The organism is Streptomyces sp. B1I3 (assembly GCF_030816615.1).
Classification (GTDB): domain Bacteria; phylum Actinomycetota; class Actinomycetes; order Streptomycetales; family Streptomycetaceae; genus Streptomyces.
Genome location: NZ_JAUSYD010000001.1, coordinates 5,690,590 through 5,747,243 on the forward strand (window position 1 = coordinate 5,690,590; position 56,654 = coordinate 5,747,243).

Consider the following 56,654-nt stretch of genomic DNA (forward strand, 5'->3'; position numbering starts at 1 on the left):
GCTCACCGACACCCTCTCCTGGCGGTGGGTCCTGCTCATCAACGTGCCGATCGGTGCTCTCGTGCTGACCGGCGCCGCCCTGTGGCTGGCCGAGGGGCGGGCGGGCGACCGGCGCCGCGTCGACCTGCCCGGCGCGGTCCTCGTCACGGCGGGCCTGGCCACGGTGGCGTACGGCATCGTGCAGACCGAGGCCGCGGGCTGGGGCGCCGCCGCCACCCTCGTCCCCCTCCTCGGGGGCCTCGCGCTGCTCGGCGTCTTCGTCCTGGTCGAGGCGAGGACGGCGGCCCCGCTGATGCCGTTGCGCGTCCTCGGGGTGCGGGCCGTCTCGGCGGCGAACGTGTCGATGCTCCTGATGGGGTCGGCGACCTTCTGCATGTGGTACTTCATGACCATGTACGCCCAGAACGTGCTGGGATACACGCCGTTGGAGGCCGGCCTCGCCCTCATGCCGACCTCCGCTGCCGTCATCATCGGCTCGAAGGCCGCGCCCCGCCTCATGGTGCGGACCGGCGCGAAGACACTGGCCGTCACCGGCTTCCTCGTCACCGCCGCCGGCTTCGGCTGGCAGTCCACCATGGGCGTGCACGGCTCCTACCTCACCGCGGTCTGCCTCCCCGGCGTCCTGATGATGGCAGGCGCCGGACTGGCCTCCACCCCGCTGGCCACGCTCGCCACCTCCGGCGCGGCGCCCGGTGACGCCGGTCTCGTCTCCGGGCTGGTCAACACCTCCCGCACGATGGGCGGTGCGCTGGGTCTGGCGGTGCTCTCGACGGTCGCCGCGGCACGCACCGATGGTTCCACGGCAGCGGCGGACATCACGGCCGGCTACGCGACGGCCTTCCGTACGGCCACGGGGGTGCTGCTGGCGGGAGTGGTCCTGGTGCTGCTCTGGCTGCCCGGCGAGGGCCGTGAACAGTCCGGCTGACGGCCCGTCCGTACGGTCAGGCCGCGGTGGCGTGCCGCCGGCACCCGGGTCAGAGCCAGCCCTGGTGGCGTGCCGCCCGTACCGCCTCCCCGCGGTTGCGGGTGCCCGTCTTGCCGATGGCCGAGGTGAGGTGGTCGCGTACCGTCCGCTCCGGCAGACGTAACCTCGCCGCGATGTCCGCGGCCGTCGCCCCGTCCGCCGCCGCGTTCAGCGCGTCGCGCTCCCGGGCGGTCAGCGGGCCGGGGCCCGCACCGAGCGCCGAGGCGGCCAGCGCCGGATCGATCACCGTCTCCCCGGTGAGCGCCCGCCGGATCGCCTGCGCGAGATCCCCGACCGGGCCGTCCTTCACCAGGAACCCCACCGCACCCGCCTCCATCGCGCGTCGCAGGGAGCCGGGCCTGGCGGACGTCGTGAGGATCAGAACCCGGCAGTCCGGAACCTCCTCGCGAAGATCGGCCGCCGCGTCCAAACCGCTGCGGCCCGGAAGTTCGAGGTCCAGCAGCGCCACGTCGGGGCGGGAGACGAGCGCCGCGTCCACGACCTGGTCGCCGGCCGCGACCTCGGCCACCACCTCGATGTCCGGCTCCATGCCGAGCACCAGGGCGAGCGCGCTGCGCGTCATGCCGCGGTCCTCGGCGAGCAGCACCCGCACGGATCTGGCCGGCCGGTGCTCCCGTGGCATCTCGTTCACGGGCTCAGCGTAGGCCGCGCGGGGCCGTCCGGCGGTGTGGGCCCGTCAGGCACGTCCACCGGCGTGTCCACCCGGGTTCCGCCGGGGTGTCCACCCGGGTTCCGCCGTTACGACGAAGCCGCCGTGCGGGCACGGGCACGGGCCCGGGGCCGTCAACGTGCGATGACAAGGGCATGCACCGAACGCCGAACGCCGAACCCCGAAGCCCGAAGCCCGAGCCCGAGCCCGAACACCGAAGCTCGCCCGAACGCCGAACGCCGAACGCCGAACGCCGAACGCCGAACGCCGAACGCCGAACGCCGAACGCCGAACGCCGAACGCCGAGGGCCGCCACGGCCGTTCGGCCGTGGCGGCCCCTTGTCCCCGTGCGCGGCGTGGTTCAGGCCGCCGCTTCGCCACCCCCTTCGGAGGGCCGGCGGTGGCGTCCGTGCGGCCGCACGGACACGCTGTCCACCGACGCGCCCCCTCGATGCTTTCCGGAGCCGCCGGCTTCGGCCCGTCCCGCGTCCGCCACCGGCGGGCGCGTCTGGGTCGTGTCGGTTCGGGCTTCAGACATGTGGGAAGTCACCCCGTTGAAATCGCTTACGTGTGTTCACGGGGCCCGCCACCGCCACCCGACGCGGTCACCGTCGGTGCCCGCGTGGAACGGCCGCGTAGCCCGGCCAGGAGTGTAGACCGACCGGTGATCAAGGTCCGGGCCTACCCGGGCGGCGTGCGTCCCGTGAGGGGTGCCTGGCCGAGCGGAACCGGCTTGCACGCAAGGGGAGAGCCCTCCGCCACCGACGGCTCCGCACCGCCACCGGCGGGCCGGTGCTCCTCTTCCGCCGGTGCCTGCACGAGGGCCACCGCACACGGCGTGCCCTCCTGCGCGTACGGCAGGTGCAGAACTCCCTCCCGGGTCCAGAACCCCGTCCCGGCCAGCCATCCCTCCGGCGCGGCACACAGATGCAGCCGGCGCCCAAGCGGGCGCCAGAGCCCGACCCAGCTGCCCGTCCGGCCGTCGATCCGCAGGGCCACCGCACAGCTCTCCGGCATGAGCATCTGGCCCGGCTGTACGGCGAACGGTGTCATGGTCACGCCCGAGGGGTGCAGGCACTCCGGGAAGCGCACCGGCAGGCAGCTGCCGAGCACCCCCCAGCCGAGACGGTCGTGACCCGGTGCGTCCGAGCGGATCAGGAGCAGTCCGCTGTCCGCGTCGGCGAGCAGCAGCCGGTCGTTGCTGTCCGGCGCGATCTGCAGCAGCGGGGTCACCTCGCCGCCCCGCTCCAGGTCCACGGCGACGGCCTTCACCGGGCCGCCGCCCGGCAACTGGCGGTCCAGGGCGAGAAGCCGGCCCTCACGATCCAGCCACGCGCCGCCCGAACAGCGGCCCGGCACGTCGGCGACGTGTTCGGGCCCGAAAGCGCCGCCGGCCACGAGCCATACGGCGGTGGAGCGCTCACCGGGGAGCAGGGCGTAGGCACTCATGCCGTCCGGGGACGGTGGGAGCAGGGTCAGGTCCGTGCATGCGAGGGCGCCCAGGGGGAGTTCGCCGGTACCCGGTCCGGTGGGGTAGAGGAGGGAGAACGCGTGCCGGTCGGCCACCCGCCGACGGATCAGGACCCGCCCGTCGGCGAGGGGCAGCACATCGGAGTCGGCCTCCTCCGGCTGATCGAGGGGGAGGGGCACGGCGTACGGCTCGGGGCCGTCGAGGGTCCACCGCTCGGTGAACCAGGCCGGGTCGGTCCCCCCGGCGGCGGTGCTCCCGGCAGCCGTCGTGAGCCGGGCCGCGTACGAACGGTCGGCGGCGATGGTGAGGGCCGGCGGCCGGAGACGCCGGGGTGCCTGGGGCCGGGGCCGGCGCCCGGCGCCGGCCCGGGGTGCGCGTGTCACCGGGGCGCCGTCCGCTGCGGGGAAACCACCCGGGCTGTCGAGGAGGGCATGCGTCAGGGGCCCACCGCGGGCGGCGGAGACGAGGGCCTCGTCCGGGGTCGCGGAGGCGGCGGGCTCGGGGACACCGGCCCGGCCTGCGACGGCGGTCGCGTCGGCCCCGCCGCGTACGGGCTCCGGCCGCGCCGTCCCGATGTACGCGGCCGCCCCGGCGGGCATGGTGGCCGCGCGGGACCAGCCGGCTCCGGGCGACCTGCCGGGCACGTCCGCGGCTCGGGCTGCCGCGATCCCGTCCGGCACGTCCGACGGGCCACCGGCGGGGGGTCTCCCGGACTCGGCGGGTGGGTCGGGTTCCGCCGGTTCGGGCGCGATGTCCCCGGTCGTGGCAGTCCCCGTGGATCCGGTGGTCTTGGTCTCGACAGTACAGCCAGTCATGGTGCGGTCACCTCCGGCGACCGACGCTAGTTTTCGCACGTCCTGCCGGACAACACGAGACATCGCACTTCACACATACGGGTGGCGGCACCCCTGTTTCCCTGAGGGGGAGGGGGTGGCTGTGCTGCTGGTGACACGTGTGAAAGGCGCCCTTCCCCGACAATTTTCTCGGGACAGCCCCGGACCGCAGCAAATGATGGCCCTGCGACGCCGGGATGCCACCGCAGCCGGCCTGGCCGTGGCTGCCGCCCTAGGGCGTGTTTCGAAAGTAGCGTCGTCTGCCCGAAGGGCAGGCGGGACTTTCGAAACACGCCCTAGCCCTCTCGGTGTACGGCGGCGACCGGCGGGGGCTCTGCGGGAGCGGCGGCCGGTGGCGACAGGAAGGCCGCCGGGGCGCGGCGCACAGGGAGGAGAGCGCCCAGGTCGTGACGGTCCGTGACGGGCCGGGGCCCGCCCGTGCGCGGTCCGGGCAGCAGGGGCGGTGGGGCACCCAGGACAGGTAGCCTTTGCCCCGTGCCCCGTCTGTCTGAAGTCATCGCCGAGCTCGACGCCCTGTGGCCCCCCGAGCGGGCCGAAGGTTGGGACGCGGTCGGCACGGTCTGCGGTGATCCCGACGCGGAGGTCGACAGGGTCCTCTTCGCCGTCGACCCCGTCAGGCAGATCGCCGACGAGGCCCGCACCCTCGGCGCCCAGCTGATCGTCACCCACCACCCGCTCTATCTGCGGGGTACGACGACGGTCGCGGCCTCCACCTTCAAGGGCCGGGTCGTGCACGACCTCATCACGCACGGCATCGCCCTGCACGTCGCGCACACCAACGCCGACACCGCCGACCCCGGGGTCTCCGACGCCCTCGCCGCCGCCCTGGACCTGCGGGTCACCGGCCCGCTCGTGCCGGACCCCACAGACACCGCGGGCCGCCGCGGTCTGGGCCGGATCTGCGAACTCGACCACCCCGAGACCCTCCGCGACCTCGCCGCCCGCGCCGCCGCCCGGCTGCCCGCCACCGCGCAGGGCGTCCGGCTCGCAGGCGACCCGGACGCCCTCGTGCGGCGCGTAGCGGTCAGTGGCGGCTCCGGCGACAGCCTCTTCGACGCCGTGCGCGCCGCGGGCGTCGACGCCTTCCTCACCGCGGACCTGCGCCACCACCCGGCCTCCGAGGCCGTCCAGCACTCGCCGCTCGGCCTGGTCGACGCCGCGCACTGGGCGACGGAGTGGCCCTGGTGCGAGCAGGCCGCCGCGGAGCTCGACGCGATTTCCGACCGCCACGGATGGGGCCTGCGGGTCCACGTCTCGAAGCAGGTCACCGACCCCTGGACCACCCACCACTCTTCTGGAGCCCCCAACTGAACGCCGCGCCCGCCGACCAGATCCGACTCCTCGAAGTCCAGGCCCTCGACGTACGTCTGTCGCAGCTCTCCCACAAGCGCACGTCCCTGCCCGAGCACGCCGAGATCGACTCGCTCAACAACGACCTCGCGCAGCTGCGCGACCTGCTGGTCGCCTCGCAGACCGAGGAGAGCGACACCACCCGCGAGCAGACGAAGGCCGAGCAGGACGTCGACCAGGTGCGCCAGCGCGCCGTCCGCGACCAGCAGCGGCTCGACTCCGGAGCGGTCTCCTCGCCGAAGGACCTGGAGAGCCTCCAGCGCGAGATCACCTCGCTCGCCAAGCGTCAGGGCGACCTCGAGGACGTGGTCCTGGAGATCATGGAGCGCCGCGAGTCCGCTCAGGAGCGCGTCGCCGAACTGACCGAGCGTGTCAGCGCCGTGCAGGCCAAGGTCGACGACGCGACCGCGCGCCGGGACACCGCGACCGCCGAGCTCGACGCCGAGGCCGCCACCGTCGCCAAGGACCGCGAGGTCGTCGCCGGTGCCGTCCCCGCCGACCTGCTGAAGCTGTACGACAAGCTGCGCGCCCAGCAGGGCGGCGTCGGTGCCGCCCGGCTCTACCAGCGTCGCTGCGAGGGCTGCCGCCTGGAGCTGAACATCACGGAGGTCAACGACGTGAAGGCGGCGTCTGCCGACACCGTGCTGCGCTGCGAGAACTGTCACCGCATCCTGGTCCGCACCTCGGAGTCGGGCCTGTAATGACGGCTCCCCGCCAGCTGATCGTCGAGGCGGACGGAGGCTCCCGGGGCAACCCGGGGCCCGCGGGGTACGGCGCGGTCGTGCTCGACGCGCTCGACGCCGGCACGCTCGCCGAGGTCGCCGAGTACATCGGCGTCGCGACGAACAACGTGGCCGAGTACCGGGGCCTCATCGCCGGCCTGGAAGCGGTGAAGGAGCTCTTCCCGGACACGCCCGTGCAGGTCCGGGTGCGGATGGACTCCAAGCTGGTGGTCGAGCAGATGTCGGGCCGCTGGAAGATCAAGCACCCCGGCATGAAGCCGCTCGCGGCACAGGCCGCGCGGATCCTGCCCGCCTCCGCCGTCACGTACGAGTGGATCCCGCGCGAGCGGAACAAGCACGCCGACCGGCTGGCCAACGAGGCGATGGACGCGGGGGGCCGCGGCGAGCGGTGGGCCCCGGAGTCCTCGACGGCCGACCTGGAGACGCCGCGCACACCGGCACTTCCCGAACCGCCCTCCGGGCCGCCCGGGGACGCTGTCGCGGGCGCCGCGAAGGTCCGGGCCGCGATGGCCGCGGCGCGGCCGGCGGCGGCCGGCCCGGCGCCGGTCACTCCGCAGGTCGGCTGGGCGAGCGCACCCGACCTGGGTGCACCCGCCACCTTCCTCCTGCTCCGGCACGGAGAGACGGCCCTCACCCCCGAGAAGCGGTTCTCCGGCAGCGGCGGCAGCGATCCCGAGCTGTCGCCGACCGGCCGTCACCAGGCGGTCTGCGCGGCGGAGGCCTTCGCCGCCCGGGGCACGGTCCAGGAGATCGTCAGCTCACCTCTGCGCCGCTGCCGCGAGACGGCCGCGGTCGTGGCGGAGTCGCTCGGCCTGGAGGTCCGGGTCGAGGACGGTCTGCGCGAGACGGACTTCGGTGCGTGGGAGGGGCTCACCTTCGCCGAGGTCCGGGAACGTCACGGCCTCGATCTGACCGCCTGGCTCGGTTCCGCCGAGGCGGCCCCCACGGGCGGTGGCGAGAGTTTCGCCGAGGTGGCCGAGCGGGTGTCGGCCACCCGCGACCGGCTGATATCGCGCTACGCGGGGCGCACGGTGCTGCTGGTCACGCACGTCACCCCGATCAAGACCCTGGTCAGGCTGGCTCTGGGCGCCCCGCCGGAGTCCTTGTTCCGCATGGAGCTGCTGCCCGCCTCCCTCTCGACGGTGGCGTACTACGCGGACGGGAACGCCTCGCTCAGGCTCCTCAACGACACCTCGCACCTGCGACAGGCGGACGGCTAGGGCGTGTTTCGAAAGTAGCGTCGTCTGCCCGAAGGGCAGGCGGGACTTTCGAAACACGCCCTAGGCCGCTGCCGGCCGACGGGCGCCCGTCAGCCGCGCAGGGCCGAGGCCCCGGCCGCCAGCCGCTCCACCCTGGCCCAGTCCTTCGCCGCCACCGCGTCGCCGGGCACCATCCAGCTGCCGCCCACGCAGCCGACGTTCGGCAGGGCGAGGTACGAGGGCGCGGACGCGAGCGAGATGCCGCCCGTGGGGCAGAAACGGGCCTGGGGGAGCGGTGCGGACAGGGCTTTGAGGTAGGCCGTGCCGCCTGCTGCCTCGGCCGGGAAGAACTTCATCTCCGTGACGCCGCGCTCCAGCAGCGCGACGACCTCCGACGTCGTCGAGACCCCCGGCAGGAACGGCACGCCGGACGCCTTCATCGCGTCCAGCAGGGTGTCCGTCCACCCCGGACTGACCAGGAAGCGCGCCCCGGCCTCGACCGTCTCGCTCACGTGCCGTACGGATATCACCGTCCCGGCGCCCACGACGGCGTCCGGTACCTCGGCGGCGATCGCCCGGATCGCGTCCAGGGCGGCGGGGGTCCGCAGCGTCACCTCGATGGCCGGCAGTCCGCCCGCGACGAGCGCGCGGGCCAGCGGGACGGCGTCGGCGGCGTCCTCGAGGACCACGACGGGGACGACAGGGGCGAGGTCCAGCACGGAAGCGGACACGGCGGCGGGCGCGGAGGAGGTCATGGGGTCATCCTGCCGCCCGAGCGGCAGTACACGCAACGCGCGTTGCGCATGGTGCAACGCCCGTCAGTGGATCTCGGTGACCACCACGTCGAGCGCCCATGCCCGCCCGGCCCGTTCCGGAGCCCGCGCCTCCACCACGTATCCGAGACCGCGCAGTACGTCCACCAGCTCCGCCGGGCCTTGCGGCCGTGCTCCCGCCGTCAGCAGGTCGCGGACCATCCGGCCCTTGGTCGCCTTGTTGAAGTGGCTGACCACCGACCGCTTCTCGACCCCGTCCACCACCTGGGACTGCAGCACCCGCACGCTCGCCGTGCGCTCCGCCACCTCGCCCGCCGGCTTCCAGGCCCCGGCGTACGCCGACGACCGCAGGTCCAGGACGAGCCCGTCCCCGGCCGCCTCCGGCATGACCGAGGCCATCAGGGTCCGCCAGTACGGGCCGAGCGCGCCCAGCCCCGGCAGCTTGACGCCCATCGAGCAGCGGTAGGACGGAATCCGGTCGCCCACCCGGACGGCCCCCCACAGCCCGGAGAAGACCAGCAGCGACTTCCCGGCCCGCCGCTTGGCCGCCGCGTCCAAGGTGTCCAGGCCGAGGGCGTCGTACAGCACCCCCGTGTAGATCTCTCCGGCCGGCCGGGTCGCGGCCGTGCGCAACTCCGCGTTCTTCGCGACCTCGCCACGCAGCCCCTCGCTCAGGCCGAGCACCTCACGGGCCTTCTCCTCGTCGGCGAGGCACAGCTCGACCAACTCGTCCAGGACGGCGGCACGCGCCTCGGCGAGGCCCGGCAGGGACAGGGATTCGAGCTTCAGGGGTGCTCCGCGCCCCGGTGCGGCCTTTCCTTCGGAGGGCGGCAACAGCACGAGCACGGGGGTTCTCCTTCACACGCGGTACAGGGCCTCTCGCACAGGAGGCCCCTCGGCAAGGGTACGGGGGCGGGCCGGCCCGGACGCCGTGCGCCCGGCAGCCGTCCGAGGTGCCCACGCCGCCGGGTAGCATGGTCGGCACGGCAGACGAGCCGGGCGGACGGCCGCGTGGGGATCTCCGGATCCTCCCGAGGAACGTCCGGGCTCCACAGGGCAGGGTGGTGGCTAACGGCCACCCGAGGTGACTCGCGGGACAGTGCCACAGAAAACAGACCGCCCGGGACCTCGGTCCCGGGTAAGGGTGAAACGGTGGTGTAAGAGACCACCAGCGCCTGAGGTGACTCAGGCGGCTAGGTAAACCCCACCCGGAGCAAGGTCAAGAGGGACCGTCGCGAGACGGTTCTGCGCGAACGTCCGAGGGCTGCCCGCCCGAGTTCGCGGGTAGACCGCACGAGACCGGCAGCAATGCCGGTCCTAGATGGATGGCCGTCTCCCCGGCCGCCGCGAGGCGACCGGGCGACAGAACCCGGCGTACAGCCCGACTCGTCTGCCGCCACCCGGGTCCACCCGGTGAAGGCTCGCGGCCCGCGCCGGAGCGCTTCCGGCAGTCTGCGGCGTGTGCGGCCCTGCCGGTTCAGTGCCACCCTCCGAAGGGCGGCTCCGCGAACTGGCCGAACGGTGTGCCGTACGCTTCGCCGCCCTCGCTGACCACGTGGTCCGGCTCGGTCCTGGACACCGCTCAATCACCACCGCGCCTCCCTCAGCGCTCAGACGCCAGGCGGCTTCCCGCTCGGTGCTCCGCCGTCCGATCCACTCAAGGCCACCGACGCCGTCGCCTCGGTGAGGTTCTCGCACTTCAGCAGGGCGGCCGCCGGTCCGGCGGCCCGGGGCCGCCGGGCCCCGTCCTGGTCCGCCCGCCCGCCCGCCCGGGAGTGTCCTCGGCAGCCGGTCCCGGAAAACCCCGCGCCCGCCGCCTGCCGACTCTGATACTGATGGCCTCCGCCGATGAGGGAGCGACGGGATGGCAGCACGGGACGAGCCGATCACGGTACGCGCCGCGAGGGACGGGGACGCGGCGGAGATCACCCGGGTCTTCCTCGCCTCGCGCGCGGCGGCCCTGCCGTATCTGCCCCGGGTGCACAGCGACGAGGACACGCTCGCCTGGATCACCCATGTCGTGCTGCCCGGCAGCCAGGTGTGGGTCGCCGAGGGGGAGGGCGGAGAGGTGCTCGGATTCACCGCAGCCGACGGGGACGAGCTCGACCAGCTCTACCTACGTCCTGACGTCCGCCGTCGCGGCATCGGGACGCTGCTCCTCGCGCGGGTGAAGGAAGCCTCGCGCGGGGAGCTGAGCCTGTACACGTTCCGGCGCAACACCGCCGCGCGCGCCTTCTACGAGCGGCACGGCTTCGTCGCCGTGGCCTGGGACGACGGGAGCCGTAACGAGGAGAAGGAGCCGGATGTGCGTTACCGGTGGACAGCGTCCGTCCGATGACCGGCGGGCGGGCGGTCGGTGCGTCATGCGCCGGACCGTGCGCCAGCGCATGGGCTTGCGCACACCGCACGGGGTGCGGACGCCCTCGGCGAAGCCGGCCGCCCAGGCGCGCAGGCCGGTGACCGAGCGGGTGCGGACGGCGGTGAGCAGGATCCAGGTGCCGAGGTAGGCGGGGACCAGGGGCAGCGGAAGGTTGCGGCGGGTCAGCCGGGCCCTGTTGCGGGCCGTCACCGGATGGTCCCCCATGGTGAGTCGGAGACGCCGATGCGTGGTTCGGACAAGGCTCGCTGCTCCCGGGTGCGGTGCAGGTGGCGGGGCTCCGGCCGCTCCGCGGTGCCCGCGATCGTGACGTCCGGCTGCTCACCCGCCGGTGGGCACTCGTCCACCGGCGGGTGGCTCCTCCTGCAGCCGGGCGTACATGATCATGTCGCGGCGCCGGTCCCCGACCTGCTGCCAGCCCCGCAGCAGCCCCTCGGACACGTAACCGGCGCTCTCGGCGGTCCGCGCCGAGGCGGTGTTCCACGGCTCGACGAGGAGCTGGACCCGGGGGATGCGCAGTTCGTGCAGCGCCCAGGTGGTGACCGTACGAAGTGCTGCTCCGGCCACGCCCTGGCGGCGGGCCGGGCCGGTCATCCAGTAGCCGAGCGTGGCCCGGCCCTCGGCCGCGTCCTTGAGCCAGAGCCCGATGGAACCCACCGGCCGCCTGTCCCGGGTGCGGACGATGGCGAACGGGTAGCCGGCGCCGGTGGCCGCCCGCTGCCACTGGCGCCGGACGTACGCCTCGGCCGCGCCGTCCGAGTACGGCGAGGGGATGGTGGTGACCAGAGGGATGTACTCGTCCGCCGCCGCCTCGCGTACGAGGGGCAGATCGCTCATCTCCCAGGGGCGCAGGACGAAATCGGCTCCTGCGGTCATGCTGGGGACGGTCAGCGGTTGTGCCATGACCGCCATCCTGCCGCCTCCCCGCCCACGACCCGGACCCGACTCGCCCCGGTCCGCCCCGGTCCGTCCCGGTCCGCGCGGGCTCACCCGGCGGACGCCCGGGTGCCGCGCCGGCCCAGGAAGGCACCGGCGAGCAGGGCACCGGCCAGGACGATCACCGAGTTGACCAGGACCGCGGCCGAGACTCCGGACAGCACCGCGTCCGGCCCGGTGGCCGTGCCCGTGCGGGCGGTGACGACGGCGCTCATGACCGGGATGCCCAGGGTGATGCCGACCTGCTGCGTCATCGTGGCCAGCCCCGTGGCGAGGCCCTGCTCCTCGTCGGGGAGGCCGGAGGTCGCGGTGACCATGAAGCCCACGATCATCAGCATGTTGCCGACACCACCGATGAAGGTCGCGGTCAGCAGGAGCACGATCCAGCCGCCGGAACTGCCGAGCGCCACCAGCGAGAGCGTGGCCGCGGCCTGTACGACGCCGCCCAGGACGATCGTGCGCCGGGTGCCGAACCGGCCGATCGCCCGGCCGCCGAGCATGCCGCCGGCCACGGTGCCGACGCCGAGGACGCCGAAAGCGAGCCCGGTGGCGAGCGGGGAGTAGCCGAGTACCTCCTGGAGGTACAGCGTCAGCAGGAAGACCAGCGAGGTCTCGGTGACGAAGGCGATCAGTCCGGTGACGTTGCCCCAGACGACGCTGCGCCGCTTCAGGATGTGTACGGGGACCAGGGGCGCCGCCGCCCGGCTCTCGACGAACAGGAAAGCGGCGAGGAGCGCCGCACCCGCGAGCAGGGCGACCAGTGTGCTGGGGGTGGTCCAGCCGGTTTCGCCCGCCTGCGTCAGGCCGAACACGAGGAGCAGCAGGCCGCCGGTGACGGTGACGGCACCCGGTACGTCGAGCTTCGCGCGCACGGCCGGCCGCGAGTCGGTGATCACGGACGGGGCGAGGGCGATGACGAGCGCGGCGACGGGAACGTTGATGAAGAAGGCCCAGCGCCAGGAGAGCAGGTCGGTCAGCAGCCCGCCGAGGATGGCTCCCGCCGTGAAACCGGCCGACATCAGCGCGCCGTTGAGGCCGAGGGCACGCTCACGCAGCGGCCCCTCCTTGAACGCGGTGGTGAGCAGTGCGAGCCCGGCCGGGGTGACGGCCGCCGTCGCCAGCCCCTGCAGCACGCGGGCGGTCAGCAGCACGCCCGGTGTGGTGGCGAGCCCGCCCAGCGCGGAGGACAGGGCAAGGACGACCATGCCGCCGACGAACAGGCGCTTGCGGCCCAGGATGTCGGCGACCCGGCCGAACAGCAGGGTGAATCCGGCGGCGGCGAGGGCGAATGAGGTGGCGATCCACTGGAGGTGGGCGAGGGAGAAGCCGAGTCCCTCGCCGACGGCCGGCAGCGCGACGTTCAGGATCGAGAAATCCACGGCGATCATGAACTGTGCGCCGAGGAGGAGGAACAGGACGAGCTTCTGGCGGCCGGTCATGCGGGGGGACCGCGGGGGTGCGAGGGGAGGCGCGCTGGGTGCCGTGCTGGACGCGGACATGATGTGCCCTTCCTGAGGCAACGATTTAACGGATCTGCGGTTCCGTTAAGGTGGAGTCACCGTAGCAGTGGATGGGCGTCTAATGGAACTGGAGACCCGTTATGGGTGATGGAGTTGTGGGCGCGGCAGGAGACGCCGAAGGGGCGGAGCCGGGCATGGTGCGGCCCGGCGGACGCACGGCCCGGGTGCGGGAAGCCGTCCTGCGGGCGGCCGGTGACGCGCTGGCCGAGCAGGGTTTCGACGGGCTCGACCTCGCCGACGTCGCGCGTCGCGCCGAGGTCGGGAAGACGACCGTCTACCGACGCTGGTCGACCACGGCCGGCCTGGTCGCGGACCTGCTCACGGACATGGCGGAGCAGTCCGTGCCGCGTACGGACACGGGCTCCCTGGAGGAGGACCTCAGGGCCAACGCCCGGCTGGTCGTGCGGACGCTGACGGACCCGCGTCAGGGTGCCCTCTTCACCGCCGTGATCGCGGCGGCCACCTGCGACACCCGCACCGCCCAGGCTCTGCACCACTTCTACGCGGTACGCGTCAAGGAGTGGTCGGGCTGCGTCGACGCGGCGGTCGAGCGGGGCGAGCTGCCCACCGGCACCGACGCCGCCGAGGTGATCCGGGCCGTCTCGGCCCCTCTCTACTACCGGCTGCTCGCCAGCGGTGACCCCCTCGACGACGCTGCCGCCGACCGGGCGGCCGAGGCAGCCGCGGTGGCGGCGCGCGCCGGGGTCTACGTGACCTGAGAGGTGGCGTGGGAGACGGCCCGGGGTGGCGTGAGTGGTGGCATGAGAGGTGACTGGGGTGGCACGTGAGGTGGCCCGAGTGGGCGTGAGAAGTGGCCCGGGGGTGGAACGAGGCATGGCTCGGGCGTGACCTGGGACGCACCGTTCCGGCGTGCCCGGACGCGCGGTGGCGGAGTGGTCCTTGACTTCGTACGCACTCCAACTCCTAGCGTCTGCGCCCATGCAGACAGACATGACATGGCAGAGCAGCAGGACCCTGGGCCGGAGCGGGATCGAGGTCGGTGCCCTCGGCCTCGGCTGCTGGGCGATCGGAGGGAAGTGGTCGACGCCGGACGGCAGCCCGCTCGGCTGGGGCGCCGTCGACGACGAGGAGTCCGTGGCGGCCGTCCGCCGGGCGCTCGACCTCGGCGTGCGGTTCTTCGACACGGCGGACGTGTACGGGGCCGGGCACAGCGAACGCGTACTGGGCCGCGCGCTGGCGGGCAGGCGGGACGAGGCCGTCATCGCCACGAAGTGGGGCAACACGTTCGACGAGCGGGCGCGCACGATGACCGGCGCCGACCGCTCGCCCGCCTACGCCCGGGAGGCGCTCATCGGCTCGCTGCGCCGGCTGGGGACCGACCGGATCGATCTCTACCAGCTGCACCTGGGCGACACCCCGCTCGACGAAGCGGCCGAACTGCGCGAGGCCTGCGAGGGGTTCGTGGCCGAGGGGCTGATCCGGGCCTACGGGTGGAGCACCGACGACCCGGAGCGGGCGGCCCTGTTCGCCGAGGGTGCGCACTGCGCGGCCGTCCAGCACGCGTGCAACGTGCTGGAGGACGCCCCGCAGATGCTGGCCCTCTGCGCGGAGCGGGGCCTGGCCGGCATCGTCCGGAGCCCCCTGGCGATGGGCCTCCTTGCGGGCGCGTACGGCCCGGACCGGCGCGGGCGCACCGGGGACATCCGGTCCGTCCCGCCCGCGTGGCTGCACTGGTTCGAGGCGGGCGGGGCCCCGGCGGCACACTGGGCGGCGAAGGTGGAAGCCGTCCGGGAGGTACTGACCGCGGACGGCCGCACCCTCGCCCAGGGCGCCCTCGGCTGGCTGTGGGCCCGCAGTGGGGGGACGGTGCCGATCCCCGGCTTCCGGACGGTCGCCCAGGTGGAGGAGAACGCCGCGGCGGTCGCCTTCGGCCCGCTGAGGCCCGGACAGCTGGCGGAGATCGAGGCCCTGCTGGGCTGAGCGGCGCGGGCGGCCCGCGGCGGATCAGCCGATGCGGGTGCCCGTGCCGCTCACCCTGATCCGGACGTCGCCCGGGCGCAGCTCGACGGTGAGGGTTCCCGGGCGGCCCATGTCCTCACCCTGGTGCAGGGTGAGGACGGCGTCGTCCGGGGCGAGTCCCAGCGCGCGTACGTACGCGCCGAAGGCTGCCGCCGCCGCGCCCGTCGCCGGGTCCTCGACCACGCCGCCGACCGGGAACGGGTCGCGGACGTGGAAGACGGAGCCGGACGCGCGCCACACCAGCTGGAGCGTCGTCAGATCGAGGCGGTGCATGAGGGCTTCGAGGCGGCTGAAGTCGTAGGACAGGTCGGCCAGCCGCTCCCGGGTCGCGGCGGCCAGCACCAGGTGGCGGGCGCCCGCGAAGGCGATCCGGGGCGGCAGGGCCGGGTCCAGATCGGCGGCCGGCCAGCCCAGGGCGGCCAGCGCCTCCGCCACATCGGTGGGCGCCACGTCCATGACCTGCGGCTCGACGCTGGTGAGCGTCGCACGGAGCTCGTCGCCCGTGCGGGTCACCGAGACAGGGACCGTACCGGCCCGGGTGTGGAACACCAGGTCGCCCGGGCCGTCCCGTTCGGCCAGTGCGAGGGCCGTCGCCACCGTGGCGTGACCGCAGAAGGGGACTTCGGCCTTCGGGCTGAAGTAGCGGATCGTGTAACCGCCCCGGCCGTCCGGCGCGGTCAGGAACGCCGACTCGCTGTAGCCCAGCTCCGCCGCCACGGAAAGCATCGCCGTCTCGTCGAGCCCGGACGCGTCCAGTACCACCCCGGCGGGATTGCCGCCGTCCGGGTCGGCGGAGAAGGCGGTGTAGCGAAGGACATCGGCACTGGAAGGTCGGCTCATGTCGCACGACAACCGAGGCGCGCGCCGGTCCATTCCCGGAGGTGGGCCCGGACCTGTCACCCGGGCCACCCACCCCTGGCCGCGACGCGGCCCTTGGACCGGCGGCGCCGCGGCGTGCCCCGGCACGCCGCCCGCCCCGCCGAGACGTCAGCCCCGGCCGACGTACGGCATGGCCGTCGCCATGACCGTCGCGAACTGCACGTTGGCCTCCAGCGGCAGCTCCGCCATGTGCAGGACCGTCCGGGCCACGTCGTCCGCCGCCATGACCGGTTCGACGGCCGTCCTGCCGTCGGCCTGGAGGGTCCCGCGCTGCATCCGCTCCGTCATGTCGGTCGCCGCGTTGCCGATGTCGATCTGCCCGCAGGCGATCCGGTACGGACGCCCGTCCAGCGAGAGCGACTTCGTCAGGCCCGTCATGGCGTGCTTCGTCGCCGTGTACGCGATCGAGTGCGGGCGGGGCGCGTGCGCGGAGACGGAACCGTTGTTGATGATCCGGCCGCCCTGCGGGTCCTGCTCCTTCATCAGGCGGTAGGCCGCCTGTGCGCACAGGAACGCCCCTGTCAGGTTGACGTCCACCACCGTGCGCCAGTCCTCGTAGGCGAGGTCCTCGACGGGTGTGGCCCCAGGACCGAAGGTGCCCGCGTTGTTGAAGAGCAGGTCGAGCCGGCCGAAACGGTCCCGTACGGCGGAGAAGAGCGCCGCCACCTGCTCCGGGTCGCTCACGTCGGTGGGGACGCACACCGTGGTGCCCGGCCCGGCCGCGGCGGCCGTCTCCTCCAGGGTGCGGGCCCGCCGGCCCACCAGGACCACCGTCCGGCCCGCACCCGTAAGAGTGAGGGCGACGGCCCTGCCGATGCCCGATCCCGCACCTGTGACGACAGCGATCGACTGCTCAGAGTTCATGGCCCGGCAGCGTACGGGAGGGTTGGCGGCTGCCGGCACCCGGTGCTCATCACACCGCCATAAGGATGTTGTGTACCCGCCAACGGCAGGTCGTCGCCCAGCACTCCAATGCCTCTGACAACATCCGGCACGGGAGGGGCACATGACACCTGCACAGATCAGTAACGCGCCCGGCGGTCGGCACGGGCACTCGGCCGAGTTCCGCGACGCCGCCCGGCGGCTCGGGTCCGGCGTGGGCCGCCGGCGGTTCCTCACGGTCACCGGAGCCGCCGCGGCGCTGGCTTTCGCCGCCAACCTGCCGGCGGCGGGCAGCGCGAGCGCCGCCGAACTCGACGCCGTCAGGATCACCGAGGACCCCTTCACCCTCGGCGTGGCCTCCGGGGACCCGCTGCCGGAGTCCGTCCTCCTGTGGACGAGACTCGCCCCCCGCCCCTACGACGCCGACGGCGGACTGCCCGCAAGCCGTGTCCGGGTCCGCTGGGAGATCGCCCGCGACGAGCGCTTCCGGCGCGTCGTCCGGCGAGGGTCGGCCACCGCCCACCCGGAGTTCGGCCACAGCGTCCACGTCGACGTCGGCGACCTGGACTCCGACCGGACCTTCTACTACCGCTTCCGCGCCGGCACTTGGATCAGCCCCACCGGCCGCACCCGCACCGCACCTGCCCGGGGCGCCCACAACAGCTCGCTGACCCTGGCCGCGGTCTCCTGCCAGGCCTACCACGACGGCTACTTCACCGCCTACCGGCACCTCGCGGCCGAGGACGTCGACGTGGTCTTCCACCTCGGCGACTACCTGTACGAGTACGCGGTCACCGCCACCGGCGGCGCCCGCGGCTACACCGACCGCGTCCTGCCGGACCACTTCAACCGGGAGACGGTCACGCTGGACGACTACCGGATGCGGTACGGCCTCTACAAGTCCGACCCGGACCTGCGCGCCGCCCACGCCGCACACCCCTTCGTCGTCACGTGGGACGACCACGAGACCGAGAACAACTACGCCGGCGACACCCCCGAGAACAGCGTGCCGCCCGAGGAGTTCCTGCTGCGCCGCGCCGCCGCCTACCGCGCCTACTGGGAGAACCAGCCGCTGCGCTCCCCGCAGCGCCCCACCGGCCCGGACATGCGTCTCTACCGCAGGCTGCGGTTCGGCCGGCTCGCCCAGTTCGACGTCCTCGACACCCGGCAGTACCGCAGCAACCAGGCGTACGGCGACGGCTGGAAGGTCCCCGGACCGGAGTCCGAGGACCCGGCGCGCACGATGACGGGCGCCGCCCAGGAACGCTGGCTGATCGACGGCTGGAAGACCTCCCAGGCACTGTGGAACGTCGTACCGCAGCAGGTCACCTTCGCCCGGCGGCGCGACGTGCCGACCGACGCCTACAAGCTGTCCATGGACTCGTGGGACGGCTACCCGGCCTCCCGGCAGCGGGTCATGGACGGGGCCGAGGCCGCCGGGGTCGAGAACCTGATGGTGCTGACCGGGGACGTGCACGTCGGCTACGGCTTCGACCTGAAGAAGGACTTCGACGACCCCGCCTCGCGGACCGTCGGGACGGAGATCGTCGCCACCTCGATCGCCAGCGGGAAGGACGGCTCCGAGAAGCCGGCCAACTGGGACAACCTGACCCGGGCCAACCCTCACATGAAGTTCTACAACGGCCGCCGCGGGTACGCCGTCGTCGACCTCGGCAGGGACCTGGCGCGCGCCGACTTCCGCACGGTGCCGGCGGTCACCACGCCCGGCGCGCCCCTCACGACGGCCGGGTCCTTCGTGACCGAGGCCGGGAACCCGGGGCTCACCCCCGCGTGACCCGGCCCGGCCGGCACCGGTCCTGACGGGCCGGTGCGCCGTCAGGCGAGGCTGTCCGCCGGATAACGGACGCCGATGCGGTCACGGACCGCGTCGAGCGTCCGCATGACGGCGAGTGAACCGTCCAGCGGCACCAGCGGGGACTCCGTCTCGCCCGCCAGCACGGCCCGCGTCACCTCGACGGCCTCGTACTGCATGCCCGAAAGCCCCTGCGGGCCCGGGCCCGTGGTGACCTCCTCGGGCTCCCGGCCCGGGCGGTGCAGGACGAAGCGCTCGGGGTGGAAGAAGCCCTGCGGGAAGTCGATCCGCCCCGCCGTGCCCGTGACCGAGGCGACGGTCGGCAGATCCCCGACGATCGAACAGCTCAGCAGTGCCGTGGCGCCCGAGTCCCAGCCGAGCAGCACCCCGGTGTTGAGGTCGACGCCCTCCGGGGACAGCAGCGCGTCGGCCTGCACCCGGTCCGGCTCGCCCAGCAGCAGCTGCGCGAACGACACCGGGTAGACCCCGAGGTCCAGCAGTGCGCCGCCGCCCAGCGCGAGGTCACGCAGCCGGTGCTCGGGGCCGAAGGTGCCCGCGAAGCCGAAGTCCGCCTGGACCGTGCGGATCTCGCCGATGGCGCCGTCCCGCACCATCTCGGTCATCCGGCGAATGACCGGATTGCAGTACGTCCACATGGCTTCCATCAGGAACAGGCCGCGCTCACGGGCCAGCGCCACGAGCTCCTGCGCCTCTCGCGCGTTGAGCGTGAACGCCTTCTCGCACAGCACGTGCTTGCCCGCCTCCAGGGCGAGGCCGGCCGCCTCCCGGTGGGCGGAGTGCGGGGTGGCCACGTACACGACGTCGACGTCGTCGTCGGCGACGAGCTCCGCCCAGCTCCCGTACGCCCGCTCGATCCCGAACCGGTCGGCGAACGTCTTGGCGGAGGCCTCCGTGCGGGAGGCGACCGCCACGACCTCGGCCCCGGAGTCCTTCACCGCCAGCAGGTCCGCCGTGAACGTCGCGGCTATGCCGCCCGTCGCCAGAACGCCCCAACGCACAGTCCCGCTCATGCCCGCCCGCCCTCACACAAAAAGGTATCGACCACTACGACTGACCTGAGAGCATAGATGCGGATTCAACGAAGCGGAGATGAGGATGCCGGACAGCGGCGTGAGCCGGGCCCAGCGAGCACACCACGAAGAGCACGAACCCATACCCACACCGACCGGTCCCGCCACGACCGCCGCACGGCGGGCCGGACTCCTGGTCACCCTGGTCCTGGGCGGACTCACCGCCCTGCCGCCCCTCTCGATGGACATGTACCTCCCGGCGCTGCCGGCGGTCACCGACGCGCTCCACGCACCCGCCGCGACCGTCCAGCTCACCCTGACCGCGTGCCTCACCGGCATGGCGCTCGGTCAGCTGGTCGTCGGACCGATGAGCGACCGGTGGGGGCGCCGCAAGCCGCTGCTCCTCGGCATGGTCGTCTACGTCCTCGCCACCGTGATCTGCGCCTTCGCCCCTTCGGCCGAACTGCTCATCAGCTTCCGCCTGTTGCAGGGCCTGGCCGGGGCGGCCGGCATCGTCATCTCCCGGGCCGTGGTGCGCGACCTCTACGACGGGGTGGAGATGGCCCGCTTCTTCTCCACCCTGATGCTCATCTCCGGAGTCGCCCCCGTCGTCGCACCGGTGATCGGCGGACAGGTGCTGCGCTTCACCGACTGGCGCGGCATCTTCGTCGTGCTCACCGTCGTCGGTCTGCTCCTCACCCTCGTCGTCTGGAAGTGGCTGCACGAGACCCTGCCCGAGTCGGAGCGGCACACCGGCGGTATCGGCGACGCCCTGCGGACCATGCGCGGTCTGCTGGCCGACCGGGTGTTCACGGGCTACGTGGTCGCGGGCAGCCTCGCCTTCGCCGCGCTCTTCGCCTATGTGAGCGCCTCCCCGTTCGTCGTGCAGGAGATCTACGGGGCCTCGCCGCAGACGTTCAGCCTGCTCTTCGGGATCAACTCGATCGGGCTGATCGCCGTCGGGCAGATCAACGGCAAGGTGCTGGTGGGCCGGATCAGCCTGGACAAGGCGCTCGGTTTCGGTCTCGCCGTCATCTCCCTGGCGGCGATCGCCCTGCTGCTGATGACCACCGGTGTCTTCGGCGACGTCGGGTTGCTTCCGGTCGCCACGGGGCTGTTCGTCCTCATGTCGGCCATGGGGCTGGCGATGCCGAACACCAACACCCAGGCGCTGATGCGTACCAAGCACGCCGCCGGTTCGGCCTCGGCGCTGCTCGGCACCTCGTCGTTCCTCATCGGGGCCATCGCCTCGCCGCTCGTGGGCATCGCGGGCGAGGAGACGGCGGTGCCCATGGCCGTCGTGCAGGTGGTCTGCGCGCTCTCCGCCGTGGCGTGCTTCCTGTTGCTGTGCCGGCCGTGGCAGCGCGTACCGCAGGACCGCCCGGCAGCCGGGCAGCCGCCGGCCCGGTGACCGGCCGGTCCGCGGTCGGGCCGGTGCTCCGGGAGTACGGGGGCCGCGGTGCAAGGCGGTCCGTAGGACCGTGACGCACCCCCGGTTCAGCCGGCGCTCGGGTAGCCCAGCAGGTGCAGCCGGTCCCTCCGGTCGGTCCAGTGGAACAGGCCGGTGCCGGAGGTCTCCAGCTCGGGCAGCCGCGTGTTCGGTGCCAGGGCCTCGACGCCCCAGGTCGCGAAGCTCATCGCCACCGGGCTCCCTCCGCCGTCCAGGGCCTCGGCCGCGTCCCGCACGTTCGTCGCGCCGTACGCGGTGCCCGCGTCCGTCACCGAGGCGAGCGTCAGCGGCGCCGCCCCGCCCTCGTCCTCGAAGCAGAACCCCTTCCGCGCCTCCAGGTCGAAAGCCAGGTTGCCCGCCACCAGGTAGCCGCCCGACGGGGAGACGACGGCCTGCGGATGACGGCCCGGCTCTATGGCGGGCCTGTGGCACTCCACCGAGGCGACCGGCTTCCCGCTCGTCGCGTCGTGCACCGTCCACAGCTGGTGCGTCGCGGCCCGCTTCGCGCCCTCGGCGAGCTGCCACACGGCGAGGATCCGTCCCGGCGCCACGGACGTGGGCACCCCGGAGCGCGGGTCGGCGCCCTTCGGCGCGGCCTGCCGGCTGAACCAGCCGCCGCGCACCCAGAACTCGTGGGCCCCGCTCAGCAGCAGGCCCCGCGCGGTCTGACCGCGCACCTCGGTCAGCTGCCTGCAGGCCGTGCAGCCCTTCGGGTACCTCACGGCCGAGGCGGGGACCTCCGCCACCGCGCCGGTGACCGGGTCCACCACGGCACTGTTCGCCCCGCCGTCACCGACCACGATGTCCGGGCCGGTCGCGGTGACGGACGGCACCCCGGTCCACGGCACCTCGACGCGCCGGCGCCCGCCGTCCGCCGCGTCGTACACGTCCAGGGAGACGAGGGTGTCGGCCGGCGCCCTCCCGTCTGTGACCTTCCCGTACGACCAGGCGACGAAGAACTCCCGGCTCTCCTTGGCGACGCCGAGGAGCTTCGGGAAGCGCAGCGGGTCCGGCGGGCGCCACGCCGCACCGCTCCAGCCCGCCCGGCCGGTCCGGGTCTCGAGGGTGCGCAGCCGGTAGCGGTCGCCAGGGGCCCGCACCAGATAGGCGAGGCGGCCTGTCGTCCGCGCGACGGCGTAGTCCGGCCCGATGTCGGCGATGTCCCAGCCGGTGGCCGTCGTGTACGCCGGTGGGACCGTCGGCCGGGCCGGGGGGCCGGCGCTCCTCCTCGCCGGCTCCGGCGCCGCGTCGCCGTCCCCGCCACCGCCTCCGCAGGTCGCCAGCAGGAGAACCAGCGCCAGGACGAGCACGCCGCCGACCAGAGCCAGGCGCACGATCCTTCGTCTCATGGTCCCCCCGATGAGTGATGGTCCGGCCGGTCCCCGATCCGGCGCCGGTCAGCGTAGCAACAGGCCCACGCTGCGCAGCAGTTCGGTTACGTCGCCGTTCTGTCCCGGTTTCGTGCCGGACCGCCGGCCTGGGCGCGGGGAACCACCGGCCCGCGCAGGGGCGGACCACCGGCCTGGGGAGTGGCGACCACCGGCCTGGCGAGTGGCGACCACCGGCCTGGGGTGCGGTGGCCCGCTGCGCCTACAATTCGGCGGTGAACGCCACCCTCCCCACCGCGGAAGCCCTGCGCACGGCCCTGGCCGAACTGCTCGACGGGCTGCCGCCCACGCAGACCGCGAAGGCCGTCGACCGGCTGATCGCCAGCTACCGCGGGACGACCCCCACCGACGCACCGGTCCTGCGAGACCGCTCGGACGTCGCCGCGTACGCCGCGTACCGGATGCCGGCGACCTTCGAGGCCGTACGGGCCTGCCTCGCCGCACTCCGCGCGGCGGCGCCGGACTGGGTGCCCGCCACGCACACCGACATCGGCGGCGGTACGGGCGCGGCGACCTGGGCGGTCGCGGGTGCCTGGGAGCAGGGGCCGCGGACGACCGTCCTGGACTGGGCCGAACCCGCCCTCGCGCTCGGCCGTGAGCTGGCCGCGTCGTCCGGCATCCCCGCGCTGCGCGCCGCGACCTGGCAGCGGGCCAGGATTGGCGCGGTGCAGGAGCCGGCCGCCCCCACCGACCTGGTCACGGTCAGTTACGTACTCAAGGAACTCACCCCCGGTGACCGGACCGCTCTGGTGGACTCCACGGCCGCGTCCGCGCAGGCCGTGGTGATCGTGGAGCCCGGCACCCCCGACGGGTACGCCCGGGTCATCGAGGCCCGCGACCGGCTGATCGCCGCCGGACTGACCGTCGCCGCGCCGTGTCCGCACAGCGGCGCGTGTCCCATCGAGCAGGGCACCGACTGGTGCCACTTCTCTGCGCGGGTCAGCCGCTCCTCGCTGCACCGCCAGGTGAAGGGTGGCTCGCTGAGCCACGAGGACGAGAAGTTCAGCTACGTGGTGGCGACCCGCTTCCCGACCGATCCGGTGGGCGCCCGGGTCACCCGCCGGCCGCAGATCCGCAAGGGTCAGGTGCTGCTGGAACTGTGCACCCGGGACGAAGGGCTGCAGCGGGCCACGGTCACCAAGCGGCACGGCGAGCTCTACCGTGCCGCCCGGGACACCGCGTGGGGCGACGCGTGGCCGCCGCCGGAGGGTGACTAGGACGTGTTTCGAAAGTCCCGCCTGCCCGGGGGCGTCTGGCACGCACGCTCGCCGCGTTGTCGGGATCACCCCGATACACCCGGTATCGGGGCGACCCTCCGCCTTGCGATCGCACGCACCAGACGCCCCCGGGCCTGCCCTTCGGGCAGACGACGCCACTTTCGAAACACGCCCTAGGCCCGCAGCTCCTGGGTGCAGCACTTCACGCTGCCGCCGCCCTTGAGCAGCTCGCCCAGATCCATCGGGACCGGTTCGAAGCCACGGTCCCGCAGGGGACCCAGGAGCCCCACCGCGGCCTGGGGGAGCAGGACGTGGCGTCCGTCGCTGACCGCGTTGAGGCCCAGCGCCGCGGCGTCCGCCTCCTGGGCGATGAGGGCGTCGGGGAAGAGCCGGGCCAGCACGGACCGGCTGCCCGGTGAGAAGGCGCCCGGGTAGTACATGATCTCGTCGGCCGCGTCGTCGAGGACGCACAGCGCCGTGTCCAGGTGGTAGTAGCGCGGGTCCACCAGGTCCAGGCCGATCACCGGGCGCCCGAAGAACTCCTGCGCCTCGTCGTGGGAGAGCGGGCTGGACCGGAAGCCGCGCCCGGCCAGGAGGTAGGTGGCGGTGACGGCGAAATCGCCCTCGCCCTCGTTGACGTGGTCCGGCTCGCGGATGTCGGTGAAGCCGTTGGCCCGGAACCACTCCCGGTGCGCCTCGGCCTCGGCGTACCGCTCCCGGTACGCGAACAGGGCGCCCAGCACACGACCGTCGACGACGGTGGCACCGTTGGCGGCGAAGACCATGTCGGGCAGCTCGGGGCGGGGGACGAGCAGCTCGACGGTGTGGCCGAGAGCGCGGTAGCGATCGCGCAGGGTCTCCCACTCGGTGACGGCCAGGGGCAGGTCCACGGGTTTGGAGGGGTCCATCCACGGGTTGATGGAGTAGGTGACCTGGAAGTGGGCCGGTGCACACATCAGGTAGCGACGAGGGGTGGCGTCACGGGTCAATGCGGGCTCCTCGCGAACGGCAGCGCGAGCTGCGGAACGGTGGGATGCGCACGGTCTGTGCGTGACTTCATGGTGCGCCTCACCCATCCGATGCGCAGTGATCCGAACGGGTGGTTCGCACGGGGTCAAAACCGTTGGCAAGACGATACGTGCCGGGCCGTGGGGCTTCCTCGACATGGCGGACCGGCAGGCCGCCGAGGCCGCCGGGGACGGCGACGCCGCCCAGTTGCAGTTGTACGTCACACGGCTGCGCGCGGCCCAGGAGGCCGGGCAACTGCGCGAGGACGTCGATCCGCGCATCGCCCTGGAGCTGCTGGTCGCCCCGCTCACCCACCGCTGGCTGCTGAGGACCCTTCCGCCGACCCACGCCTACGCCGACACGGTCGTCGACTACGCCCTGCGGGGTCTGTCGGCCACGCCCTGAAACAAATCCGCTTCTTCCCGGCATTTCGCACCCAGGAACTCACCTTCGCGCACCGGCCCGGGCACCCCGCTCCGCGACTCCGGCCACCCGAGGAGCAGGATGGTGGGACCATGGAGGAAGAACCGCTGAGGTGAGGGGATAGATGGGCGCCGATTCCGGCCGTTATCGCGGCACAGAGAGCAGGATCTCCCAGTGGCTGCGCCGGCGGCCCAAACCGCAGCCGGAAGTCGACGACGCGGCCCGGCTGGCACTGCTCCTCGCTGTCGCCGAGGCAGGAATGCCGATCTCACCCGCCGCGCATCCGTCCGGTTACCGGTGTTCGTGCGAGCGCGTCGGCTGTCCGACCCCCGCCCGGCACCCCGTCTCGTTCGCCTGGCAGACGCAGTCCACGACCGACCGCGCCCAGATCGAGCGCTGGGCCTCCGGTCAGCCGCTGGCCAACTTCATCACGGCGACCGGCATGGTCCACGACGTCCTGGACGTGCCGCTGACGGCCGGCCGTAGCGCCCTGGACCGGCTGATCGCCGCGGGTATCGAGGTCGGCCCGGTCGCCCGCTCCGGCGACGACCGGATGCTGTTCTTCACCGCCACGCGCGGGACGCCCGAGGACGAGGACGAGTGGTGGCCGTGCGAGCTGGACTGCCACCCCGAGACGATGGACGAGCACCCGGGGATGCGCTGGCACTGCCGCGGCAGCTACGTCCTGCTGCCGCCCGCGAGGCTTCCCGGTGATCTGGACGTGCACTGGATCCGCGGCCCGGAGCACCCGCTGCCCGATCCGCTGACCATGCTGGAGATCCTCACGGACGCCTGCGCGCAGTATGTGGACGCGGCCGACGCGAGCGACCTCGCCCACGACGCCGTGGCCTGGCCCCTCAGCCGCTGACACACACCGCCGGGCGCGCGGAACGGACGCGGCGCACGATGCCCGCCCCGCCGGGAGGCGGTGCATGCCGTCGCCCGGGAGTGCGTGCCCGCCCACGCACGAGAGCCCCGAAGGCCGGCCGCACATGGAGCCCGGCCACGCTCACGAGACCCCCGAAGGCCGCCCACGCTCACGGGCGCCCCGGATCCGGGCCGGACCCGAAGGCCCGGCCACGGGTCAGGAGCCTTCCGCCGCCACGAGTCCCGGCAGCCGGTTCAGCACGCGCACCTTGCCGCCCTCGTCACCGGCGCCCCGCTTGGGCACGTACACCAACTGGCTGGAGACCCGCTCCTTGGTCAGCGTGCTCTTCACCTCGCCGGTCATCAGGGCCCGCGCATCCGCCGAGACGGTCGGCCGCAGCCCCGCCGCCGCCGTCTGCCGTTCGAAGTGCTTGCTGCTGAAGAAGACCAGCGCCCCGCCGTCCTCGGTCGTCAGACCCAGCGGTGCGAACGTCCCGGTGTCCAGCGGCTGGTCGACGTACTGGAACGAGAAACCGGCCCTGCGGGTGTTCTTGCGCGCGTCCCGCCAGCCCGAGGTCGTCGCACCGGGAGCGAAGACATCCGGTGTGCCTGACTTGAGGTAATCCGTGTAGGTCCTGCTCAGGTCCCCCGGCGGGGTGGCCAGCACCTCGTCCGTGTCCGCCGAGGGCACGGGCTGCGCCGAGCCGTCCGCGTCCTCACGGAACTTCGGCACCTCGGACGGGGAGACCACCGCCAGGTAGGCGGCCTTCCACGGCGCGTCCGGCCCGGTACGGACGAACGCCAGCAGCCAGCGGGTGTCCAGCCTCCCGCCGTCCCGGTCGCGGTTGGAGTCGGTGTCCGCGAGGAACCAGCGCGGCCAGCCGGCCTTCTTGGGAAGGGTGAACGCGGCGTCGGACAGCACCAGCGGCTTGTGTGCGGCGTTGCCGTCCGGGCTGTTCTTCTGCCGGGCCGTCAGTCCGGCCTGGTTGATGGCGCCGAGCGATCCGGTCACCCGGTCCGCGTCGAGCGCCGGATCGTAGGCCTCGTCCGCCTTGTTGTACGCGACGGTGAAGTCCTCCAGGGCCTTGGCGGCCTCAGACCTCGTCGCTCCCGGCACGACTTCCAGTTCGCCGTGCACCGTCACGCAGCCGCTCGCCGTCACGCTCAGCACCGTCGCCGTCGCGAGCCCCGCCGCCAGTCGACCCAGCCTTCTCATCCGTTGCCTTCTGCGCCTTCTGATCCGTCGTCCGCACTGACCGCCTGAACCCTACCGGGGCGAGGAACAGCGCGAGCGTGGGGATGAGGTAGAGCGCCCACACCGTGACCTGAAGAACGGTCGGATCGGCCTGGAAGTTGAGGACTCCCTTGAGCAGGGTGCCGTACCAGCTGTCCGGCGGGACGGTGGCCGTGACGTCGAACGCCTTGTTCTCCAGACCGCCCAGGAAGCGGGCCTCCTGGAGGTCGTGCACCCCGTAGGCGAGCACGCCGGCCGCCACGACGACGAGCATGCCTCCCGTCCAGGTGAAGAACCTCGACAGGTTGATCTTCAGCGCGCCCCGGTAGAACAGCCAGCCCAGGACCACCGCGGTCGCGATGCCCAGCAGCACGCCGATCAGCGGTGACGAGGAGCCCTCGCCGCTCGCCCGCACCGAGGCCCACACGAACAGCGCGGTCTCCAGGCCTTCACGGCCCACTGCCAGGAAGGCGGTGGCGACCAGGGCGCCGGTGCCCATCGCAAGGGCCGCGTCGAGCTTGCCGTGCAGCTCCTTCTTCAGGTGCCGCGCGGTCCGCCGCATCCAGAAGACCATCCAGGTGACCAGGCCGACGGCGATGATGGACAGCGATCCGCCGAGCATCTCCTGGGCCTCGAACGTCAACTCCTGCGAACCGAATTCGAGCGCCGCACCGAAGGCCAGCGAGATGGCGCACGCGATGCCGATGCCGATCCACACCGGGCGCAGCGCGTCGCGGCGGCCGGTCTTGACCAGGTACGCGATGAGGATGCAGACGACCAGGCTGGCCTCCAGACCCTCGCGCAGGCCGATCAGGTAGTTGCCGAACATGCCGGTCCTTCCACGGTGTCGGTCATGAGACCTGTGCTTCCACGGTGTCGGTCATGAGAACAGTGCCCGGCCCCACCAGTCGTCCTTGCCGCGGACACCCGGAGGAACGGCGAAGACGGCCGAGCCCACGTGCTGGATGTACTCGTTGAGCGCGTCGGCGGCCGCCAGGCTCCGCTGCACCGGGATGAAGCCCTTGCGCACGTCACGCTGGTACGCCAGGAAGAACAGCCCGGCGTCGAGCCTGCCCAGACCGTCCGTGCCGTCGGTGAAGGAGTAGCCGCGGCGCAGGATCGTCGCGCCGCCGTTGGTGTCCGGGTGGGCGAGCCGCACATGGGCCGTCGGCAGCATCGCCTTCAGGAACGGCTCGTCGCGCTCCTTCGACCGGCCTGCCGGGGCGCCCTCGCCCTTGTCCCGGCCGAAGATGTCCTCCTGCTCCTGCAGCGGGGCCCGGTCCCAGGTCTCGATGTGCATCCGGATGCGCCGGGCGACCAGGTACGAGCCCCCGGTCATCCACCCGGCGTCGTCCTTCGGGCCGACCCACACGTGCTTGTCCAGGGCGGCGGTGTCCGTGCCCGAGACGTTCCGGGTGCCGTCCTTGAATCCCATCATGTTGCGGGGGGTCTGGGCATCCGGCGTCGTGGAGGACGTCTTGCCGAACCCCAGCTGCGACCAGCGGATCGCGGTGCGACCCATACCGATCCTGGCGAGGTTGCGGATGGCGTGCACCGCGACCTGGGGGTCGTCCGCGCACGCCTGCACGCACAGATCGCCGCCGCTGCGGGAGGCGTCGAGATTGTCGCCGGGGAACTTGGGGAGGTCCACCAGCGCCTCGGGCCGGCGCCCTTCGAGCCCGAACCTGCCCTTCGCGAACAGGGAGGGCCCGAAACCGATGGTGAGCGTCAGCCGGGACGGCCGCAGGCCGAGCGCCTCGCCCGTGTCGTCCGGCGGCGCCTCGGCCAGGCCCCCGTAGGCGCCCTCGCCCACGGTGTGCCCGGCCGTCATCCGTTCGGCGGCCCGCGTCCACTCCTTGAGCAGCGCGACCAGCTCGGCCCGGTCCTCGGTCGTCACGTCGAACGAGGCGAAGTGCAGCCTGTCCTGTACGGGGGTGGCGATCCCCGCCTGGTGCGGGCCGTGGAAGGGCACCGCCCCGCCGCTGTCGGCGACCGGCTCGGTGCCGTCGGTGCCCACCGCAGCGACGGCGCCGCCCGCGGCCACCGCGCCGAGCGCCAGTCCGGCACCACCCCAGCCGAGCAGTGCGCGCCGCGACGGCGCCGGCACGCCGCCCGGCTCCCCGTCCGCCCGCGGGCCCGTCTCGCTGTTCCCGGCCGTCACTTCGTCACCGCGGCGGCCAGCTTGGACAGCGGCTCGGCAAGCGCGTTGACCGCGTCGGACAGCTCCTTGCGGTCCGCCTTGCCGACCTTGTCGTACGAGGTGAAGTCGTAGGAGGCCTTGTCCGCACGGTACTTGTCCAGCAGCGTGTTCAGGGCCGCGAACTGCTTGTCCAGGGAGGCGGTCAGCGCCGCGTCGTTCTTCGAGGCGATCGGCTTGAGGAGGGCGTACGACTGCTCCGCACCCTCGACGTTCGCCTTGAAGTCGACGAGGTCGGTGTGGCTGTAACGCTCCTCCTCGCCCGTGACCTTGCCGGTGGCGACCTCGTCGAGGAGCTCCTTGGCGCCGTTGGCCATCGAGGTCGGGGTGATCTCGGCCTTGCCGACCCGCTTCTGCCAGTCGACCAGGTCCTTGAGGAGGACGGGCGCGAGGGCCTTCTCCTCGGCTCCCAGCTTCTTGTCCTGCCACAGCGCCTTCTCGAGGCGGTGCCAGCCGGTCCACTTCTGGCCGTCCTCCAGGCCGTCCTCACGGACGTCGACCTTCGGGTCGATGTCACCGAAGGACTCGGCGACCGGCTCGGTCCGCTCCCAGCCGATGCGGGAGTCGGCGTACGCCTTCTTCGCCGCTTCGATGTCGCCGGCCGCGACCGCGTCGGTGAAGACCTTGACCTTGGGCAGCGTCTCGTCGGCCTGCGCCTGCACATAGGTGCGGTAGCCGGCGACGGCCTTGTCCATCTCGGGACTGCGCCGGGCCGCCGTACCGCCGGTGACCTCGACGGTCTGCCGGATGCCGTTGCCCTTCATGCCGGGCTTGCAGGCGATCTCGTACGTACCGGCCTTGATCTCGGCCGTGATCTTCGCCTTGGTGCCGGGGCCGATGTTCTCCCGCTCGGTGACGATGCGGTCGTCGGGGAACAGGACGTAGACCTCGGTGACCTTGGAACCCTTGTTCTCCACGGCGAGCTCGAGGTGGCCGGCCGGGAGCTTCGTCTCCGACACCTCGCAGGCGTCGTCCTTCGCGACGACCCGGACGGCCCCGTCCGCCTTGTCGTCGCTCTTCTCGGCGCAGCCCGTGACGGCGGTCAGTGCGGCCAGGGTGGTGGCAGCGGTGACGACGGAGAGACGAACGGCTCGCATGCGGGCTCCACTGAAGAGATGAGGGAACGACAGTTGCGCGGACAAAGGCGGGTGAGGCGGACCTAACTTAACCGTGCCTAACCTTGCCCGTGTCCACCCCGGCAGTGATTCAGCTCTCACCTCGGAGCGCCGGAAACGGTCCGGTCACAGCTGTCTCATGGGCGACCCACAGAAGGGTCAAGGACTGGTCAAGCCGGGTCTTTCGGTGTGGCCGTGGATGGGTGCCCGCGCACGCCCGGGGTGCGGGCCCTTCGGCCTGGCGAAACCCCGGACGGTGCTTGAATGCGCACGTGAACGACTTCGACGTACCCGACGGCATCGACGTACTGCGCGTGTTCTGCGGACCGGACGGCCGCCACGGCAATCCGCTCGCTGTCGTACGGGACGGACGCAGGTACCCCGACAACGAGTCGCGGCAGGTGCTCGCCCGGCGGCTCGGCTTCAACGAGACCGTGTTCGTCGACGACCCGGAGCGCGGCACCGTCGACATCCGTACGCCCGGGCTGCGGTTGCCGTTCGCCGGGCATCCACTCGTCGGCGCGGCCTGGCTGCTCGACCTGGAGGTCCTGGAGCTGCCCGTCGGGGACGTGTTCGCCCGCCAGGACGGCGAGTTCACCTGGATCACGGCCCGCCCCGCATGGGCACCGCCGATGACGCTGGAGCGGTACGCGTCGGTCGCGGACGTCGAGGCCCTGACGGAGCCCCCGCCCGGTGAGGGACGGCTCTACGTGTGGGCCTGGGAGGACGAGGCGGCAGGGCGGGTACGTGCGCGGGCGTTCCCGCGCACGGGGGACGCCGTCGACGAGGACGAGGCGACGGGTGCGGCGGCCATGCTGCTGAGCACCGAACTGGGCCGCGCCCTCAACATCGCACAAGGGCGCGGCTCCCAGATCCTCACCGCGCCCGCGCCGGACGGCACGGTGGAGATCGGGGGCCGCGTCCTGCTGGCAGCCAGGGGCGTCAGGCGCTGAGCGGGAAGGCCTCGCCGAGCTCCCGGAAGACGGCGGTGTTCAGCGCGAACGCCCGCTTGCACTCGTCGACGACGCGCCGCTTCTCCAGGTCGTCGGCGTCCACCGCGTCCAGCAGTTCGCGGTACGCCCGCTTGAAGGCGGCCGGGTTGGGGATCTGCTCGAACACGTAGAACCGCACCCCGTCGCCCTTGCGCTCGAAGCCCCAGGTCTTCTCGGCGGCGCCGCGGATGATCTGGCCACCGGAGAGGTCCCCGAGGTAGCGGGTGTAGTGGTGCGCCACGTACCCGGCGGGCCAGTGCCGGGCGCACTCGGTGACCCGCGCGGCGTACGCGGCGGTCGCCGGCAGCGGGTCGAGGCCCGTACGCCACCCGGCCCCCCGCAGGTGCGCCAGGTCACGCTCCAGTTCCGCGCCGCGCATCAGCTCGGCCTGTATGAAGGGGCCCGCGACCGGGTCCTCGCGCAGGGCTTCGGCGCCGTCCTCCAGTGCCCGGTAGACGAACCACAGCTGCTCGGTGTAGCGCGTGTACGCCTCCACCCCGAGCCGCCCACCGAGCATGTCGCCCATGAAGGCCGATGACTCCGCCTCGGTGTGCTGCTCGTGCGAGGCGGTGCGGATGAGCGTCGAGAAGGGCGTGGTGGCTGCGGTTGCGTCCAAGGCGGGCCTCCGGGGGCCGATGGGGCGAGGCGTCGGGACGGAATCGGCGATGTCGGCAACCGTGGAGGTGCGAGGTGCTGGGTGCGTACCCCCACGGACCGATACGATGATCCTCCTGCTTAGGCTTGCCTAAGTCAACAGCTTGCCGACTGGCTGTCGGTAAGACTCACCCCCACCGTACGGCGTGGCGGCGCGTCCGGCCCGGACCTGGCCCGGCGTCACGGAAGCGTCAGGATGTCCGCCCCGGTCTCGGTCACCACGAGGGTGTGCTCGAACTGGGCGGTCCGCCTGCGGTCCTTCGTCACCACGGTCCAGCCGTCGTCCCACATGTCGTACTCGTGGGTACCGAGCGTCAGCATCGGCTCGATCGTGAAGGTCATCCCGGGCTGCATCACGGTGGTCGCGTGCGGGCTGTCGTAGTGGGGGACGATGAGACCGGAGTGGAACGAGGTGTTGATCCCGTGCCCGGTGAAGTCACGTACCACCCCGTACCCGAACCGCTTGGCGTACGACTCGATGACCCGCCCGATCACATTGATCTGCCGCCCCGGCCGCACCGCCTTGACGGCACGGTTCAGTGACTCCCGGGTGCGCTCCACGAGCAGCTTCGACTCCTCGTCGACGTCGCCGCAGAGGTAGGTGGCGTTGTTGTCGCCGTGCACACCGTTGATGTACGCGGTGACGTCGAGGTTCACGATGTCGCCGTCCCGCAGCACCGTGGAGTCGGGGATGCCGTGGCAGATGACCTCGTTGAGCGACGAGCAGAGCGACTTCGGGAAGCCCCGGTAGCCCAGGGTCGAGGGGTACGCCCCGTGGTCGATCATGAACTCGTGGGCGACCCGGTCGAGTTCGTCGGTGGTGACGCCCGGGGCGATGTGCTTCGCGGCCTCCTCCATCGCCTGCGCGGCGATACGGCCCGCGATCCGCATGCGCTCCACGGTGTCGGAGTCCTGGATCTCCGGCCCGGTGTACGGCGTGGGGGCGGGCTTCCCCACGTACTCGGGGCGCCGGATGTTTCCGGGAACGGAACGGACGGGAGTGATCTCCCCTGGTACGAGCAGCGGCTGGCCAGACATGCGAGGGAGTCTAACCAGCGTGCTCGGGGCAGCATGGCTACGAGGAAAGGATCCGACGATGGCCCTGTTCAAGAAGCGCACGGTGGGCAAACCGGGCGAGTGGTACTACTGCCTGGAGCACAGAACGGTCGAGGAGGGCCCGGATTGCCCGGGGAAAGACCGGTTCGGCCCGTACACCTCCCGCGAGGAGGCGCAGCACGCGATGGACACGGCGCGTGAGCGGAACCTCGAGTGGGAGAACGACCCGAAGTGGCACGACCGCACCGACGGGACGCCGGACTAGCCGGCCGCCGGCGGAGCCGCTACCGCTACCAGAGAGGTGGCGGCGGCGCCGTCAGCTGGTCGGCCAGCCGCGACAGCCGGTCACGGAACGAGCGGCGGCCACGCGGCGCGGGAGCGCTGTTCTCACCGGCCGCAGCGCTCACCAGGTGCTGCACGGTGTCCAGATCCACCTCGTCCCCGCCCGTCACCGTGAGCGCCTCGTGGGCGAGCCCCCGCACCTCCGGGTCGCCCCCGTCCAGCGAGAGCACCGTCGCACCCGCCCGGCGGGCGTCGTGCACCCGTTCCAGGAGCCCGGAGTCCGCCCGCGCAGGGGCCACCACGAGCAGGGTCTCGCCCCGCCCGGCCGCCTCGATCCGGCCGAGGCCCACGGCCAGGTGGGCCGGATCGCCGGGCTCCACCCGGTGGCGTACGAGCGTCGGCCTCAACTGGGGGAGCCCCGACCACGTCGACTCGTCCACGAGGTGTGCCGCCATGTGCCACGGCTCGTACACCTCGGTCCCGACCAGCAGCAGCCCGCCGCCCTGAGGCACGACCGACGACCGCAGGGTCCGGGCGAACCGCCGGGCCGCCGAGGGCCACTCGGTCCCGGCGAGTACCTCGCGCAGCAGGGCGACACGTACGGCATCCATGGCCCGGCATCATGCCTTCGGCCACCCTCCCGTGACTGCCTGATCGCTCAGGTGCACCCGAAAGGGGACCGTCCGGGCCTCCGCCTCCGCCCCGCACCCACGACCGCTTCCGCCCCCGCACCCACGACCGCCGCCGCCCCGGTGGGCACGACCGCCTCCGCCCCCGCCCACCACCGTTCGCGCCCAGCGCTCCGCGCGGCGGCCCGCCGAGTCCCCTTCGCTACCTGGCAGTAGTGTCGGCGCATGACTACGAATGACAGCGGCAGCGCGCCCAAGCCCCCCGCCAAGGACCCCTGGGACCTCCCCGACGTCTCCGGGCTGACCGTCGGCGTACTCGGCGGCACCGGCCCCCAGGGCCGGGGTCTCGCCTACCGTCTCGCCCGCGCCGGGCAGAAGGTCGTCATCGGCTCCCGCGCCGCCGACCGCGCCGAGGCCGCCGCGGCGGAGCTGGGACACGGCGTCGAGGGCGCCGGCAACGCGGAGTGCGCCCGCCGCAGCGACATCGTCATCGTCGCCGTGCCGTGGGAAGGGCACGCCAGGACGCTGGAGTCCCTGCGCGAGGAACTCACCGGGAAGCTCGTCGTCGACTGCGTGAACCCGCTCGGCTTCGACAAGAAGGGCGCCTACGCACTGAAGCCGGAGGAGGGCAGCGCCGCCGAGCAGGCCGCCGCCCTGCTGCCGGACTCACGGGTCACCGCCGCCTTCCACCACCTGTCGGCGGTGCTGCTCCAGGACGAGTCGATCGAGGAGATCGACACCGACGTGATGGTGCTGGGCGAGGCGCGCGCCGACACCGACACCGTGCAGGCACTCGCGAGCCGCATCCCCGGCATGCGCGGAGTCTTCGCCGGCCGGCTGCGCAACGCGCACCAGGTGGAGTCGCTGGTCGCGAACCTGATCTCGGTCAACCGCCGCTACAAGGCCCACGCGGGCCTGCGCACCACCGACGTCTGAGCGAGCCCCTGCCCGGAGCGGAAACGGGCATGAGGGACACTGGACGGGACCGCGCACCATCCCCCGACAGGAGCACCGCCCTCATGCCCCGCCTCGCTCTCTACGCCCTCGTCGTCTGCGTCCTCGCCGTCACCGCCGCCGTGGTCTCCTTCGTCCAGGGCGGCGTCCTCCTCGGCATCGTCTGGGTACTGCTGGCGGGCCTCTCGTCGAACATGTCGTGGTTCTACGTCCGCAAGTACAAGGCGGAGACGGCCGCGGCCACCCGTTAGCCGCTCACCGCGCAGCCCGGGTCCTGGTCGCCGAACCACTCCCGCCAGAAGCGGTACGTGTCCAGGCCGCAGTACGTCTCGATCTCGCTGACCCCGAGCCCCCGCAGCAGGGTGTCGACCGCGTCGAAGAAGACGCCGTTCACCTCGGGGATCCACAGCAGCCCGAACACGGCGATCAGCCCGAACGGCGCGTACGGCTCCACCTGGCGCCTGATCCGGTACGAGAGCCAGGGCTCGATCACGCCGTAGCCGTCGAGCCCGGGGACCGGCAGGAAGTTCAGGATCGCGGCCGTGACCTGGAGCAGCGCCAGGAACGCCAGCGCCAGGCGGAAGGGGACCGGGACACCGTCCAGCGCGCCCAGCCAGAAGGGCGCCGTGCACACCACGGCGAACAGCACGTTCGTCAGGGGTCCGGCGGCCGAGACCAGGCTGTGCTTCCACCGGCCGCGGATGCGCCCCCGCTCGATGTAGACCGCGCCGCCCGGCAGGCCGATGCCCCCCATGATCACGAAGAGCACCGGCAGCACGATGCTCAGCAGGGCGTGCGTGTACTTCAGTGGATTCAGGGTGAGGTAGCCCTTCGCCCCGATCGAGATGTCGCCGCTGTGCAGCGCTGTGCGCGCGTGCGCGTACTCGTGCAGGCAGAGAGAGACGATCCAGGCCGCCGTGACGAAGAGGAAGACCGCGAAGCCGGTCTGCTCGGCGAAGCCCGTCCACACCGCCCAGCCCGCGACGGCCATGACGGCGACGATCCCCAGGAAGATCGGACTTATCCGCCGGTCGCTGCGGCGGACTGCGGTGGTCATCGGCGTGACTCCTGATCGCTGGACGGCATGCGGCGGGCCCCCGACCGGGGGCCACACGGAGCGGGAACGTCTCGCGGGCGGTCCTCGTGCCCGCCCCCGGAAGCCTGCCCCGTCGCGCCGTCCCGCACCGCCGTCCTCCGCGGGCCCACGTCGCCGGTCGCGACACCGGGTCCGCGCCGGTCTGAGCCGTCACGGACAATGGGCCCGTGCACTACGCCATCCTCGGCACCACCCGCGCCTTCCGCGACGACGGCACGCCCGCGGCCCTCGGCGGGGCGCGGCTACGCGCCCTGCTCACCGTGCTCGCCCTGCGCCCGGGGCGCGTCGTCCCGGCGGGACTGCTCGTCGACGAGGTCTGGGACGGCGATCCGCCCGCCGACGCCCCGGGCGCCCTGCAGGCACTCGTGGGCCGTCTGCGGCGCGCGCTCGGCCGGGACGCGGTCGAGTCCGGGGAGAGCGGCTACCGGCTCGCCGCCGGCCCGGAGGCCGTCGACCTCTTCCGCTTCGAGCGGCTCACGGGGGAGGGGGCGCGGGCCCTGGAGGCCGGGGACGCGGCGAAGGCCGCCGACGTCCTCGGCGACGCGCTCGCCCTGTGGCAGGGGCCCGCCCTCGCCGACCTGCCGGACCGGTCCGTGGCCGCCGCCCGCTGGGAGGGGCGCCGGCTCGACGCGCGCAGGAGCAGGATCACCGCTGTCCTCGAGCTGGGCCGCGCCGACGACGCCCTGCCCGAACTCGCCGTGCTCTGCGCCGACCACCCGCTGGACGAACCCCTGCAGGCACTCCGCATCAGGGCGCTTCGCGACGCCGGACGCACCGCGCAGGCACTCGCGGCGTACGACGAGGTGCGCACCCTGTTCGCCGAACGCCTCGGCACCGACCCGGGTTCCGCACTGCGCGCCCTGCACGAGGAGCTGCTCCACCAGGACCCGCCCGCCCCGGCCCCCGCTCCCGTCCCCCTTCCCGTGCGGCCGGGCAACCTGCGGGCCAGGCTCACGAGCTTCGTGGGACGTGAGGCGGACATCGCCGCCCTGCGCGAGGACCTGACCCGGGCCCGGCTCGTCACCCTCCTGGGCCCTGGTGGCGCGGGCAAGACCAGGCTCTCCCAGGAGGCCGCCGAATCCGCCGACCCGGCGGCCTGGCCGGACGGCGTCTGGCTGGCCGAACTCGCGCCGGTCGACGACCCCGAAGCGGTACCGGAAGCCGTCCTCACGGCGCTCGGGGGGCGGGAGACCGTGCTGCGCGGGGCGGGTGCGGAGGAGCTCCGGGCGGCGGAGCGGGGTGCGAGCGAACCGCTCGCCCGGCTCACCGAACACTGTTCCGGGCGCCGCATGCTGCTGCTCCTGGACAACTGCGAGCACCTCATCGAGGCAGCAGCGGCCCTCGCCGACCACCTGCTGGCCCGCTGCCCCGGGCTCACCGTCCTCGCGACCAGCCGTGAACCCCTCGGCGTACCGGGCGAGTTCGTGCGGACGGTCGACCCGCTGCCGGACCCGGTGGCGCTGCGACTGCTCGCCGACCGCGGGGCCGCCGCGCTGTCCGGCTTCCGGGTCGACGCGGACGAGCGGACGGCAGCGGCCTGCGCCGAGATCTGCCACCGCCTCGACGGGCTGCCGCTCGCGATCGAACTCGCCGCCGCCCGGCTGCGCATGCTCACCGCGCGTGAGATCGCCGACCGCCTCGACGACCGCTTCCGTCTGCTGACCAGTGGCAGCCGCACCGTGCTGCCACGCCAGCAGACCCTGCGGGCGGTCGTCGACTGGTCCTGGGACCTCCTGGACGGGGACGAACGCACCGCCCTGCGCCGGCTGTCTGTCTTCTCCGGCGGCTGCACCCTCGCCGCCGCCGAGGCGGTCTGCGCGGACCGGCGGCAGGATGCGTACGACGTCGCCGGGGCGCTCGGCTCGCTCGTCGACAAGTCCCTCGTCGTTGCCGCCCCGTCCGCGGACGGCCGGATGCGCTACCGCCTGCTGGAGACCGTCGGTGAGTACGCCGCCGAACGGCTGGACGAGGCGGGGGAGCGGGACGTCGTCGAACGGCGGCACCTCGCCTTCTACCGGGAGCTGGCCCGTACCACCGACCCCGAACTCCGGGGCTCCGGACAGCTCGCCGCCCTCGAACTGCTCCAGCGCGAGTACGAGAATCTGCGCACCGCCCTGCGGCACGCCGTCGCCGCGCGCGACGAGCAGGAGGCGCTCAGCATGGTGCTCTCGCTCGCCTGGTACTGGCAGATGCGTGATCTGCGCAGTGACGCCCTGCAGTGGGCCGACGCTGCCTCCGCGCTCGGCCCCGACCCGTTCGCCGCACCCGCCGCCACCGCGCCCTCGCTCACCGAACGCTGCACCGACGCGCCACCGCCGATGGGTCCCGAACTGCTGCAGGAGGCGCGGCGCCAGGTGGCGCTGCTCCGGATGGCCGGCACGGACCACGCGACGGACGCCTGGTCGAACGAGGCCGGCATGGCGCGGCTGCGGACCATCGCCGCGACGTACCGTCCCGGCCAGCCGCAGACCTACCGCAGCCCGGGGACGCTCTGGTTCTTCGCCGTCGCACTCACCGCGGACCTCCCGGACCTGCGCGGGGTGCTGGACGAGACGGTCCGCGCCGCACGGGAGCTCGGATACGACTGGGAGCTGGCCGGTGTGCTCCAGATGCGTGCCAACGTGCTGGCCAACCGGCCCGACTGGGCGGGCGAGGCCCATGCCGACGCCGACGAGAGCCTGGCGATCTTCCGCCGTCTCGGCGACGACTGGGGCGCGGCGGAGGCGCTCTCCTCACGCGGCGAGGCCGACGAGAAGATGGGCGACTACGGTCGGGCGGCCGAGGGCTACCAGGCCGCGATCGGTTACGCGGAGAAGCTCGGCGCCCGGGCCCAGGTGCTGGTGCTCCGCACCCGGTACGCCTCCGCACTGACCGAGCTCGGCCGTGGTGCGGAGGCCGAGCTGATCTTCCGGGAGGTGCTCACCGAGGGGCGGCACGCGGGGCACGAGGCGACGGCGTTCGCCCGGTTCTTCCTGGCCGTGTGGCTGGGCACGTCCGGCCGTACCGTCGAGGCGCGGGAGCAACTCGCCGTGCTGCACGAGGATTTCAGGGCCGCGTCCATAGGCGTCTTCGAGGCGTTCGTGCTGGGCGGCCTGGCCTGGCTGGACAACCAGGAGGGCCTCCACGCGGACGCCCTGGCCCGGAGCCGGGAGGCGCTGGCGCAGGCCGACGACCGGTTGTCGCAGATGGTGGCGCCACAGATGCACGTGATCCACCTGGTCACCGTGGCACGGGCGCTGGGCGGACTCGGTGGGGAGCGCCGGGCCGCCCTCGCGGCGCGCCTGCTGGCCGCCGGACGGGCGCTGCTGCCGGACGGGCACGTGCCGACGCGGATGGAGCGGGACAACTACGCCGCCGCCGAGGAGCTGGTCCGCGGCGTGCTCGGGGACGCGGCCTACGAGGCCGCGTACGCCGAGGGCGGCGGCCTCTCCCAGGAGGAGGCCACCGCCCTCGTGGAGGCGTACCAGGACTAGGCACTGTTTCTCGGATCATGTGCGGAGCCGTCCGGGCCGAGCCTGGTGAGGCAGGCAGTGGGGTGCTGTCCCGTATACACGCCTCTGTCCTTCTGGGCGTATCGTCCGTCTATGGGTGATATTCGGAGCGGCTGTCGTATCGCGGCCCTGGCCGGACCGGTGGGGCACGACCACCGGTGCTGCCGTCCGACCCCACGCAGGGCGCCCTGGAGCACGCGACGAGGTCGGCACGCCGCAGCCGGTGCCCGGCGCGCCACACGCGCTCGCCGCACTCGGGCTCAGGGTGCTCGGCGCCCGACGGACCGGACCCGAGCGCGCACGGCTGCTTCGTCCTCACTGCCGCCGCTGGTCGAGGCAGGCTGTTGATGGACACTGCACTGGTTGACGTGGTGCGTCAGAGCGACGCCTCCGGGGCGTTGCTGTATGTACTGTCCCCCGAGGGAAACGCACTGTGGCTGACAATGCTCACGGGGGCCCCGCGGGAGACGTTCGCACCGTGGACGCGGGTGGCCCTGACCGACCCGATTCCCGTGGCGGACGCCGTGCGGGAACGGCGTCTGGTGTGGATCAGCGGGCAGGAGGCGATGGCGCGCCAGTATCCGCGGCCGGCACTCGTGCTGCCTTACGACTTCGCATTGGCGGCCGCTCCGCTCACCAGCGAGGGCGCCGTCCTGGGCGGACTGGTGCTCCTGTGGCCCGGCACCCGGCCGCCCCAGCTCAGCCCGCACGAACAGGACGTCATCCATGCCGGGTGCCGCCGCTTGGGCAACCAACTGCAGGAGGCCGCGGACCGCGGTGACCCGCTGCCCCCCGCCGACCAGCCACGGGCTCTGCCCCCACGGACCGGACGCAGCCTTTCCCCCGCCGAGAGCCGGGAGGTCTCCGCCTTCCTCGACCGTCTGCCCGAAGGGGCCTGTGCGGTGGACCTGAACGGCCGCATCACCTTCATCACCCAGGCGGCGGCCGATCTCGTCGGTGCCGATACGGCCGACCTGCTGGGGGCACTGCCCTGGGAAGTGCTGCCGTGGATGGACGTTCCCCAGGTCGAGGACCGCTACAGGGCCGCACTGATCAGCCGCCAGTCCCAGGTCTTCACGGTCGTACGCCCGCCGGACGTGTGGCTGACCTTCGAGCTGTACCCGGACTCCTCCGGCATCAGCGTCCGCATCAGGCGCAGCGAACCGGCTGAAGGCGCCCAGGCAGCTCACCCGGGGGCTCCTGCGGGTCCCGGCCGCGCCACCGTGCTGTACCACCTGATGCATCTGGCCGCCACGCTCACCGAAGCCGCCGGTGTTCAGGACGTGGTCGAGCAAACGGCCGACCAGCTCCTGCCTGCCCTCGGAGCGCAGGGCATGGTCGTCATGACCGCTGAGGACGGCCGTCTGAAAATCCTCGGACACCGGGGCTACAGTGCCGAACTCCTGGACAGCTTCATCGACGCCCCCCTGAGCTCGGACCTGCCCGGCGTCAGAGTGCTGACCACCGGCGTCCCGGGCTTCTTCGCGAACTTCGCCGAGCTTCAGCGGGTCTATCCGTCCACGGTGCACGAGGACGGGATGGCTGCCTGGGCCTTCCTGCCGCTCATCGCCTCCGGCCGCCCGGTCGGCTCACTCCTCCTCGCCTACAACCGGCCCCACATCTTCGCGCCCAGTGAACGCGCCGTACTCACCTCACTGGCCGGCCTGGTCGGGCAGGCACTCGACCGCGCCCGCCTGTACGACACCGAGCGCGATCTCGCCCATCGTCTGCAGTCGGCTCTGCTGCCCCACACACTGCCCGACGTCCCCGGTCTGAAAGTGGCGGCCCGCTACCTTCCTGCCGCCCGCGGCCTGGGCATCGGCGGCGACTTCTACGACCTCATCCGCCTGGATGAGTGCACCGCCGCCGCGACCATCGGCGATGTACAGGGCCACGACGTGGATGCTGCGGCCCTCATGGGCCAGGTCCGCACCGCCGTCCACGCACACGCCACCGTAGCCGCGTCCCCGGACCATGTCCTGGCTGCCACCAACCGTCTCCTGATCGACCTCGACCCCGGGCTGTTCACCAGTTGCGTCTACGCCCACCTCGACCTGGGCCGCCAGCGCGCCTGCGTCGCCACCGCCGGCCACCCTCCGCCCCTGCTACGTCACACCGACGGACGCACCGAACTTCTCCGTGTCCCGCCGGGCCTGCTTCTCGGTATCGACCCGGATGTCCGCTACCCGACCCTGGAATTCCGCATGCCTCCCGGCAGCGTGCTCGCCCTCTACACCGATGGGCTCGTCGAGGCCCCCGGGGTCGACCTCGACGACGCGACGACGGCTCTCGCCGGACTCCTCGAAGACGCCGACCCGACCGACCTCGACCTCATGGCCGACATGCTGATCCGCCACGCCCCGGCGCCCAGCGACGACATCGCCCTGCTACTCATCAGCCCCCAGCCGTCCGTTTCGGCACCCGACCGCTCACCCGAAGGATGACCGGCAAGGACTGCGGGACCACATCTTCGACGTCGCGATGTCCCGGCCGGGAGTCCGAACCGGTGCCGGCAGTGGCCCCCGGCCTGTCCTGACCAGCGTGGTCACTGCCGGTGCGGGGAAGCGGCCTTGACCACATCACCATCCACCTCGTCGCCGACGGACGATGCCGGCCCCGCTACGGGAAACGCGCCTGCATCCACCTCGGAACCGTCACTCCGCCGCCCTCATGATCCGGCTCCGCACATGATCCGGGAGACAGCACCCGGGAGGGTGCCGGAGGCCGTGGCCGGGCTCCCGGCACGGTCCGTGGCACCCTCTCCGTCAGGACTTCTTGCGGAACTTGGACACCGCGAGCGGGGCCGTCACCGCGGTGATGACCACGGTCCAGCCGAGCGTCACCCAGACCGAGTGGGCGAGCGGGCCGCCCATCATGAGGGCGCGGGCCGCGTCGGCCAGGTTGGACAGCGGGTTGTAGTCGGTGAACGTCTGCAGCCAGCCGGGCATGGTCCCGGTCGGCGCGAAGATGGACGAACCGAACTGGAGCGGCATCAGCACCAGCATCCCCATCCCCTGCACGGCCTGTGCCGTCTTCATGGTCAGCCCGAGCAAGATGAAGATCCACATGATGGCGGCGCCGAACGCGGCCGACAGGGCGATCGCCCCGATCAGCCCGAGCACCGGCTCCTGCAGCTCCATGCCGAGCGCGAAGCCCATGCCCAGCAGGATCAGCGTGGCGACCATCATCCGGCCGAGCTCGACCACGATCTTCGCGATGAGCACCGAGGAGCGGGCGATCGGCATCGTGCGGAACCGGTCCATGACCCCCTTGCGGAAGTCGTCGTTGACACCGGAACCGACCGCCATGGCGATGTTCATGCCCATCATCGCCATCAGACCGGGGATCAGGTAGTTGAGGTACTCCTGCCGCCCGCCACCCATGCTGCCGCCGACCGAGCCGCCGAAGACGTACACGAACAGCAGAGTGAAGATGACCGGCATCAGGAGCGCGTCGAACATCGACTCCGGATCCTTCTTGATCTGGAGCAGGTTGCGCCGCACCAGCGCCCCGATGTGGCGCAGGTTGTTCCGCAGCCCGATCCGGCCCTCGTCGCGGAGCTTCGCGGCCGGTGCGGACGTGGCCGCGCCGGTGGGGGTGGGCGTCAGAGTCGTCGTGCTCATGCCGCGACCTCCTGGGGAATCGTGTCGGTGACGGTTGCCTTGTCGCCCGTGATGGCGAGGAACACCTCGTCCAGGCTGGGCAGGGCGGTGGCGACGTGGGCGAGCGAGAAGCCCCGGGTGCCGAGCAGGCCGATCACGGCGGTCAGCTGCTCGTCGCTGAGGATCGGTACGTACAGCAGTCCCTCGTCCGGAACCGCCTGGGCGCCCGCGACACCGTCGAGACCGGCCTCCCGCAACGCCTGCGCCATCGCGGCCAGTTCGGCCGGGTCGGAGGGCCGGATCTGCAGGGTGCGGCCGCCGACCTTGGCCTTGAGCTCGTCGACACCGCCCCTGGCGATGATCTTGCCGTGGTCGATGACCGTGAGCTCACTGGCGAGCTGTTCGGCCTCTTCCATGTACTGGGTGGTGAGCAGCACGGTCGCCCCCTCCGCGACCATCCGCTGCACCTCGTCCCAGACCTCGTTGCGGGTACGGGGGTCGAGCCCCGTCGTCGGCTCGTCGAGGTAGAGGACGGCCGGGCTGCCGATCATGGAAGCGGCCAGGTCCAGCCGGCGCCGCATGCCGCCGGAGTAGTCCATCGCGGCCTTCCTCGCCGCGTCGGTGAGCGAGAAGCGCTCCAGCAGCTCGTCGGCGCGCGACCGGGCCTTCTTGCGCGGCAGGTCGAGCAGCCGCCCGATCATGTAGAGGTTCTCCCAGCCGGACAGCTTCTCGTCGACCGAGGCGTACTGACCGGTCAGGCCGATGGTGCGGCGCAGCTGCCGGGGCTGCTTCACCACGTCGTAGCCGGCGACCACGGCGTGTCCGGCGTCCGGCACGATCAGGGTGGAGAGGCAGCGTACGAGGGTGGTCTTGCCGGCGCCGTTGGGGCCGAGCACGCCGAGGACGGTGCCTTCGCGCACGTCGAGGTCCACGCCGTCCAGTGCTCTGGTCTCGCCGTAGTGCTTGACCAGCCCCCGCACCTCGACGGCGTTCGCGCCGTTCGAGCCGTTTCTGCGGTTCTTGTCGATTCGCGTCATGTCCACCATGTGACCAGTCGCCACCGACAGCGCACCGACAGATCGCTGACACCGCCCCCGCACGGCCGACAGCCCGCCGATGGGGGAAGTCGGCGGGCTGTCGGTGGTGCCGCAGTGGTCGGTGGGACGTCAGTGGAAGGTGTGCTCCGGCTGCGGGAACGTGCCGCCGACGACCTCGTCGGCGAACTCCTTCGCCGCGTCACCCAGCATCTGGCGCATGGCGGCGTACTGCTTGGTGAAGCGCGGCACCTTGCCGCCGGTCAGCCCCGCCATGTCGGTCCAGACGAGTACCTGGGCGTCCGTGTCGGGCCCGGCGCCGATGCCGACGGTCGGGATGTGCAGGGTGCGGGTGACCTCGGCGGCCAGCTCGGCCGGTACGAGTTCGAGGACGACGGCGAACGCGCCCGCGTCCTGCACCGACTTCGCGTCGCGCAGCAGCTGCTGGGCGGCCTCCTCACCCCGGCCCTGCACGCGGTAGCCCATGGCGTTGACGGACTGCGGGGTCAGGCCGATGTGGCCCATGACCGGGATCCCGGCCTCGACGAGCAGCCGGATCTGCTCGTGCGAGCGCTCGCCGCCCTCCAGCTTGACGGCCCCGACGCCGGAGTCCTTGATCAGGCGGGTCGCGTTGCGCAGGGCCTGGACCGGGCCCTCCTGGTAGGACCCGAAGGGCAGGTCGGCGACGACGAGGGCGCGCTTGGTACCCCGCACGACGGCGGCGGAGAGCATGACCATCTCGTCCATCGTGACGGGCACGGTGGTCTCGTAACCGAGGTGGCAGTTGCCCATGGAGTCGCCGACGAGCATGACCGGGATGCCGGCCTCGTCGAAGACGGACGCGGTCATCGCGTCGTAGGCGGTGAGCATGGGCCACTTCTCGCCGCGCTCGGTGGCGGCGGCGATGTCGTGGACGGTGATGCGGCGGGTGCTCTTGCCCCCGTACAGCGCCTTGCCGGCGGCGGGGGAGGGACCTGCGGGGGGTGTGGCGGACTGGTTCTGCGCAGCCTGCAGCGACATGGCCAACGGCTCCTTCGTCATCTCGAGGCACCCTGACGGCGTCCCCGGATCCCTTCCATGGTGGCATCCCGGGGCCGTTCCCGGGAAGTGGGCCCCACCGGGCGGTGTCTCCCGTGAACGATGCCCGACGGCCCGATGAAGACCTTTCAATACGAGACGGTGTCGTATCGAAATAACATTAGGGTGTTCGCATGTCCATACCGTCCGCCGCCCCTGCCGCCGCGCCCCGCGTCCCGGAGGCGGTCCACCGCCGCCGCTGGGCGATCCTCGCCGTCCTCATGTTCAGCCTGCTCATCGTCGTCCTGGACAACTCGATCCTGAACGTCGCGGTCAAGACGATCGCCAGTCCGGCGCCGACCGGCATCGGCGCCACTCAGAGCGAGCTCGAGTGGTCGATCAACTCCTACACACTCGTCTTCGCGGGCCTCCTGTTCACCGCCGGACTGCTGGGCGACCGCATCGGCCGCAAGAAGGTCCTCCTGGCCGGCATCCTCGTCTTCGGCATCGGCTCGGCCCTCGCCGCGCTCTCGACATCGCCGGGCGAACTCATCACCTGGCGTGCGCTGATGGGCCTCGGTGCGGCGTTCGTGATGCCCGCCACCCTCGCCGTCCTGATGAACGTCTTCGAACGCGACGAACAGCCCAAGGCCATCGGCATCTGGGCCGGCAGCGTCGGTCTCGGCATCGCGATCGGCCCGATCACCGGCGGAGTGCTCCTGGAGCACTTCTGGTGGGGCTCGATCTTCCTGGTCAACGTCCCCGTGGTGGTCGTGGCGCTGATCGCCATGGTCCTCCTGGTCCCCGACTCCCGGGACCCGAACCCGGGCCGCGTCGACCCGCTGGGCGTCGTCCTGTCCGTCGTCGGCCTGGTCCTGCTCGTGTACGGCATCATCCGCGGCGGTGAACTGGCCTCCTTCACCGACCTCACCGTCCTCGCTCCGCTGATCGGCGGTCTGCTGGTGCTGGCGGGCTTCGTATGGCACGAGAAGCGCAGCAGCCACCCCTCCATCGACATCTCGTACTTCAGCAAGCCGGCCTTCTCCGCCGCCGTGGCCGCCATCGCGCTGGTGTTCTTCGCGCTGATGGGCGTCACGTTCTTCTCGGCCTTCTACCTGCAGAGCGTGCGCGGCTACACCGCCCTGCAGTCCGGGCTGCTGATCCTGCCGCTCGCCGTGGCGCAGATGGTCTTCTCGCCGCGCGCCCGGCTGGTCGTGGACCGGTTCGGCGCCCGCGCGGTGTGCACCGTCGGCATGCTGCTGGTCGCGGGCGGCCTCGCGGCCTTCGCCCTCTTCGACGCCGATACGCCCGTCTGGGTGCTGTGCCTGGTCTTCTTCGTCCAGGGGACGGGCATGGCGCACATCATGCCGCCGGTCACCGTCGCCGTGATGCAGGCGCTGCCCCGCGAACGGGCCGGCTCAGGCTCGGCCATCAACAACACCTTCCGCCAGGTCGGCGGTGCGCTCGGAATCGCCGTACTCGGCTCGGTGCTCTCGACGGTCTACCGGGGTGAGATCGAGGGCCACCTCGGCAGCGTCCCGGCCGGGGCGAGAGACGTCGCCGGCGAGTCGATCGAGGCGACGCTCGGCGTGGCGGCGAAGCTCGGCCCCGCCGGCAAGCCGCTGGTCGCCGCGGCGAACGACGCGTTCATCGGGGCGATGCACGTCACGGCCCTGGGATCGGCCGCGGTCGCCCTGGTCGGCGCGGTGGTGGTGGGCGTGTTCCTGCCGGGCAGGACGGGCGCTGCGCAAGGCCCGCGGCAGCCGGAGCGCGTGCCCGCCCGGGCCGGTTCCGGCCCGTCGGGGGACTGAGGCCGGAGCGAGCGGCCGGGCGCTCCGCCCGGCCGCTCGCTCCCGGCCGCTCGCTCCGGACCCCCGCGGTCGGCGAGAATCAGGGGTGAACGCCCGGGGCGGACAGGTACGGCGAGAGGTGACCACGTGCAGGCGGCACAGGACGACGCGCACACCCCGGCCGGGGACGGCGGCCCCGAGCCCCGCCGCGGGCGTCCCCGCAGCGCCGCCGCCGAGCGGGCGATCCTCGACGCCGTCGTGGAACTCCTGGAGGCCGGCGAGCCCCTGGCCGGCCTGTCCATCGAGCGCATCGCCCGGACCGCGGGCGTCGGCAAGTCCACCATCTACCGCCGCTGGAGCGGCAAGGAGGAGCTCTTCGTCGACGTCCTGCGGGAGATCGAGCCCGCCGACCCCACCGTCTCCGGCACCGCGGGCCTCGCGGACCTGCGCGAACTGCTGGAGTCGATGCGTACCCGCGGGCTCGCCCAGCGCTCGTCGGTCCTCCTGCACAACGTGTTCGCGCAGATGAAGAGCCACCCCAGGCTGTGGGCGGAGTACCACCGCACCGTGGTCGCGCCTCGCCGTGTCGCGATGCTGGCAGCCGTGCAGCGGGCGGTGGACGCGGGGGAGTTGCGCGGCGACCTCGACGTGGAGCTGATGGACGACCTCTTCCTCGGCCCGATGCTCGTGCGCACCGTCCACCGTCCCGACGCGCCCCTGCCCGAGGACCTCGCCCACCGAATCATCCAGATCCTGCTCGAGGGTCTCGCCCCGAAGCCCCAGGTCACAGCCGGGTGGCCGACGGCAACCCCCGTGTGAGCGTTGTGTCACAAGCGTCCACGCCACCGGCCCGTCCGGAACCCGCGACGCCTCCTGCGACGTCCTGATCGCAGTACGGCCGTCGTCGACGGCAGGAAGAGCGTCGTCCATCGCCTAGGGTCGGGGGGCGCGGCGATGTGTACGGCAAGGCAGTGAGGACAGCGCAATGGTGCAGGCGTACAGGGCGGACACCGAGAACGCCGGTACGGGCCCGCGGCGGCCCGGATCCCGCCTCAGGGTCCTGCGTCGCAGACTCGCGACGGACGTCGGCCTGTGGCGGCGCGGCATCCTCCTCGCGCTCTGTTCGGTCCTGCTGACGCTCGTGATGGTCTTCCACGCGGAGATCCCGAACACCATCGGCAACACGGGCAGCCTCGTCGAGACGTTCCTGCCCTGGTTCGGCCTCCTCGTGCCGGTGCTGCTGGCCCTCGGTCTGCTCCGGCGCTCGGCTACCGCGCTGATCGCCCTGCTCCTGCCGGTCGTCGTCTGGTTCAACCTCTTCGGCGGGCTGCTGTTCGCGGACAAGGCGGGCACCGGTGGCGACCTCACCGTAGCGACGCACAACGTCAACGCGGGCAACCCGGACCCCGCGGGAACGGCGCAGCAGGTCGCGGGCTCCGGCGCGGACGTCGTCGCCCTGCAGGAACTGCCCACCGGCAAGGTCGCGGCGTACGAGGAGGCACTCGCCGGCCGATACCCGCACCACTCGGTGCAGGGCACCGTCGGCCTGTGGAGCACCTATCCGCTGACCGACGCCCGCCCCGTCGACATCAAGCTGGGCTGGACACGCGCGATGCGCGTCACGGTCACCACGCCCGAGGGCCCCGTCGCGGTGTACGTGGCGCACCTGCCCTCCGTACGGGTCAAGCTGAACGCAGGTTTCACCGCCAACCAGCGGGACAAGAGCGCGGACGCGCTGGGCGAGGCGATCGCCGGCGAACGGCTCGGCCGGGTGATCCTGCTGGGCGACCTCAACGGCACGATGAACGACCGCTCGCTGAAAGCCGTCACCGCCCAGATGCGCTCCACCCAGGGCGCGGCGGGCGACGGCTTCGGCTTCAGCTGGCCGGCGTCGTTCCCGATGGCACGGATCGACCAGATCATGGTGAAGGGCGTTGAACCCGTCTCCTCCTGGACCCTCCCCGCCACGGACAGCGATCACCTCCCGATCGCCGCCAGCGTCGAACTCCCCGACGGCGACCAGGCTCTCCCCCTCCCCTGAGGGGTTTGGTTTTCTCCGGAAGCACGCACCCTCCGCCAGGACGGGGTACGACGCGAAGCGCATGACCGGCGAGGCGGGGGCGCGGTCCTGCTCGTGCTGCTCCGGCCCGGCGCAGCCGTCGTCCTCGCCCGGTGGGTCCTGGCCCGCGGCGAGACATCGACGACCGGGTGACGCGTACGGCCGGGCCTCCTGAACGGCTCCGGCGCGGGCCCGCCCGTGATCTTCTGCACAGGGCGGCAGGGGCACCGGCTTCCCGCGCCGGCCCCGTCCGGTCACCGAGCCGGTCCTGACCAGCAACACCACCGCCACCGGGCAGCGGCGACGCCCCTGTTCCGCCGCGCCGCCGCAACGGGCCGTTCACCTCCGGGCATAAAACGTCTGCGACACTTTGTTCCGTACAGATACTTAATCCGGGACCCCACGTCCGGACCGGCAACGAAGCCGACGCTCCCGCCCCCGTCCTCCTGCCGCCCGCCCACCGCGGGCCGGGCGGCACCCACCCCGAAAGAGGTTCATCCCCATGCCCCTGGCCCTGCTCGCCCTCGCTGTGAGCGCCTTCGGCATCGGCACCACCGAGTTCGTGATGATGGGCCTGCTGCCCAACGTCGCGGACGATCTGGGAACGTCCGTACCCACCGCCGGTTATCTCGTCTCGGCGTACGCGATCGGCGTCGTCCTCGGTGCCCCGCTGCTCACCGGCCTCGGTTCCAGGATCCCGCGCAAGCGGATGCTCCTGCTGCTGATGGCGGTCTTCACCGTCGGCAACCTCGCCTCGGCGTTCGCCCCCGACTTCGGCTGGCTGCTCGCGGGCCGTTTCCTGGCGGGGCTGCCGCACGGGGCCTTCTTCGGCGTCGGCGCGGTCGTCGCCGCCCGCCTCGTGCCGGACGGGCGCCAGGCGCGGGCCGTCGCGACGATGTTCCTGGGCCTGACCGTCGCCAACATCGTCGGTGTACCGGCGGCCACCCTGCTGGGGCAGCACCTCGGCTGGCGCGCCACCTTCATGGTGGTCGCGGTGATCGGGCTGGGCGCCATGGCCGCGCTGGCCCGTCTCGTACCGCAGATCCCCGTCGAGGCGCACCAGAACGTACGCCGCGAGCTGAGCGCGCTCGGCAACCGGCAGGTGCTGCTCGGCCTGCTCACCGCCGTCCTCGGCTTCGCGGGCGTCTTCGCCGTCTACTCGTACCTCTCGTCCATGACGACCGAGGCGATGGGCTTCGGGGAGTCGTCGGTGACCCTCGTCCTGGCGCTCTTCGGCATCGGGATGACACTCGGCGCCCTGGCGGCCGGACCGCTGACGGACCGCGCGCTGCGGCCCACGCTGTACGGGTCGCTCGCCGCCCTCGCCGTCGTACTGGCCGTCTTCCCCTTCACCGTCCACGTGCGGTGGGCGGCGCTGGTGATGGTCGTACTGCTGGGCGGGATCGGGTTCATGACGACCACTCCGCTGCAGATGCTGGTGATGAACAAGGCCAAGGACGCACCCACGCTCGCCTCGGCCTCCAACCACTCCGCCTTCAACCTCGCCAACGCCGGTGGCGCCTGGCTCGGCGGCATGGCGATCGCGGCAGGCTGGGGCTGGACGTCACCGGCCCTGGTCGGTGCGGTCCTGGCGGTCGCCGGCCTCGCGGTGGCGGTCACGGCGGGCGTCCTGGACCGGGCGCCGGGAGCCTCCCGCATCGTGGCGGCCGGGACGGCCGTCCGTGACGAGCGGAAGGCCGGCGTGCACTGACGTGCGGGACCCGCGCGCGGGGACCACGGCGGACATGACACAGGGCCCGTACGGCGGTCGAGCACGACCGCCGCACGGGCCCTGTGGGCGTACGGGGTCGAGGACGACCGCCGTACGGGCCCCGCGGCCGTGCAGGCCGGGCCCCGGCCGTACGGCAGGGGCCCGGCGGCCCTACGGGGTCAGCCCGACTCACGCCACCTGTTCGTGATCGGCAGCCGCCGGTCCTTGCCGAAGCCCTTCGGGGAGATCTTGGTACCCGGCGGGTACTGCCGGCGCTTGTACTCCGCCGTGTCCACCATCCGCAGGGTCTTCGTCACCAGCGCCTCGTCGAAACCGGCCGCCACGATCGCTTCCCGGCCCTGGTCCCGGTCGACGTACATCTCCAGGATCCGGTCCAGCACGTCGTAGTCCGGCAGGGAGTCCGTGTCCACCTGGTCCGGACGCAGTTCGGCGCTCGGCGGCTTGGTGATGGAGGCCTGCGGGATCGGCGGGGTCTGCCCACGCTCCTCCGCGGCCCGGTTGCGCCACTTCGCGAGGCGGAAGACCGACGTCTTGTACACGTCCTTGATCGGCCCGTACGCGCCGACCGAGTCCCCGTACAGCGTGGAGTACCCCACCGCCAGTTCGGACTTGTTGCCCGGAGCGAGGACGATCTGGCCCTCCTGGTTGGAGATCGCCATCAGCATCGTGCCGCGCAGCCGTGACTGCAGGTTCTCCTCCGCCAGCCCGCTCAGCCCCAGGGCCCCCATGTACGCGTCGAACATCGGCTCGATCGGCACGGTGCGGAAGTGGAGACCGGTCCGCCGGGCCAGTTCGGCCGCGTCGCCCTTGGAGTGGTCCGAGGAGTACTTCGACGGCATGGAGACGCCGTAGACGTTCTGCGCGCCCAGCGCGTCGCAGGCGATGGCGGCGACGAGCGCCGAGTCGATGCCGCCGGAGAGCCCGATCAGGACGCTGCTGAAACCGTTCTTCGCGGCGTACGCCCGCAGGCCGACGACGAGCGCGGAGTACAGCTCCTCGTCGTCGTCGAGCCGCTCCGCGTACCCGCCGGCGAGCTCCGGCACGTACGCCGGAAGGGGCTCGCCGGTCAGGACCACGTGGTCGATGCGCAGCCCGTCGTTCACGACCCCGGACGGGGCGTCGGCCGCGGCGGCCGGCAGATCCAGGTCCAGAATCACGCTGCCTTCGGCGAACTGCGGGGCGCGGGCGACGACTTCGCCGTCCTTGTCGACGACGATCGAGTCACCGTCGAAGACGAGCTCGTCCTGGCCGCCGATCATCGCGAGATAGGCCGTCATGCAGCCGGCCTCCTGCGCCCGCTTGCGCACCAGTTCGAGGCGGGTGTCGTCCTTGTCCCGTTCGTACGGGGACGCGTTGATCGACAGCAGCAGCCCGGCCCCGGCGGCGCGCGCGGCGGGGACGCGGCCACCGTCCTGCCACAGGTCCTCGCAGATCGCGAGCGCCACGTCGACGCCGTGCACGCGCACGACGGGCATCGAGTCACCGGGCACGAAGTACCGGAACTCGTCGAACACGCCGTAGTTGGGCAGGTGGTGCTTGGCGAAGTTCAGCGCGATCCGCCCGCGGTGGAGCACCGCGGCGGCGTTGCGCGGGGATCCGGCGGGCTGTCCGTAGCGCGCGGCGGCGTGCTCGGACCGGTCGAGGTAGCCGACGACGACCGGCAGTTCGCCGAAGCCCTCGTCGGCGAGGCGGGTGGCGAGGGCGCGCAGCGCCTGGCGCGAGGCCTCGACGAAGGACGACCTCAGGGCCAGGTCCTCGACGGGGTAGCCGGTCAGCACCATCTCGGGGAACGCCACCAGATGGGCGCCCTGCTCGGCGGCGTGCCGGGTCCAGTGGACGATCGACTCGCTGTTGCCGGCGAGATCACCGACGGTCGCGTCGATCTGATTCAGTGCGAGACGTAGTTGAGGCACGCCGCCGAGTCTAATCGTCTTTCTGACGCGATGTCCTGGGGCCCGCCCGAAAGCGGGCCCTTCCCGTCGGAAACCGGTCAGCGCTCGTACCCGAGGACCGTCATCATGCCCGCTTCCGCGTGGTAGACGTTGTGGCAGTGCAGCATCCACAGGCCCGGATTGTCCGCGTCGAAGTCCACTGTCAGCGAGCGCTTCGGCAGGATGATCGCAGTGTCCTTCCGGGCGCCCGCACCGGTTCCCGCCATGGCGAAGGTGTGCCCGTGCAGGTGCATCGGGTGCCACATGTTCGTCGGGTTGGTGAACACCAGCCGCACACGTTCCCCCGCCCTGACCGGATGACGCGCGGCGGGGTCGTACGCCTTCTTGTCGAAAGCCCAGTCGTAGTTCCGCATGGAACCGGTGAGCTTGAAGCGGATCGTCCGGTCCGGCGTGCGGGGGCTCAGCGCCACCGAATCGTCCGGTACCAGCTTCCCGGCCTCCGGCAGCTCGCCGTCCAGCTCCTTCGGCCGTACGGAGGCATCCGGCGCCGTACCCGCACCGGTCCGCAGCACCGCCATCGCCGAGGCCTTCTTGCCCTCGGCGAGCGCGGTCAGCGGGAACACCCCGTCCCCGGCGGTGACCAGCACGTCGTACCGCTCGCCCATGCCCAGCAGCAACGCGTCCACCGTGGAGGGCCGGACCGGGTAGCCGTCGGTGTGGGTGACGGTCATCCGGTGACCGCCCAGCGCGATGCGGAAGGCGGTGTCGCCGCCCGCGTTGATGACGCGGATGCGGATCCGGTCGCCCGGCCGGGCGGAGAAGGTCTCGGGGGACGCAGGGGTGCGCCCGTTGATCAGGTAGTGGGGGTAGGTGACATCGCCCGCGTGGCCGCCCAGCAGCTCGCTGGTTCCGCCCTTCGCCAGCCGCGAGGGCCCGTCGCTGCCGCCACGGGTGGGCTTCCGCGCCTCCGTGGGCATGCCGGTACGGGCGCTCCCGGTACCCATGTCCATCGTCATGGGGCGGCGCCCGTTGGTGAGCTCCGCGAAGACCGCGTCCGGAGTCGAACCGTCCACCCCGTCGAGCCAGTCGTCCAGGACGACGACCCATTCGTGGTCGTACGCGAGCGGCTCCCGCGGATCCTCGACGATCAGCGGTGCGTACAGCCCGCGGTCCGGCTGGAGGCCCGAGTGCGAGTGGAACCAGTACGTCCCCGGCGACCGCACCGGGAACCGGTACGTGAAGTCCGCGCCGGGTTCGATGGCCCGCTGGGTCAGCCCGGGTACGCCGTCCATGTCGTTGGGCACGGTCAGACCGTGCCAGTGCAGGGAGGTCGCCTGCGGCAGGTGGTTGGCCAGGGTGACCGCGAGGGTGTCGCCCGCGGTCACGCGGAGCTCCTCGCCGGGCAGCCGGTCGCCGTAGAGCCAGGTGGGGACGGTGAGCCCCTCGTCCAGTTCGATGCGGGAGGCGGTGGCGGTGAGCGAGACCCTGCGCGGGGGGCCCGCGCCCCGCCGGGACTCGGCCTCCATGACCTCCGGACCGTCGGGGGCGACGTACCGGTCGGCGGGCCGCGCGGTCGGCGGTGTGGGGAGAGGGGCGGCGTGGGCCCGGGAGGCGAGCGCCGCGGTTCCCGCCAGGGCGATACCGGCGCCGAGCATGGCGCGACGAGTGGGCATTTCAGACATATTGCGCACCGTACCGGTATCGGGTATAAGCGGGCCGCTCCGACACCCGGCGGCCCGCGCCCCGGTACTCCGCCACCGCGCGCGTCCCGGCACCCGACGGCCCGGCATCCCTCGCGGGTGCGAGCGGTACCGGGCTGCGGGGGTGGGCGCGTGGGAGCGGCGGGAAGCTCACACATGGAAGGGGAGCTCATACGTGGACGGCGCGGGCGCAGTTCACACGTGGAGCGGGGAGGCCACGCGGGGGAGCGGGGAGGTCACGCGTGGGAGTAGACCCGCTCCGCCCAGCCGGCGACCTGCTCGTCGGAGAGGTGCCGGGCCAGGTCGGCCTCGCTGATCATGCCGATGAGCTTCTTGTTCTCGACGACCGGGAGCCGGCGGATCCGGTGGCTCTGCATCTCGTCCAGCACGGCGTCGACCTCGGCACTCGCGTCGATCCACCGCGGGGTCCCGTCGCAGAGTTCGCCCGCCGTCACCTTCGACGGGTCGTGCCCCGCCGCCACACAGTCGATCACGATGTCGCGGTCGGTGATGATGCCGACCATCTTGTCCTGCTCACCGTTGGCGGAGACGGGCAGAGCGCCGACCTGGTGGTCCCGCATCATCTGCGCGGCACGGTCGAGCGTCTCGTGCGCGGGGATCCAGTGGGCCCCGGTGTGCATGATGTCCTTGGCGGTGGTCATGGGTTCCTCCTGCTTGCCGGTGGGCATGCCGTACGGCCCCGAGACACACCCATTCTCGCGACCCCGGCAAGCTGACGCCACCGCTGCCCTCATGGGTCATCCCGCGCACGCCACCGTCGTGCCCGTGAGGCCCGTCGGGCCTTCGGACCCGCCCGGCGTCACTCGTACGGGCGTACGTGGGGCGTGCGGCGTTCAGGGGCGGGGGGCGGCGCCCCGCGCGGCGAGCATGTCCGACATCAGGTCCAGCTCGGACCGCTGCGCGTCCACCATCGTCCGGGCGAGCCGTTTCTCCACCGGCACGGCGCACCGCTCGGCGCAGCCCTCGGCCATCGCGACGCCGCCTTTGTGGTGGTCGGTCATCAGCTGCAGGAAGAGGACCTCGGCCCCCTCGCCGTCGGCCTCACCGAGCCGTCTCAGCTCCGTCCGGGTCGCCATGCCGGGCATCAGGGCACCGTCGCGGTCCGCGCTCTGCGTGCCGTGTCCGCCGTGCATGTCGTGGCCGCTGTGGGTGCTGGGGGTGTCCGGCATCCAGGCCATCGGACCCTTCCCGTCGGGGGCCGTCTTCGGCAGCCCCCACAGCTCCAGCCAACCCAGGAGCATGCCCCGCTGGTTGGCCTGCGTGTTGGCGATGTCGTACGCGAGGCGCCGTACGTCCTCGTCCCGCGTGCGGTCACGCACGATGAAGGACATCTCCACGGCCTGCTGATGGTGGACGGCCATGTCCCGGGCGAACCCCGCGTCCGCCGACTCCGCCGTGGGCGGGCGGCCGGCCGGGGCCGCCCCGCCGTCCCGCGCCGAGGCGACCGTCGCGGCCCCCGCGAACAACAGCGCGAGCGCCACGGCGGAGCCGGCGGCCCACTGCGCACGCCGGTTGCGCGCCGTACTCACCCGTCGACCCCGCCCGTGCACGGCGCACCCGGCTCGGGGGTCTGCGCGCCCTGGACGTACTTCGCGAAGAACTGCGCCACCCGCCGGTCGTCCGCGCCGTCCACCGTGACCTGCTTGCCCCATGCGCTCAGCATGATCGCCCCGGCCTGGCCCTCGTACGGGCTCATGAGGGAGTACGGGGTACTCCTGACCCGGGACGCGAGCTGGGCGACATCGGCGTCGGACGCCTTGCCGTTGTACGTCACCCAGACCGCGCCGTGCTCCAGGGCGTGGACGGCGTTGACGTCCGGGACGGCCTTTTCGTATACGACGCCGTCGCAGTTCAGCCAGGCCGGGTTGTGGTCCCCGCCGACCGGCGGCTCCATCGGATACGTCACGTCGGTCGTGACGTGGTTGCGTGTCAGCTTCTTCGCGTCCCAGGTCCTCTCGCCCGGGATCGCCCCGGCCGCGGGCTGCTGGTCCTCCGGCTCCGCCTGCTTGCCGTCCTGGGCCCGGTCGCCGCTCCTCTCCTTCGCCTCGGACCTCTCCAGCAGCGTGTACGAGCCGAAGCCCAGCAGGCCGGCGACCACGACGGCGCTCAGGCCTATGGTGACGACGCGGTTGCGGCGGTCGCGCGCGCGGTCGTCGGTGCGCATCTGTTCCACTCGGGTCCTGCGGTCGAAGCTCATGTCGTCGGGTCCTTCTGCCAAGGGGTGAGGAGGGACGGGGAGCGGGACGGAAAGACGGGCGGGCGCACGGTCGCCGGGAGGCCCTTGCGGCCCATGCACACCATGGGCGCCGATC

General features: G+C 72.5%; 49 protein-coding genes, 1 other RNA gene and 1 pseudogene (1 of these 51 running past the window's edge). 23 read left to right on the forward strand and 28 right to left on the reverse strand.

All coding sequences use genetic code 11. The annotated features are described in order from the left end of the window. Positions 1-925 carry the 3' portion of an MFS transporter gene (locus tag QFZ58_RS25890; protein WP_307127292.1) on the forward strand. It extends 509 nt beyond the left edge of the window, so only the last 925 of its 1,434 coding nucleotides appear in the window; the start codon falls outside the window, past its left edge; the stop codon is at positions 923-925. Positions 926-974: 49 nt separating this feature from the next. On the opposite strand, the gene QFZ58_RS25895 is transcribed toward QFZ58_RS25890, so the two are convergent. Both QFZ58_RS25895 and QFZ58_RS25900 read right to left on the reverse strand, forming a co-directional pair. Then, positions 975-1,607, reverse strand: a complete 633-nt coding sequence (locus QFZ58_RS25895) for a response regulator (RefSeq protein WP_307128991.1) — start codon at positions 1,605-1,607, stop codon at positions 975-977. 708 nt (positions 1,608-2,315) lie between these two features. After that, positions 2,316-3,920: a hypothetical protein gene (locus QFZ58_RS25900; RefSeq protein WP_307127293.1), complete on the reverse strand. Its 1,605-nt coding sequence runs from the start codon at positions 3,918-3,920 to the stop codon at positions 2,316-2,318. A gap of 513 nt (positions 3,921-4,433) precedes the next feature. On the opposite strand from QFZ58_RS25900, the gene QFZ58_RS25905 reads away from it, so the two are divergent. The 3 genes from QFZ58_RS25905 to QFZ58_RS25915 are packed head-to-tail and all read left to right on the forward strand — an operon-like array spanning position 4,434 to position 7,272. Beyond that, the gene (locus QFZ58_RS25905; protein ID WP_307127294.1) at positions 4,434-5,270 is read left to right on the forward strand and encodes a Nif3-like dinuclear metal center hexameric protein; all 837 of its coding nucleotides are present in this window, start codon (positions 4,434-4,436) and stop codon (positions 5,268-5,270) included. Then, positions 5,267-6,010 carry a zinc ribbon domain-containing protein gene (locus QFZ58_RS25910; protein WP_307128992.1) on the forward strand — a complete coding sequence of 248 codons (744 nt, stop codon included), beginning with the start codon at positions 5,267-5,269 and terminating at the stop codon, positions 6,008-6,010. The genes QFZ58_RS25905 and QFZ58_RS25910 overlap by 4 nt, the downstream gene beginning before the upstream one ends. Further along, a complete protein-coding gene (locus QFZ58_RS25915) occupies positions 6,010-7,272 on the forward strand; it encodes a bifunctional RNase H/acid phosphatase (RefSeq protein ID WP_307127295.1) in 1,263 nt (420 codons plus the stop codon). Before QFZ58_RS25910 ends, QFZ58_RS25915 begins: the two co-directional genes overlap by 1 nt. A gap of 89 nt (positions 7,273-7,361) precedes the next feature. Here the strand turns inward: QFZ58_RS25915 and eda are convergent, their stop codons facing one another. Both eda and yaaA read right to left on the reverse strand, forming a co-directional pair. Next, a complete protein-coding gene (eda, locus tag QFZ58_RS25920; protein ID WP_307127296.1) occupies positions 7,362-8,006 on the reverse strand; it encodes a bifunctional 4-hydroxy-2-oxoglutarate aldolase/2-dehydro-3-deoxy-phosphogluconate aldolase in 645 nt (214 codons plus the stop codon). Between the two features lie 63 nt (positions 8,007-8,069). Beyond that, positions 8,070-8,870 carry a peroxide stress protein YaaA gene (gene yaaA / locus QFZ58_RS25925; protein WP_307127297.1) on the reverse strand — a complete coding sequence of 267 codons (801 nt, stop codon included), beginning with the start codon at positions 8,868-8,870 and terminating at the stop codon, positions 8,070-8,072. 145 nt (positions 8,871-9,015) lie between these two features. On the opposite strand from yaaA, the gene rnpB reads away from it, so the two are divergent. Then, positions 9,016-9,417: RNase P RNA component class A (gene rnpB, locus QFZ58_RS25930), an RNA gene on the forward strand. A gap of 471 nt (positions 9,418-9,888) precedes the next feature. Next, positions 9,889-10,362 (forward strand): GNAT family N-acetyltransferase, encoded by a 474-nt coding sequence (locus tag QFZ58_RS25935; protein WP_307127298.1) that lies wholly within the window; start codon positions 9,889-9,891, stop codon positions 10,360-10,362. A 9-nt stretch (positions 10,363-10,371) separates the two neighbouring features. Here QFZ58_RS25935 and QFZ58_RS25940 read toward each other — a convergent pair. The 3 genes and pseudogenes from QFZ58_RS25940 to QFZ58_RS25950 form a co-directional block, all read right to left on the reverse strand. Next, positions 10,372-10,593 (reverse strand): annotated as a pseudogene (locus tag QFZ58_RS25940) (glycosyltransferase family 2 protein); the annotation flags it as partial. Between the two features lie 129 nt (positions 10,594-10,722). Beyond that, positions 10,723-11,304: a GNAT family N-acetyltransferase gene (locus QFZ58_RS25945; protein ID WP_307127299.1), complete on the reverse strand. Its 582-nt coding sequence runs from the start codon at positions 11,302-11,304 to the stop codon at positions 10,723-10,725. A gap of 83 nt (positions 11,305-11,387) precedes the next feature. Then, positions 11,388-12,836: an MFS transporter gene (locus QFZ58_RS25950; protein WP_307127300.1), complete on the reverse strand. Its 1,449-nt coding sequence runs from the start codon at positions 12,834-12,836 to the stop codon at positions 11,388-11,390. Positions 12,837-12,937: 101 nt separating this feature from the next. Here QFZ58_RS25950 and QFZ58_RS25955 point away from each other — a divergent pair, with 101 nt between their 5' ends. After that, the gene (locus tag QFZ58_RS25955; RefSeq protein WP_307127301.1) at positions 12,938-13,576 is read left to right on the forward strand and encodes a TetR/AcrR family transcriptional regulator; all 639 of its coding nucleotides are present in this window, start codon (positions 12,938-12,940) and stop codon (positions 13,574-13,576) included. Positions 13,577-13,796: 220 nt separating this feature from the next. Further along, positions 13,797-14,798 (forward strand): aldo/keto reductase, encoded by a 1,002-nt coding sequence (locus tag QFZ58_RS25960; RefSeq protein WP_307127302.1) that lies wholly within the window; start codon positions 13,797-13,799, stop codon positions 14,796-14,798. Positions 14,799-14,822: 24 nt separating this feature from the next. Here QFZ58_RS25960 and QFZ58_RS25965 read toward each other — a convergent pair whose 3' ends face one another. Together QFZ58_RS25965 and QFZ58_RS25970 are read right to left on the reverse strand one after the other, a co-directional pair. Further along, complete coding sequence (locus tag QFZ58_RS25965) at positions 14,823-15,677, reverse strand: PhzF family phenazine biosynthesis protein (protein WP_307127303.1); 855 nt, start codon at positions 15,675-15,677, stop codon at positions 14,823-14,825. 147 nt (positions 15,678-15,824) lie between these two features. Then, complete coding sequence (locus QFZ58_RS25970) at positions 15,825-16,580, reverse strand: SDR family oxidoreductase (RefSeq protein WP_307127304.1); 756 nt, start codon at positions 16,578-16,580, stop codon at positions 15,825-15,827. A 142-nt stretch (positions 16,581-16,722) separates the two neighbouring features. On the opposite strand from QFZ58_RS25970, the gene QFZ58_RS25975 reads away from it, so the two are divergent. After that, positions 16,723-18,393, forward strand: a complete 1,671-nt coding sequence (locus QFZ58_RS25975) for an alkaline phosphatase (protein ID WP_307127305.1) — start codon at positions 16,723-16,725, stop codon at positions 18,391-18,393. A gap of 41 nt (positions 18,394-18,434) precedes the next feature. Here QFZ58_RS25975 and QFZ58_RS25980 read toward each other — a convergent pair whose 3' ends face one another. Continuing rightward, positions 18,435-19,442, reverse strand: coding sequence for a Gfo/Idh/MocA family protein (locus QFZ58_RS25980; RefSeq protein WP_307127306.1), 1,008 nt, complete (start codon positions 19,440-19,442; stop codon positions 18,435-18,437). Positions 19,443-19,527: 85 nt separating this feature from the next. Here QFZ58_RS25980 and QFZ58_RS25985 point away from each other — a divergent pair, with 85 nt between their 5' ends. Continuing rightward, entirely contained in the window at positions 19,528-20,853 is a 1,326-nt protein-coding gene (locus QFZ58_RS25985) for a multidrug effflux MFS transporter (RefSeq protein WP_307127307.1), read from the forward strand. A gap of 86 nt (positions 20,854-20,939) precedes the next feature. On the opposite strand, the gene QFZ58_RS25990 is transcribed toward QFZ58_RS25985, so the two are convergent. After that, the gene (locus QFZ58_RS25990) at positions 20,940-22,241 is read right to left on the reverse strand and encodes a hypothetical protein (RefSeq protein ID WP_307127308.1); all 1,302 of its coding nucleotides are present in this window, start codon (positions 22,239-22,241) and stop codon (positions 20,940-20,942) included. A 254-nt stretch (positions 22,242-22,495) separates the two neighbouring features. On the opposite strand from QFZ58_RS25990, the gene QFZ58_RS25995 reads away from it, so the two are divergent. Further along, complete coding sequence (locus tag QFZ58_RS25995; RefSeq protein WP_307127309.1) at positions 22,496-23,497, forward strand: small ribosomal subunit Rsm22 family protein; 1,002 nt, start codon at positions 22,496-22,498, stop codon at positions 23,495-23,497. A 173-nt stretch (positions 23,498-23,670) separates the two neighbouring features. On the opposite strand, the gene ddaH is transcribed toward QFZ58_RS25995, so the two are convergent. Further along, positions 23,671-24,486 carry a dimethylargininase gene (gene ddaH, locus QFZ58_RS26000; RefSeq protein WP_307127310.1) on the reverse strand — a complete coding sequence of 272 codons (816 nt, stop codon included), beginning with the start codon at positions 24,484-24,486 and terminating at the stop codon, positions 23,671-23,673. A gap of 175 nt (positions 24,487-24,661) precedes the next feature. On the opposite strand from ddaH, the gene QFZ58_RS26005 reads away from it, so the two are divergent. Continuing rightward, positions 24,662-24,910, forward strand: a complete 249-nt coding sequence (locus QFZ58_RS26005; RefSeq protein WP_307127311.1) for a TetR-like C-terminal domain-containing protein — start codon at positions 24,662-24,664, stop codon at positions 24,908-24,910. A 142-nt stretch (positions 24,911-25,052) separates the two neighbouring features. Beyond that, the gene (locus QFZ58_RS26010) at positions 25,053-25,796 is read left to right on the forward strand and encodes a bifunctional DNA primase/polymerase (protein ID WP_307127312.1); all 744 of its coding nucleotides are present in this window, start codon (positions 25,053-25,055) and stop codon (positions 25,794-25,796) included. A 216-nt stretch (positions 25,797-26,012) separates the two neighbouring features. Here QFZ58_RS26010 and QFZ58_RS26015 read toward each other — a convergent pair whose 3' ends face one another. The 4 genes from QFZ58_RS26015 to efeO are packed head-to-tail and all read right to left on the reverse strand — an operon-like array spanning position 26,013 to position 30,323. Then, a complete protein-coding gene (locus tag QFZ58_RS26015; RefSeq protein ID WP_307128993.1) occupies positions 26,013-27,002 on the reverse strand; it encodes a hypothetical protein in 990 nt (329 codons plus the stop codon). Continuing rightward, positions 26,890-27,858, reverse strand: coding sequence for an iron uptake transporter permease EfeU (gene efeU, locus QFZ58_RS26020; protein ID WP_307127313.1), 969 nt, complete (start codon positions 27,856-27,858; stop codon positions 26,890-26,892). Before efeU ends, QFZ58_RS26015 begins: the two co-directional genes overlap by 113 nt. A 51-nt stretch (positions 27,859-27,909) precedes the next feature. Beyond that, positions 27,910-29,136 (reverse strand): iron uptake transporter deferrochelatase/peroxidase subunit, encoded by a 1,227-nt coding sequence (efeB, locus tag QFZ58_RS26025; RefSeq protein ID WP_307127314.1) that lies wholly within the window; start codon positions 29,134-29,136, stop codon positions 27,910-27,912. Between the two features lie 50 nt (positions 29,137-29,186). Further along, positions 29,187-30,323, reverse strand: a complete 1,137-nt coding sequence (efeO, locus tag QFZ58_RS26030; protein ID WP_307127315.1) for an iron uptake system protein EfeO — start codon at positions 30,321-30,323, stop codon at positions 29,187-29,189. Between the two features lie 290 nt (positions 30,324-30,613). Between efeO and QFZ58_RS26035 the strand changes: the two genes are divergently transcribed. Beyond that, entirely contained in the window at positions 30,614-31,294 is a 681-nt protein-coding gene (locus QFZ58_RS26035; protein ID WP_307127316.1) for a PhzF family phenazine biosynthesis protein, read from the forward strand. Here QFZ58_RS26035 and QFZ58_RS26040 read toward each other — a convergent pair. Continuing rightward, entirely contained in the window at positions 31,284-31,949 is a 666-nt protein-coding gene (locus tag QFZ58_RS26040) for a heme oxygenase (biliverdin-producing) (RefSeq protein WP_307127317.1), read from the reverse strand. The genes QFZ58_RS26035 and QFZ58_RS26040 overlap by 11 nt on opposite strands. A 218-nt stretch (positions 31,950-32,167) precedes the next feature. Next, entirely contained in the window at positions 32,168-33,025 is an 858-nt protein-coding gene (gene map, locus QFZ58_RS26045) for a type I methionyl aminopeptidase (RefSeq protein WP_307127318.1), read from the reverse strand. Between the two features lie 58 nt (positions 33,026-33,083). Between map and QFZ58_RS26050 the strand changes: the two genes are divergently transcribed. Continuing rightward, positions 33,084-33,308: a hypothetical protein gene (locus QFZ58_RS26050; RefSeq protein WP_307127319.1), complete on the forward strand. Its 225-nt coding sequence runs from the start codon at positions 33,084-33,086 to the stop codon at positions 33,306-33,308. Positions 33,309-33,333: 25 nt separating this feature from the next. On the opposite strand, the gene QFZ58_RS26055 is transcribed toward QFZ58_RS26050, so the two are convergent. Beyond that, positions 33,334-33,936 (reverse strand): hypothetical protein, encoded by a 603-nt coding sequence (locus QFZ58_RS26055; RefSeq protein WP_307127320.1) that lies wholly within the window; start codon positions 33,934-33,936, stop codon positions 33,334-33,336. A gap of 243 nt (positions 33,937-34,179) precedes the next feature. On the opposite strand from QFZ58_RS26055, the gene npdG reads away from it, so the two are divergent. After that, positions 34,180-34,890, forward strand: a complete 711-nt coding sequence (gene npdG, locus QFZ58_RS26060; protein WP_307127321.1) for an NADPH-dependent F420 reductase — start codon at positions 34,180-34,182, stop codon at positions 34,888-34,890. An 83-nt stretch (positions 34,891-34,973) separates the two neighbouring features. Beyond that, positions 34,974-35,159, forward strand: a complete 186-nt coding sequence (locus tag QFZ58_RS26065) for a hypothetical protein (protein WP_307127322.1) — start codon at positions 34,974-34,976, stop codon at positions 35,157-35,159. Here the strand turns inward: QFZ58_RS26065 and QFZ58_RS26070 are convergent. Then, entirely contained in the window at positions 35,156-35,965 is an 810-nt protein-coding gene (locus QFZ58_RS26070) for a site-2 protease family protein (protein WP_307127323.1), read from the reverse strand. The genes QFZ58_RS26065 and QFZ58_RS26070 overlap by 4 nt on opposite strands. 206 nt (positions 35,966-36,171) lie before the next feature. On the opposite strand from QFZ58_RS26070, the gene QFZ58_RS26075 reads away from it, so the two are divergent. Beyond that, positions 36,172-39,477: a BTAD domain-containing putative transcriptional regulator gene (locus QFZ58_RS26075; RefSeq protein ID WP_307127324.1), complete on the forward strand. Its 3,306-nt coding sequence runs from the start codon at positions 36,172-36,174 to the stop codon at positions 39,475-39,477. Between the two features lie 365 nt (positions 39,478-39,842). Further along, positions 39,843-41,939: a SpoIIE family protein phosphatase gene (locus QFZ58_RS26080; RefSeq protein ID WP_307127325.1), complete on the forward strand. Its 2,097-nt coding sequence runs from the start codon at positions 39,843-39,845 to the stop codon at positions 41,937-41,939. Between the two features lie 321 nt (positions 41,940-42,260). Here QFZ58_RS26080 and QFZ58_RS26085 read toward each other — a convergent pair whose 3' ends face one another. From QFZ58_RS26085 to panB, 3 genes are all read right to left on the reverse strand, one after another. Beyond that, the gene (locus QFZ58_RS26085; protein WP_307127326.1) at positions 42,261-43,118 is read right to left on the reverse strand and encodes an ABC transporter permease; all 858 of its coding nucleotides are present in this window, start codon (positions 43,116-43,118) and stop codon (positions 42,261-42,263) included. Beyond that, a complete protein-coding gene (locus QFZ58_RS26090) occupies positions 43,115-44,143 on the reverse strand; it encodes an ATP-binding cassette domain-containing protein (protein ID WP_307127327.1) in 1,029 nt (342 codons plus the stop codon). The genes QFZ58_RS26085 and QFZ58_RS26090 overlap by 4 nt, the downstream gene beginning before the upstream one ends. A gap of 120 nt (positions 44,144-44,263) precedes the next feature. Further along, entirely contained in the window at positions 44,264-45,151 is an 888-nt protein-coding gene (panB, locus tag QFZ58_RS26095) for a 3-methyl-2-oxobutanoate hydroxymethyltransferase (protein WP_307127328.1), read from the reverse strand. Between the two features lie 191 nt (positions 45,152-45,342). Here panB and QFZ58_RS26100 point away from each other — a divergent pair, with 191 nt between their 5' ends. The 4 genes from QFZ58_RS26100 to QFZ58_RS26115 all read left to right on the forward strand — a co-directional run bounded on the left by QFZ58_RS26100 (position 45,343) and on the right by QFZ58_RS26115 (position 50,708). Continuing rightward, positions 45,343-46,959, forward strand: a complete 1,617-nt coding sequence (locus QFZ58_RS26100) for an MFS transporter (protein ID WP_307127329.1) — start codon at positions 45,343-45,345, stop codon at positions 46,957-46,959. 126 nt (positions 46,960-47,085) lie between these two features. After that, positions 47,086-47,757, forward strand: a complete 672-nt coding sequence (locus tag QFZ58_RS26105; protein WP_307127330.1) for a TetR/AcrR family transcriptional regulator — start codon at positions 47,086-47,088, stop codon at positions 47,755-47,757. 166 nt (positions 47,758-47,923) lie between these two features. Beyond that, the gene (locus QFZ58_RS26110; protein WP_307127331.1) at positions 47,924-48,979 is read left to right on the forward strand and encodes an endonuclease/exonuclease/phosphatase family protein; all 1,056 of its coding nucleotides are present in this window, start codon (positions 47,924-47,926) and stop codon (positions 48,977-48,979) included. Positions 48,980-49,499: 520 nt separating this feature from the next. Then, entirely contained in the window at positions 49,500-50,708 is a 1,209-nt protein-coding gene (locus QFZ58_RS26115) for an MFS transporter (RefSeq protein ID WP_307127332.1), read from the forward strand. A 179-nt stretch (positions 50,709-50,887) separates the two neighbouring features. Here QFZ58_RS26115 and QFZ58_RS26120 read toward each other — a convergent pair whose 3' ends face one another. The 5 genes from QFZ58_RS26120 to QFZ58_RS26140 all read right to left on the reverse strand — a co-directional run bounded on the left by QFZ58_RS26120 (position 50,888) and on the right by QFZ58_RS26140 (position 56,539). Further along, positions 50,888-52,642, reverse strand: coding sequence for an NAD+ synthase (locus QFZ58_RS26120; protein WP_307127333.1), 1,755 nt, complete (start codon positions 52,640-52,642; stop codon positions 50,888-50,890). 77 nt (positions 52,643-52,719) lie between these two features. Further along, positions 52,720-54,303 carry a multicopper oxidase family protein gene (locus QFZ58_RS26125; protein ID WP_307127334.1) on the reverse strand — a complete coding sequence of 528 codons (1,584 nt, stop codon included), beginning with the start codon at positions 54,301-54,303 and terminating at the stop codon, positions 52,720-52,722. A gap of 254 nt (positions 54,304-54,557) precedes the next feature. Next, complete coding sequence (locus tag QFZ58_RS26130; protein WP_307127335.1) at positions 54,558-54,983, reverse strand: CBS domain-containing protein; 426 nt, start codon at positions 54,981-54,983, stop codon at positions 54,558-54,560. Positions 54,984-55,175: 192 nt separating this feature from the next. After that, positions 55,176-55,871 (reverse strand): DUF305 domain-containing protein, encoded by a 696-nt coding sequence (locus QFZ58_RS26135; RefSeq protein ID WP_307127336.1) that lies wholly within the window; start codon positions 55,869-55,871, stop codon positions 55,176-55,178. Next, a complete protein-coding gene (locus QFZ58_RS26140) occupies positions 55,868-56,539 on the reverse strand; it encodes a DUF3105 domain-containing protein (RefSeq protein ID WP_307127337.1) in 672 nt (223 codons plus the stop codon). Before QFZ58_RS26140 ends, QFZ58_RS26135 begins: the two co-directional genes overlap by 4 nt. Positions 56,540-56,654: the final 115 nt, after the last annotated feature.

Bases quoted from the DNA above. Each gene is read 5' to 3' on its own strand.
- QFZ58_RS26115 (WP_307127332.1), top strand. From the start codon at position 49,500: ATGCCCCTGGCCCTGCTCGCCCTCGCTGTGAGCGCCTTCGGCATCGGC.
- QFZ58_RS25985 (WP_307127307.1), top strand. From the start codon at position 19,528: ATGCCGGACAGCGGCGTGAGCCGGGCCCAGCGAGCACACCACGAAGAG.
- QFZ58_RS25915 (WP_307127295.1), top strand. From the start codon at position 6,010: ATGACGGCTCCCCGCCAGCTGATCGTCGAGGCGGACGGAGGCTCCCGG.
- QFZ58_RS25900 (WP_307127293.1), bottom strand. From the start codon at position 3,920: ATGACTGGCTGTACTGTCGAGACCAAGACCACCGGATCCACGGGGACT.
- efeU (WP_307127313.1), bottom strand. From the start codon at position 27,858: ATGTTCGGCAACTACCTGATCGGCCTGCGCGAGGGTCTGGAGGCCAGC.
- QFZ58_RS26070 (WP_307127323.1), bottom strand. From the start codon at position 35,965: ATGACCACCGCAGTCCGCCGCAGCGACCGGCGGATAAGTCCGATCTTC.
- QFZ58_RS26065 (WP_307127322.1), top strand. From the start codon at position 34,974: ATGCCCCGCCTCGCTCTCTACGCCCTCGTCGTCTGCGTCCTCGCCGTC.
- QFZ58_RS26010 (WP_307127312.1), top strand. From the start codon at position 25,053: ATGGGCGCCGATTCCGGCCGTTATCGCGGCACAGAGAGCAGGATCTCC.
- QFZ58_RS25990 (WP_307127308.1), bottom strand. From the start codon at position 22,241: ATGAGACGAAGGATCGTGCGCCTGGCTCTGGTCGGCGGCGTGCTCGTC.
- npdG (WP_307127321.1), top strand. From the start codon at position 34,180: ATGACTACGAATGACAGCGGCAGCGCGCCCAAGCCCCCCGCCAAGGAC.
- QFZ58_RS25965 (WP_307127303.1), bottom strand. From the start codon at position 15,677: ATGAGCCGACCTTCCAGTGCCGATGTCCTTCGCTACACCGCCTTCTCC.
- eda (WP_307127296.1), bottom strand. From the start codon at position 8,006: ATGACCTCCTCCGCGCCCGCCGCCGTGTCCGCTTCCGTGCTGGACCTC.
- QFZ58_RS25970 (WP_307127304.1), bottom strand. From the start codon at position 16,580: ATGAACTCTGAGCAGTCGATCGCTGTCGTCACAGGTGCGGGATCGGGC.
- QFZ58_RS26080 (WP_307127325.1), top strand. From the start codon at position 39,843: ATGGACACTGCACTGGTTGACGTGGTGCGTCAGAGCGACGCCTCCGGG.
- QFZ58_RS25960 (WP_307127302.1), top strand. From the start codon at position 13,797: ATGCAGACAGACATGACATGGCAGAGCAGCAGGACCCTGGGCCGGAGC.
- QFZ58_RS26125 (WP_307127334.1), bottom strand. From the start codon at position 54,303: ATGTCTGAAATGCCCACTCGTCGCGCCATGCTCGGCGCCGGTATCGCC.
- map (WP_307127318.1), bottom strand. From the start codon at position 33,025: ATGTCTGGCCAGCCGCTGCTCGTACCAGGGGAGATCACTCCCGTCCGT.
- QFZ58_RS26085 (WP_307127326.1), bottom strand. From the start codon at position 43,118: ATGAGCACGACGACTCTGACGCCCACCCCCACCGGCGCGGCCACGTCC.
- QFZ58_RS25955 (WP_307127301.1), top strand. From the start codon at position 12,938: ATGGGTGATGGAGTTGTGGGCGCGGCAGGAGACGCCGAAGGGGCGGAG.
- QFZ58_RS26140 (WP_307127337.1), bottom strand. From the start codon at position 56,539: ATGAGCTTCGACCGCAGGACCCGAGTGGAACAGATGCGCACCGACGAC.
- QFZ58_RS26110 (WP_307127331.1), top strand. From the start codon at position 47,924: ATGGTGCAGGCGTACAGGGCGGACACCGAGAACGCCGGTACGGGCCCG.
- QFZ58_RS26090 (WP_307127327.1), bottom strand. From the start codon at position 44,143: ATGGTGGACATGACGCGAATCGACAAGAACCGCAGAAACGGCTCGAAC.
- QFZ58_RS25975 (WP_307127305.1), top strand. From the start codon at position 16,723: ATGACACCTGCACAGATCAGTAACGCGCCCGGCGGTCGGCACGGGCAC.
- QFZ58_RS26100 (WP_307127329.1), top strand. From the start codon at position 45,343: ATGTCCATACCGTCCGCCGCCCCTGCCGCCGCGCCCCGCGTCCCGGAG.
- QFZ58_RS26005 (WP_307127311.1), top strand. From the start codon at position 24,662: ATGGCGGACCGGCAGGCCGCCGAGGCCGCCGGGGACGGCGACGCCGCC.
- QFZ58_RS25950 (WP_307127300.1), bottom strand. From the start codon at position 12,836: ATGTCCGCGTCCAGCACGGCACCCAGCGCGCCTCCCCTCGCACCCCCG.
- panB (WP_307127328.1), bottom strand. From the start codon at position 45,151: ATGTCGCTGCAGGCTGCGCAGAACCAGTCCGCCACACCCCCCGCAGGT.
- QFZ58_RS26050 (WP_307127319.1), top strand. From the start codon at position 33,084: ATGGCCCTGTTCAAGAAGCGCACGGTGGGCAAACCGGGCGAGTGGTAC.
- QFZ58_RS26130 (WP_307127335.1), bottom strand. From the start codon at position 54,983: ATGACCACCGCCAAGGACATCATGCACACCGGGGCCCACTGGATCCCC.
- QFZ58_RS25980 (WP_307127306.1), bottom strand. From the start codon at position 19,442: ATGAGCGGGACTGTGCGTTGGGGCGTTCTGGCGACGGGCGGCATAGCC.
- QFZ58_RS25945 (WP_307127299.1), bottom strand. From the start codon at position 11,304: ATGGCACAACCGCTGACCGTCCCCAGCATGACCGCAGGAGCCGATTTC.
- QFZ58_RS25935 (WP_307127298.1), top strand. From the start codon at position 9,889: ATGGCAGCACGGGACGAGCCGATCACGGTACGCGCCGCGAGGGACGGG.
- QFZ58_RS25895 (WP_307128991.1), bottom strand. From the start codon at position 1,607: ATGCCACGGGAGCACCGGCCGGCCAGATCCGTGCGGGTGCTGCTCGCC.
- efeO (WP_307127315.1), bottom strand. From the start codon at position 30,323: ATGCGAGCCGTTCGTCTCTCCGTCGTCACCGCTGCCACCACCCTGGCC.
- QFZ58_RS26055 (WP_307127320.1), bottom strand. From the start codon at position 33,936: ATGGATGCCGTACGTGTCGCCCTGCTGCGCGAGGTACTCGCCGGGACC.